The 57,671-nt window shown below is 36.8% G+C and carries 57 protein-coding genes, 1 pseudogene and 1 riboswitch (2 of these 59 running past the window's edge); of the genes and pseudogenes, 25 read left to right on the forward strand and 33 right to left on the reverse strand.

Going from position 1 to position 57,671, the window contains the following annotated elements; all coding sequences use genetic code 11:
• The 3 genes from AA0X95_RS15560 to AA0X95_RS15570 all read left to right on the forward strand — a co-directional run.
• On the forward strand, positions 1 to 67 hold the final stretch of the coding sequence (locus tag AA0X95_RS15560) for a CapA family protein (RefSeq protein WP_413299330.1). Its footprint begins 1,082 nt before the window's first position; the window shows 67 of its 1,149 coding nt (coding positions 1,083–1,149); its start codon lies off the left edge, out of view; the stop codon is at positions 65 to 67.
• Positions 68 to 584: 517 nt separating this feature from the next.
• On the forward strand, positions 585 to 908 hold the full coding sequence (locus AA0X95_RS15565) for a CPBP family intramembrane glutamic endopeptidase (RefSeq protein ID WP_413299332.1): 324 nt from the start codon (positions 585 to 587) through the stop codon (positions 906 to 908).
• 74 nt (positions 909 to 982) lie between these two features.
• Complete coding sequence (locus tag AA0X95_RS15570; protein WP_413299334.1) at positions 983 to 1,273, forward strand: HesB/YadR/YfhF family protein; 291 nt, start codon at positions 983 to 985, stop codon at positions 1,271 to 1,273.
• 200 nt (positions 1,274 to 1,473) lie between these two features.
• On the opposite strand, the gene AA0X95_RS15575 is transcribed toward AA0X95_RS15570, so the two are convergent.
• The 9 genes from AA0X95_RS15575 to mtnA all read right to left on the reverse strand — a co-directional run bounded on the left by AA0X95_RS15575 (position 1,474) and on the right by mtnA (position 8,171).
• Positions 1,474 to 1,770 (reverse strand): hypothetical protein, encoded by a 297-nt coding sequence (locus tag AA0X95_RS15575; protein WP_413299336.1) that lies wholly within the window; start codon positions 1,768 to 1,770, stop codon positions 1,474 to 1,476.
• Between the two features lie 54 nt (positions 1,771 to 1,824).
• Positions 1,825 to 2,253 (reverse strand): acyl-CoA thioesterase, encoded by a 429-nt coding sequence (locus tag AA0X95_RS15580; protein WP_413299338.1) that lies wholly within the window; start codon positions 2,251 to 2,253, stop codon positions 1,825 to 1,827.
• 28 nt (positions 2,254 to 2,281) lie between these two features.
• Complete coding sequence (locus AA0X95_RS15585; RefSeq protein ID WP_413299340.1) at positions 2,282 to 4,612, reverse strand: AAA family ATPase; 2,331 nt, start codon at positions 4,610 to 4,612, stop codon at positions 2,282 to 2,284.
• Positions 4,613 to 4,746: 134 nt separating this feature from the next.
• Complete coding sequence (gene tlp / locus AA0X95_RS15590) at positions 4,747 to 4,977, reverse strand: small acid-soluble spore protein Tlp (RefSeq protein ID WP_413299342.1); 231 nt, start codon at positions 4,975 to 4,977, stop codon at positions 4,747 to 4,749.
• Positions 4,978 to 5,118: 141 nt separating this feature from the next.
• Entirely contained in the window at positions 5,119 to 5,259 is a 141-nt protein-coding gene (locus tag AA0X95_RS15595; protein WP_335527850.1) for an acid-soluble spore protein N, read from the reverse strand.
• 68 nt (positions 5,260 to 5,327) lie between these two features.
• Positions 5,328 to 5,459: an FbpB family small basic protein gene (locus tag AA0X95_RS15600; RefSeq protein ID WP_413299344.1), complete on the reverse strand. Its 132-nt coding sequence runs from the start codon at positions 5,457 to 5,459 to the stop codon at positions 5,328 to 5,330.
• 155 nt (positions 5,460 to 5,614) lie between these two features.
• Entirely contained in the window at positions 5,615 to 6,151 is a 537-nt protein-coding gene (locus tag AA0X95_RS15605) for a redoxin domain-containing protein (protein WP_413299346.1), read from the reverse strand.
• Between the two features lie 154 nt (positions 6,152 to 6,305).
• Positions 6,306 to 7,100 carry a class II aldolase/adducin family protein gene (locus tag AA0X95_RS15610; RefSeq protein ID WP_413299348.1) on the reverse strand — a complete coding sequence of 265 codons (795 nt, stop codon included), beginning with the start codon at positions 7,098 to 7,100 and terminating at the stop codon, positions 6,306 to 6,308.
• A gap of 24 nt (positions 7,101 to 7,124) precedes the next feature.
• Entirely contained in the window at positions 7,125 to 8,171 is a 1,047-nt protein-coding gene (gene mtnA / locus AA0X95_RS15615) for an S-methyl-5-thioribose-1-phosphate isomerase (RefSeq protein ID WP_413299350.1), read from the reverse strand.
• Positions 8,172 to 8,356: 185 nt separating this feature from the next.
• On the opposite strand from mtnA, the gene AA0X95_RS15620 reads away from it, so the two are divergent.
• Positions 8,357 to 9,394 (forward strand): NAD-dependent epimerase/dehydratase family protein, encoded by a 1,038-nt coding sequence (locus tag AA0X95_RS15620; RefSeq protein ID WP_413299352.1) that lies wholly within the window; start codon positions 8,357 to 8,359, stop codon positions 9,392 to 9,394.
• Between the two features lie 158 nt (positions 9,395 to 9,552).
• Here the strand turns inward: AA0X95_RS15620 and abc-f are convergent, their stop codons facing one another.
• The 3 genes from abc-f to acnA form a co-directional block, all read right to left on the reverse strand.
• Positions 9,553 to 11,268 carry a ribosomal protection-like ABC-F family protein gene (gene abc-f / locus AA0X95_RS15625; RefSeq protein ID WP_413299354.1) on the reverse strand — a complete coding sequence of 572 codons (1,716 nt, stop codon included), beginning with the start codon at positions 11,266 to 11,268 and terminating at the stop codon, positions 9,553 to 9,555.
• 265 nt (positions 11,269 to 11,533) lie between these two features.
• A complete protein-coding gene (locus tag AA0X95_RS15630) occupies positions 11,534 to 12,493 on the reverse strand; it encodes a phosphotransferase enzyme family protein (RefSeq protein ID WP_413299356.1) in 960 nt (319 codons plus the stop codon).
• A gap of 62 nt (positions 12,494 to 12,555) precedes the next feature.
• Entirely contained in the window at positions 12,556 to 15,261 is a 2,706-nt protein-coding gene (gene acnA / locus AA0X95_RS15635) for an aconitate hydratase AcnA (protein ID WP_413299358.1), read from the reverse strand.
• A gap of 332 nt (positions 15,262 to 15,593) precedes the next feature.
• Between acnA and sspO the strand changes: the two genes are divergently transcribed.
• Positions 15,594 to 15,746, forward strand: a complete 153-nt coding sequence (sspO, locus tag AA0X95_RS15640; protein ID WP_307287702.1) for a small acid-soluble spore protein O — start codon at positions 15,594 to 15,596, stop codon at positions 15,744 to 15,746.
• A gap of 70 nt (positions 15,747 to 15,816) precedes the next feature.
• Here the strand turns inward: sspO and AA0X95_RS15645 are convergent, their stop codons facing one another.
• Complete coding sequence (locus AA0X95_RS15645) at positions 15,817 to 16,086, reverse strand: hypothetical protein (protein WP_413299361.1); 270 nt, start codon at positions 16,084 to 16,086, stop codon at positions 15,817 to 15,819.
• A gap of 110 nt (positions 16,087 to 16,196) precedes the next feature.
• Here AA0X95_RS15645 and AA0X95_RS15650 point away from each other — a divergent pair, with 110 nt between their 5' ends.
• On the forward strand, positions 16,197 to 16,334 hold the full coding sequence (locus AA0X95_RS15650; protein ID WP_024026873.1) for a small acid-soluble spore protein P: 138 nt from the start codon (positions 16,197 to 16,199) through the stop codon (positions 16,332 to 16,334).
• A 22-nt stretch (positions 16,335 to 16,356) separates the two neighbouring features.
• Here AA0X95_RS15650 and selA read toward each other — a convergent pair whose 3' ends face one another.
• Entirely contained in the window at positions 16,357 to 17,772 is a 1,416-nt protein-coding gene (gene selA, locus AA0X95_RS15655) for an L-seryl-tRNA(Sec) selenium transferase (RefSeq protein WP_413299363.1), read from the reverse strand.
• 103 nt (positions 17,773 to 17,875) lie between these two features.
• On the opposite strand from selA, the gene AA0X95_RS15660 reads away from it, so the two are divergent.
• Positions 17,876 to 18,274, forward strand: a complete 399-nt coding sequence (locus AA0X95_RS15660) for an Hsp20/alpha crystallin family protein (RefSeq protein ID WP_413299365.1) — start codon at positions 17,876 to 17,878, stop codon at positions 18,272 to 18,274.
• A 104-nt stretch (positions 18,275 to 18,378) separates the two neighbouring features.
• Here AA0X95_RS15660 and AA0X95_RS15665 read toward each other — a convergent pair whose 3' ends face one another.
• Positions 18,379 to 18,618, reverse strand: a complete 240-nt coding sequence (locus AA0X95_RS15665) for an Rdx family protein (protein ID WP_413299367.1) — start codon at positions 18,616 to 18,618, stop codon at positions 18,379 to 18,381.
• Between the two features lie 136 nt (positions 18,619 to 18,754).
• Between AA0X95_RS15665 and selD the strand changes: the two genes are divergently transcribed.
• Entirely contained in the window at positions 18,755 to 19,813 is a 1,059-nt protein-coding gene (gene selD / locus AA0X95_RS15670) for a selenide, water dikinase SelD (RefSeq protein WP_413299369.1), read from the forward strand.
• Positions 19,814 to 19,848: 35 nt separating this feature from the next.
• Here selD and AA0X95_RS15675 read toward each other — a convergent pair whose 3' ends face one another.
• Both AA0X95_RS15675 and AA0X95_RS15680 read right to left on the reverse strand, forming a co-directional pair.
• Positions 19,849 to 20,793, reverse strand: a complete 945-nt coding sequence (locus tag AA0X95_RS15675; RefSeq protein WP_413299371.1) for an L-threonine 3-dehydrogenase — start codon at positions 20,791 to 20,793, stop codon at positions 19,849 to 19,851.
• A gap of 92 nt (positions 20,794 to 20,885) precedes the next feature.
• Positions 20,886 to 22,076, reverse strand: a complete 1,191-nt coding sequence (locus AA0X95_RS15680; RefSeq protein WP_413299373.1) for a glycine C-acetyltransferase — start codon at positions 22,074 to 22,076, stop codon at positions 20,886 to 20,888.
• Between the two features lie 326 nt (positions 22,077 to 22,402).
• Here AA0X95_RS15680 and AA0X95_RS15685 point away from each other — a divergent pair, with 326 nt between their 5' ends.
• A complete protein-coding gene (locus AA0X95_RS15685; RefSeq protein WP_413299375.1) occupies positions 22,403 to 22,693 on the forward strand; it encodes a hypothetical protein in 291 nt (96 codons plus the stop codon).
• Between the two features lie 341 nt (positions 22,694 to 23,034).
• Here the strand turns inward: AA0X95_RS15685 and AA0X95_RS15690 are convergent, their stop codons facing one another.
• The 3 genes from AA0X95_RS15690 to AA0X95_RS15700 all read right to left on the reverse strand — a co-directional run bounded on the left by AA0X95_RS15690 (position 23,035) and on the right by AA0X95_RS15700 (position 27,387).
• Positions 23,035 to 24,582 (reverse strand): acyl-CoA carboxylase subunit beta, encoded by a 1,548-nt coding sequence (locus AA0X95_RS15690; protein ID WP_413299377.1) that lies wholly within the window; start codon positions 24,580 to 24,582, stop codon positions 23,035 to 23,037.
• A gap of 10 nt (positions 24,583 to 24,592) precedes the next feature.
• Entirely contained in the window at positions 24,593 to 26,248 is a 1,656-nt protein-coding gene (locus AA0X95_RS15695; RefSeq protein WP_413299379.1) for a class I adenylate-forming enzyme family protein, read from the reverse strand.
• A 140-nt stretch (positions 26,249 to 26,388) separates the two neighbouring features.
• Positions 26,389 to 27,387 (reverse strand): NAD(P)H-dependent flavin oxidoreductase, encoded by a 999-nt coding sequence (locus AA0X95_RS15700; RefSeq protein ID WP_413299381.1) that lies wholly within the window; start codon positions 27,385 to 27,387, stop codon positions 26,389 to 26,391.
• Positions 27,388 to 27,583: 196 nt separating this feature from the next.
• Positions 27,584 to 27,685, forward strand: a riboswitch (purine riboswitch).
• Positions 27,686 to 27,801: 116 nt separating this feature from the next.
• Between AA0X95_RS15700 and AA0X95_RS15705 the strand changes: the two genes are divergently transcribed.
• Together AA0X95_RS15705 and AA0X95_RS15710 are read left to right on the forward strand one after the other, a co-directional pair.
• Positions 27,802 to 28,395, forward strand: a complete 594-nt coding sequence (locus tag AA0X95_RS15705) for a xanthine phosphoribosyltransferase (protein WP_413299383.1) — start codon at positions 27,802 to 27,804, stop codon at positions 28,393 to 28,395.
• Complete coding sequence (locus AA0X95_RS15710; protein WP_413299385.1) at positions 28,395 to 29,699, forward strand: nucleobase:cation symporter-2 family protein; 1,305 nt, start codon at positions 28,395 to 28,397, stop codon at positions 29,697 to 29,699. Before AA0X95_RS15705 ends, AA0X95_RS15710 begins: the two co-directional genes overlap by 1 nt.
• A 27-nt stretch (positions 29,700 to 29,726) precedes the next feature.
• On the opposite strand, the gene AA0X95_RS15715 is transcribed toward AA0X95_RS15710, so the two are convergent.
• Positions 29,727 to 29,948 carry a spore germination protein gene (locus tag AA0X95_RS15715; protein ID WP_413299387.1) on the reverse strand — a complete coding sequence of 74 codons (222 nt, stop codon included), beginning with the start codon at positions 29,946 to 29,948 and terminating at the stop codon, positions 29,727 to 29,729.
• A gap of 91 nt (positions 29,949 to 30,039) precedes the next feature.
• Positions 30,040 to 30,534, reverse strand: coding sequence for a hypothetical protein (locus AA0X95_RS15720; protein ID WP_413299389.1), 495 nt, complete (start codon positions 30,532 to 30,534; stop codon positions 30,040 to 30,042).
• A gap of 395 nt (positions 30,535 to 30,929) precedes the next feature.
• Here AA0X95_RS15720 and AA0X95_RS15725 point away from each other — a divergent pair, with 395 nt between their 5' ends.
• Genes AA0X95_RS15725 through AA0X95_RS15735 form a run of 3 tightly spaced genes read left to right on the forward strand, consistent with a single transcriptional unit; the run spans position 30,930 to position 34,235 of the window.
• Complete coding sequence (locus AA0X95_RS15725; protein WP_413299391.1) at positions 30,930 to 31,829, forward strand: putative selenate ABC transporter substrate-binding protein; 900 nt, start codon at positions 30,930 to 30,932, stop codon at positions 31,827 to 31,829.
• Between the two features lie 14 nt (positions 31,830 to 31,843).
• Positions 31,844 to 32,596, forward strand: a complete 753-nt coding sequence (locus tag AA0X95_RS15730; protein WP_413299393.1) for a phosphonate ABC transporter ATP-binding protein — start codon at positions 31,844 to 31,846, stop codon at positions 32,594 to 32,596.
• A 1-nt stretch (position 32,597) separates the two neighbouring features.
• On the forward strand, positions 32,598 to 34,235 hold the full coding sequence (locus AA0X95_RS15735; protein WP_413299396.1) for a PhnE/PtxC family ABC transporter permease: 1,638 nt from the start codon (positions 32,598 to 32,600) through the stop codon (positions 34,233 to 34,235).
• Between the two features lie 188 nt (positions 34,236 to 34,423).
• Here AA0X95_RS15735 and AA0X95_RS15740 read toward each other — a convergent pair whose 3' ends face one another.
• Positions 34,424 to 34,930, reverse strand: coding sequence for a hypothetical protein (locus AA0X95_RS15740; protein WP_413299398.1), 507 nt, complete (start codon positions 34,928 to 34,930; stop codon positions 34,424 to 34,426).
• Positions 34,931 to 35,107: 177 nt separating this feature from the next.
• Here AA0X95_RS15740 and AA0X95_RS15745 point away from each other — a divergent pair, with 177 nt between their 5' ends.
• Both AA0X95_RS15745 and AA0X95_RS15750 read left to right on the forward strand, forming a co-directional pair.
• Positions 35,108 to 35,782 (forward strand): response regulator transcription factor, encoded by a 675-nt coding sequence (locus AA0X95_RS15745; RefSeq protein ID WP_413299400.1) that lies wholly within the window; start codon positions 35,108 to 35,110, stop codon positions 35,780 to 35,782.
• Entirely contained in the window at positions 35,779 to 36,792 is a 1,014-nt protein-coding gene (locus AA0X95_RS15750; protein ID WP_413299402.1) for an ATP-binding protein, read from the forward strand. The genes AA0X95_RS15745 and AA0X95_RS15750 overlap by 4 nt, the downstream gene beginning before the upstream one ends.
• A gap of 8 nt (positions 36,793 to 36,800) precedes the next feature.
• Here AA0X95_RS15750 and AA0X95_RS15755 read toward each other — a convergent pair whose 3' ends face one another.
• Together AA0X95_RS15755 and AA0X95_RS15760 are read right to left on the reverse strand one after the other, a co-directional pair.
• The gene (locus tag AA0X95_RS15755) at positions 36,801 to 38,729 is read right to left on the reverse strand and encodes an ABC transporter permease (RefSeq protein WP_413299404.1); all 1,929 of its coding nucleotides are present in this window, start codon (positions 38,727 to 38,729) and stop codon (positions 36,801 to 36,803) included.
• The gene (locus tag AA0X95_RS15760; protein WP_413299406.1) at positions 38,716 to 39,483 is read right to left on the reverse strand and encodes an ABC transporter ATP-binding protein; all 768 of its coding nucleotides are present in this window, start codon (positions 39,481 to 39,483) and stop codon (positions 38,716 to 38,718) included. Before AA0X95_RS15760 ends, AA0X95_RS15755 begins: the two co-directional genes overlap by 14 nt.
• Positions 39,484 to 39,752: 269 nt before the next feature.
• Between AA0X95_RS15760 and AA0X95_RS15765 the strand changes: the two genes are divergently transcribed.
• The 5 genes and pseudogenes from AA0X95_RS15765 to AA0X95_RS15785 all read left to right on the forward strand — a co-directional run bounded on the left by AA0X95_RS15765 (position 39,753) and on the right by AA0X95_RS15785 (position 43,148).
• Positions 39,753 to 40,913, forward strand: coding sequence for an MFS transporter (locus AA0X95_RS15765; RefSeq protein ID WP_413299408.1), 1,161 nt, complete (start codon positions 39,753 to 39,755; stop codon positions 40,911 to 40,913).
• Positions 40,914 to 40,993: 80 nt separating this feature from the next.
• On the forward strand, positions 40,994 to 41,344 hold the full coding sequence (locus tag AA0X95_RS15770) for a hypothetical protein (protein ID WP_413299410.1): 351 nt from the start codon (positions 40,994 to 40,996) through the stop codon (positions 41,342 to 41,344).
• Positions 41,345 to 41,515: 171 nt separating this feature from the next.
• Complete coding sequence (locus tag AA0X95_RS15775; protein WP_413299412.1) at positions 41,516 to 42,139, forward strand: DUF421 domain-containing protein; 624 nt, start codon at positions 41,516 to 41,518, stop codon at positions 42,137 to 42,139.
• 111 nt (positions 42,140 to 42,250) lie between these two features.
• Positions 42,251 to 42,427 (forward strand): hypothetical protein, encoded by a 177-nt coding sequence (locus AA0X95_RS15780; protein WP_413299414.1) that lies wholly within the window; start codon positions 42,251 to 42,253, stop codon positions 42,425 to 42,427.
• A 59-nt stretch (positions 42,428 to 42,486) separates the two neighbouring features.
• A pseudogene (locus AA0X95_RS15785) lies at positions 42,487 to 43,148 on the forward strand (cation:proton antiporter).
• Positions 43,149 to 43,217: 69 nt separating this feature from the next.
• On the opposite strand, the gene AA0X95_RS15790 reads toward AA0X95_RS15785, so the two are convergent.
• From AA0X95_RS15790 to AA0X95_RS15815, 6 genes are all read right to left on the reverse strand, one after another.
• Positions 43,218 to 44,567 carry a TrkH family potassium uptake protein gene (locus AA0X95_RS15790; RefSeq protein WP_413299416.1) on the reverse strand — a complete coding sequence of 450 codons (1,350 nt, stop codon included), beginning with the start codon at positions 44,565 to 44,567 and terminating at the stop codon, positions 43,218 to 43,220.
• Between the two features lie 237 nt (positions 44,568 to 44,804).
• On the reverse strand, positions 44,805 to 46,112 hold the full coding sequence (locus tag AA0X95_RS15795) for a hemolysin family protein (protein WP_413299418.1): 1,308 nt from the start codon (positions 46,110 to 46,112) through the stop codon (positions 44,805 to 44,807).
• A gap of 236 nt (positions 46,113 to 46,348) precedes the next feature.
• A complete protein-coding gene (gene map / locus AA0X95_RS15800) occupies positions 46,349 to 47,089 on the reverse strand; it encodes a type I methionyl aminopeptidase (protein WP_413299420.1) in 741 nt (246 codons plus the stop codon).
• 244 nt (positions 47,090 to 47,333) lie between these two features.
• The gene (locus AA0X95_RS15805; RefSeq protein ID WP_413299422.1) at positions 47,334 to 48,554 is read right to left on the reverse strand and encodes an MFS transporter; all 1,221 of its coding nucleotides are present in this window, start codon (positions 48,552 to 48,554) and stop codon (positions 47,334 to 47,336) included.
• Between the two features lie 124 nt (positions 48,555 to 48,678).
• Positions 48,679 to 50,493, reverse strand: coding sequence for an ABC transporter substrate-binding protein (locus AA0X95_RS15810; protein ID WP_413299424.1), 1,815 nt, complete (start codon positions 50,491 to 50,493; stop codon positions 48,679 to 48,681).
• A 111-nt stretch (positions 50,494 to 50,604) separates the two neighbouring features.
• Complete coding sequence (locus AA0X95_RS15815; RefSeq protein WP_413299426.1) at positions 50,605 to 52,101, reverse strand: pyruvate kinase; 1,497 nt, start codon at positions 52,099 to 52,101, stop codon at positions 50,605 to 50,607.
• Between the two features lie 174 nt (positions 52,102 to 52,275).
• On the opposite strand from AA0X95_RS15815, the gene AA0X95_RS15820 reads away from it, so the two are divergent.
• A complete protein-coding gene (locus AA0X95_RS15820; RefSeq protein ID WP_413299428.1) occupies positions 52,276 to 52,869 on the forward strand; it encodes a VanZ family protein in 594 nt (197 codons plus the stop codon).
• A 12-nt stretch (positions 52,870 to 52,881) separates the two neighbouring features.
• Here the strand turns inward: AA0X95_RS15820 and AA0X95_RS15825 are convergent, their stop codons facing one another.
• Together AA0X95_RS15825 and AA0X95_RS15830 are read right to left on the reverse strand one after the other, a co-directional pair.
• Positions 52,882 to 54,240, reverse strand: a complete 1,359-nt coding sequence (locus tag AA0X95_RS15825) for an arsenic transporter (protein WP_413299430.1) — start codon at positions 54,238 to 54,240, stop codon at positions 52,882 to 52,884.
• 178 nt (positions 54,241 to 54,418) lie between these two features.
• Positions 54,419 to 55,522 (reverse strand): hypothetical protein, encoded by a 1,104-nt coding sequence (locus AA0X95_RS15830; protein ID WP_413299432.1) that lies wholly within the window; start codon positions 55,520 to 55,522, stop codon positions 54,419 to 54,421.
• A 300-nt stretch (positions 55,523 to 55,822) separates the two neighbouring features.
• Between AA0X95_RS15830 and AA0X95_RS15835 the strand changes: the two genes are divergently transcribed.
• The 3 genes from AA0X95_RS15835 to AA0X95_RS15845 all read left to right on the forward strand — a co-directional run.
• Positions 55,823 to 56,893 (forward strand): CotH kinase family protein, encoded by a 1,071-nt coding sequence (locus AA0X95_RS15835; protein WP_413299434.1) that lies wholly within the window; start codon positions 55,823 to 55,825, stop codon positions 56,891 to 56,893.
• Between the two features lie 153 nt (positions 56,894 to 57,046).
• A complete protein-coding gene (locus tag AA0X95_RS15840; protein ID WP_413299437.1) occupies positions 57,047 to 57,559 on the forward strand; it encodes a hypothetical protein in 513 nt (170 codons plus the stop codon).
• Between the two features lie 59 nt (positions 57,560 to 57,618).
• Positions 57,619 to 57,671, forward strand: the beginning of a protein-coding gene (locus tag AA0X95_RS15845) for a hypothetical protein (RefSeq protein ID WP_413299439.1). Its footprint extends 1,138 nt past the window's final position; 53 of the gene's 1,191 nt are visible here — the first part of the coding sequence; it begins with the start codon at positions 57,619 to 57,621; the stop codon falls past the right edge of the window.

Genomic DNA, 57,671 nt, shown 5'->3' on the forward strand with positions numbered 1-57,671 from the left:
TGGGCTGAAGGATGCAGATTCAAAATACATAGAAATTCAACAACATATGAAACAATGGCTCCGGTAAGACGGGGCTTTTTTCTAATTAACAATTTGTAAGAAAGGAGAAAAGTATTGTGGTCATTAGAAACTCTAATGGTTTGTTGTTAGGTTGACTTTTTATTATTTTGTCCTTCCTTTTTACAAGAGGTTTTTATTCATTTTTCTTTATGATCCTTTTAGCTTTACTAATACTAGTTGCTTTTTTTAAGGAAAACAATCGGCTATTTGTCTGGATGATCGTTTCCTTTTTTCTAGGTAATTTACTCATAGGCTATGCAGACCATTTTATCGGTGCGTCCTCCCTTTCTCCTTTTGCACTTGTATTAATAAGTCAATTGTTATACACGTTCCCTATTTTACTAATAACCTATGTGATAAAGAAATTTAATAAGCCTATAGGCTATTCTTACATTAGCTTAATAAGGAATTCGCCCATTCAAATAAACAGCCGTTTCACGATCTCCTTCTTGCAGCTATTTTATATCATCCTAACTCTGCTTGGATTAAGTATAATACTTGTCCTTGTAATGAAGGCGGGAGATATGACTATTTTAAAACTCAGCTTCATTCTACTTTTTTCTGCGATGAATTCTTTTTTAGAGGAATTATTATGGCGAGGAATTTTATATAAGCAGTTTATCCGAATGAGTAGCAAGCGTTTGGGGATTTTACTAAGTAGTGCTTCATATGGGCTAAATACAACAATGTTTGGTTACTCATTAAAAATAAGTGTCTTCTATTTCCTATTGGGTGTATTATTTGGGTTCCTCACTGTAAAATCAAAGAGTTTGCTACCTTCCATTATGATTCATTGCACCATTACGATCCTTCTGATACTTCTTGGCTGGATAGTTATGCCGTTATAAAGTTCGAATCATTCGATTCTCATCCGCTTTTCTTATATAATAAAATAAATAGCAGCTAGAAAGGAGTCCATTACATGAAAATACATATTACAAATGAGGCTGTAGCATGGTACAAAAGAGAGCTAGGTCTTAAAAATGGAGATTATGTTCGCTTTTATGCTCGGTACGGAGGATGCAGCACAGTACAAAGTGGCTTTTCTTTAGGAATCTCAACAGAAGAACCCATTGATATCGGTACAAAAACAGAGATGGACGGAATTATCTTCTATATTGAAGAAAAAGATGTATGGTTTTTTGATGAACATGATTTAACAATTGACTATCAAGAAACATATGAAGAACCTATTTTTCAATATAATAAATAAGAAAAGCGCAAGCGCCTTGATCAGCCCCGACAGGCAAATGTTCTTCGGCAAGAAAAGTCCGCCTTTTAACTTTTATTGCCGAAGGTTATTTGACCCGAGGGGCTAGGCGCTGGAGCTGGACAATTCTCAAAGTCGAATTTTACACTTTCCTATAATGTAATAAGCAAAAGAGGTTGACTCATGGATGAGCCAGCCTCTTTTTATTCACTCCATATATGCTCAAGTAAGCCCGCCTTTTGTAAAACATTATTGCCCCTATCTCCAATTAAATCAAAATGAGAATACCCATCCGGTCTAAGATGAATCCATTCCTTTTTTAAACCATATTGTTTACCCCATGCTGCGAGTTTTTCAAGATCATGACAACCTACCTTTGTTACGGTTTTTGCTCCTGGAAAGCGGTCATCCAGCCAATAATGAGTTAAAAAAGCAATTTCTCCCCTGTCAATTTTTCTTTTCCAATCTATAATTTCCTGTCTCTTTATACCGAATGCCACTTCGTCACCCCATTCTATAAGTATCAGGAAGTAGCTTTTTTGAGGAACTCTAAGCTATTTTTTCTTTACTTCCTCATATTTTAAATACCATTCCGGAAAGGCCTTTTTAAAGGAGGTGGGTCTGAAATTATCCTTTTTAACAATAATATGCGTAGATGTTCCTTCTGCACATATTTCTTCGTTCCCATTAATAATCGTATATCCATAAATAGTTTTTATCCCATCATTTAACTCTACCCACGTTTTAACAAAGGCTTTATCGCCATAGCGTAACGGTTTTTTGTAAGTAATTTGAATATCATATACGGGAGCATAGTAACCAGACTCTTCCATTGCTAAGTAATTATAGCCAAGATCCTCAATAAACCCTGTTCTGCCTAGTTCAAAAAACTTTAAATAATTTGCATGGTAAATGACACCCATCATATCTGTATCTGCATAGTAAAGTTGAATCTCTCTAGTCGAAATAAAAAAGTTCTCCACGGACAACGTTCCTCTCATCTCTTTAAAATTATTTTATTTTACTTAAGGCCACATTAACATCTTCTGCTTCAAGGAACATCGATTTTTCAATAAGTTCCTGATCCTGTTCTACATTCATTAGCCGTGAAGCTTGTGCTTGAATCATTTCATCCACCACGTTTGTAGCAAAACGTCCGTTCCCTCTAGAATCTTCTGTTTCAATGGTCTCAATCAATCGCTTCTTTGCATCCTCTGTTAAATGGTATTGAAAACTTTCGGCATACCTGGCCATGATTTCAAGTAATTCCTCTGAAGAGTAATCTGGGAATAGGAAGTATTTTTTAAACCTTGAGCGAAGCCCTGGATTGCTTTCCAAGAGCTGATCCATTTCATTTGGGTAGCCTGCAAGGACTACCACTAGGTTTTCGTTTTGCTTTGTCATTTCATCGACAAGTGTATCAATAACCTCTTTCCCGAAATCGTTGTTTGAATGACTAAGGAGCGAATAAGCTTCGTCTATGAATAACACACCACCTAGTGCTTCCTTAATCTTTTTCTTTGTTTTCCCGGCAGTTTGCCCAACATAACCAGCGACGAAATCAGCCCTGCTAGCAACAATAAGGTGTCCTCGTTTCAAAATACCGCATTCTTTTAAGTACTCAGCATAAATTTTAGCCACAGTTGTTTTTCCGGTACCAGGATTTCCAGTAAATACAGCATGAAGTTGAATGGGTACTGTCGGTAATCCCTGTTTTCTTCTAAACTGTTGCATTTTTACAAATGATATTAATGATCTCATTTCCTCTTTTAGGGCTGTAAGACCAATGAGCTGATCGAGTTTTTCCTGTGGTGAATCTGTGCAGTCATCTTTTTCCATACGAAAATCTTCTTTGTTGAGGAGCATATAATCTAAAAGTTCATTTTCTTCTGATTGCCTCTCTGACCCCTTTTTAAAAATCGCATCTAAAACAATATTTCGTGCTGTTCTCGCATTCCCAAAGGTTTCATCCACTCGTTCTTGTTCAAGCCGATGCTCAATTTCGCTTTTTGATTCCTCGGTAAGCAGATAATCATTGTCTAAAGCCACTTTTTCGGCAATCTGAATTAACTCCTCGTTCGAATAATTAGATAAATGAATAAAATTTGATTGAGGAAAACGACTTCGTAATCCAGGATTAGCGTCTATGAACGAGCGCATCTCTTCAGGATACCCTGCTAAAATAACCGCAAATCTTCCGCCGTATTCACTACCTGTCATTAGTGAAACCAAAGTATCAATTGCAGATTGACCATAATCATTTCCCGTTTGTCCCTCACGTTTTAAGCTATAGGCTTCATCAATAAATAATACGCCGCCAATTGATTTTTCAACGATGGATCGAACGTTTTCCTCTGTTTGTCCTACAAAGCCCCCGACTAGTTGAGAGCGGTCTGTCTCAATTACTTCTTCCCGCGGTAGTACACCCAATTCATAATAAATTTTTGCCAATAAACGAGCAAGTGTTGTTTTACCAGTTCCGGGGTTTCCAGTTAAAATCATATTTAAACTTAATTCATCTTTGACTTGAAAACCAAGCTCTTTCCGTTGCTTCTGGTATTTTAAGAATCGGTAAAAATCATTCACGCGTTTTTTTACCAAATCCAACCCAATCATGCTATTTAACTCATCTAATGCGTTTTCTTCTGTGCTTTTTGCGGATTGTTCTTCAAGAAATTGCTGTTCCCACGTTCTTTTTACTTCATCTACGTTGGCCATATGCAATTTTAAATCCTCAAAAAAAGTAGATGTATGGAAGACGCCGGTAATAGACTGATCATATTCTTTCGCAGCTTTTAACAGACTTCCTGTTTCCTCTATTGCAGCAAATAGTAAGTCAGACAGTTTCTGATATTTAAGAAAAAACTGTTTATTTACCATAGTGGAAGCTAGATCCACTTTTGTTTGTAAGTCTTTTAATTGTTCTTCTGCTCCTTTTAAAAAGCTCTGGCAAATATCTATGTACTGCTCAGCTGTTTTTTTCTTGGCCGAACGGTTATCCGTTTCTCTTATAGGCGGGAACGAAAGTGGAGCCATAAAATCCTTCATTTTCTTCCAGTCAGATTGAATACTAAATTCCTTAGCCCTCTGGTTTTCAGGGTCAAGTTCGAGGGCTTGAGCAAACCAAACTGCCGCTAAAGTGTCCTTTTTATCTCGACCTAGTCTTGAGCGTGCCCCAAGCGTCAAAAGCTTGGAAAGGGATTTTGTATCTGTTTCCTGATTAATCGCACTTATAAGCTGACCTTCATTAGAAAGGACACCTGTTTCATTCAGTTCCTTTTCCCACTGCTTGATTTGTTCCATATATGGAGTTCGATGGTTAGTTTGTTGTTTCAAAATCATCACTTCTTTTTAAAAATTTCCCTTCTATCTTACCATAACAAGCGGACGCATAAGAAATTTCCTGTCCTAAGAAAGCAATTCAGTTAAAAAAAGAACCTGTCCAAAAAATGGAACAGGTTCTTTTTGCTTGTCATTTAGCTTTGTTGATTTTGGGATTCATCTTTGATTTCTGAGCGGAATGAGTCGATACTTTCACGTCTCCGTTGATTCTTCGATTCGATTTGTTGGCGCTGTTGCTCACTGTCGGTAAAAGCAAGCGATTCTTCAGCAGCTTCCATATTTTCAATTGTATTATGAATCATTGATTGAAGTTTTTCGACATTATCGCTACGATCATCAGGATTGGGTTTGTTATTGTAGGCCATCGTCTAATTCCTCCTTAAAATGTATTTACTACAGATATAGTTTGTAACGGTAGCAAAAAATTATCACAGAGAAAAAAATGAAATTTTCAACTTCAATATAAAAAAGACCTACTGAAATAGTAGGCCTTATCAATTCATCTATTATTCACCTTTGGTTTGAATTACCTGAGCGTGTTTACCTGATGTATCATTCATCTTTTTTCCTTTATTCCCACTGAATCCACGTGGTTGTGTTCCAACATGGTCTGGTTGAAAACGTTTAGTTTGATACCCTTTACCCATAGTTGTAATCCCTCCTTAGTAACATTTTGTCCATAAGGATGGAAAACATAATTGGTAAACTTTTGAGGTTACTCGGCTTTTCCGAGACGCTTTTCTTCTATACGCTGTTCAATTTTTTCCATAGCAGCACGATCTTTTAATAATTGTGATTTATTTTCTAAAACAAGTTCTGCAAATGAGCGTTTTCTAGGTTTTCTCATTAGTATCACCTTCCTTAATACCTATTGTAACAGTTATTATGCCCGGAAACGGTTTCAATTATTACAACTTTTTGAAAATTAATTAAAAAGAGTTATTTCTTACTTTTTAATTTGGCAAAGAAAAAAGACATCGGCTAAAACCAATGTCTTCAATACTATTTTAGTTTTTCTGTAAAGTCCTTCATCACATCAAGTGTCATTGATCCCGTAAATTTATTTTTAATAACTCCTTTTGTATTAATAAAATAGGTGGTAGGGATTGATAATACCTGATAGGCTTCATTCACTTTGTCTTCAGCATCTAAGAGGACGGGGAAGGTAATCTTATTTTCGTTTACAAAACCTTGGACATCCAGCTGTGGGTCAATGTTTACAGCTAGAATAACAACATCTTCTCCCGCCTGCTTAGAAAATTGCTCCATTTCAGGCATTTCTGCTTTACATGGTGGACACCAGGTAGCCCAGAAGTTAAGCATAACTTTTTTTCCTTTTAAATTAGAGAGCTTCACGGTTTCACCTGTTAAAGTTTTTAATTCAAAATCAGGTGCTTTTGCTCCTATTGATAAACCTTCTTTATTAGCTGTTGCTTGACTTGTCGTTTCGGGTGCCTCTGTCTTTTTATCCATTGCTTGTACAATTGCTACTGTAAGGAGAGAAACTAAAACAACGGCAGCGATTATTTTCTTTATCATCCCCGACTCCTCCTTTGTTTGTTAATCTGCTACATCGATTTTACACTATAATCTCAGTTGAAACAAAACTGGGATATGCCGAAACTGTGACAATTTTATTAACTCTAAAGGATAAGTAGGAAAAAGGAAAAAGCAAGCACAAATAGCTTGCTTTTTACAAATGTTTCTTCAACTCGTCCAAAATATTTTTCGTTACATTCTCAACAATTGTTTGAAAATCCTGTTTAGATAAGCTTTTTTCATTGGAGGGTGTAGGTTTCATCGCATGAACACCAGTTTCCGTATCAACACCTATTGGTGAATTCCCTTTTATACCTATTCTCGCTTTCATTTCAACTAACCTTTGAACATGTTTCTTCGATAGCTCCCGATCCCCACTTATTTGCTTAGCGATCCAGTTAATTTTAGCTGTAAATTCCATCGATTCCATTAGGAAATAGGCATGTTCAAGGTCTCTTCCCCATGTTAACGCTCCGTGGTTTTCTAATAAGACCCCTTGATGGTCGTAAACATATTTCTTCACCGCATTTGGTACCTCTTCCGTTGAAGGGGTTCCATACTCTGCCACAGGAATGGTACCAAGATAGACTACAGACTCTGGCATAATGGCTTGATCTAAAGGGATTCCTGCAATAGCAAACGCAGTGGCATAGGGTGGATGAACATGCACAATAGCTTGTATGTCAGGCCTCTCTTGGTACACAAGCATGTGCATTTTCATTTCAGAAGTCGGGCGGTGGGCCCCCTCTAATACTTCACCCGCCGCGTTCACTTTGACAATCATTTCTGGAGTCATAAAGCCTTTACTAACACCTGTAGGGGTTATCAGAAATTCATCCTCACAAAGCCGAATCGAAATGTTTCCATCGTTTGCAGCAACAAACCCTTTGTCATAAATTCTTTTTCCAATTTCACAAATTTGTTTTTTATATTTAATTTCAGAAATCATGTACATACCCGCTTTCCACTTTTATCATTTAAAAAGTTTTGGAAGCTCTTCTTGGTAATTTCCTGTTAGTATGCCCTTTTCTGTAATAATAGCTGTTACAAGCTCTTTTGGTGTAACATCAAACGCAGGATTAAATACCTTCACACCCTCGGGAGCCGTTCTTTTTCCAAAACCTTCAGTAATTTCAGCCGCCTCACGTTCTTCAATCGGGATTTCATCCCCGGTTTTAGTTTCTAAATCGATCGTTGAAATAGGTGCAGCAACATAAAACGGAATGTTATGTGCTTTCGCTAATAACGCTACTCCATACGTTCCAATTTTATTTGCTACATCACCATTCGCTGCAACTCGGTCACATCCCACAATTACCGCTTGCACCCAACCTTTTTGCATAACCATTGCAGCCATATTATCAGTGATTAGAGTGACATCAATTCCCGCTTGCATAAGTTCCCATGCTGTCAAACGAGCACCCTGTAGAAGCGGTCTTGTTTCATCAGCAAATACCTTGATATTCCACCCTTTTTCTTTTGCTAAGTAAAGGGGTGCGAGTGCTGTTCCATATCTTGCGGTTGCAATTCCGCCTGCATTACAATGGGTAAGAACACCCATCCCATCATTTAAAAGCGTTAATGCATACTCTCCAATGGTCCGGCAAACCTCTTCGTCTTCATTACGGATGGTATGTGCTTCATTTTCGAGTGCTGCTTTTATTTGTTGTACAGGTTGGTCTTTCTCCTTTTGTGCACGCTCATCCATCCGGTTTAACGCCCAAAATAAGTTGACGGCAGTTGGTCGTGACGTAGCTAAATAATCAGCATGCTTTTTAAAATGAGCATAAAAATCGTCGAAGGAATTTTCTGGTGCATCCTTTATACCTACTACTAACCCATAAGCAGCAGCTATTCCGATTGCTGGTGCACCTCGAACCTTTAATTGTTTAATGGCATCCCATGCATCTTCAATTTTAGTGATTTCAAGAAATTCTGTTACATTTGGAATTTTAGTTTGGTCTAATATTTTTAATATCCCATTATCATAAGATACGGATTGTAAAAAAGCGTGTTCCATAAAAAACATCTCCTCATTGTTCACTCAGAAGTAATTATTTTTATAAAAGTACTACTACCTTTGTAATTTTAACAATATTCATCACATATGCAATACTTTCATTTTTAAAAATTGGAATTCTTTCTATTAACAGAATTATCGGTAAATTTGTTAAGATGAAAGTATGGGAGAGGAGAGGTTTATAGTTGAAAATTCTAGTTTTAGGCGGTAGCAGATTTTTAGGGAGAACATTCATAAAAGAAGCACTATCTCAAAATCATGAAGTAACGATTTTTAATCGTGGTAATCAAAACACTGGTCTTAAGGATGTTGAAATCATTACTGGCGATCGTTTTGGAGACTTGAGTGAGCTTAAAAACCGATATTGGGATTCGGTTTTGGATACTAGTGGTTTTATCCCCTTTACTGTGGAAAATAGTACGGAGTTACTAAAGGATCGTGTGAAACACTATACCTTTATTTCAAGTATATCTGTTTATCAAGACTGGGTACCTGAAAATATAAATGAGTCCTATCCTGTATTAGACATTTCTTTAGAGAAAGCAAATGAGCTTTCAAAGGATGTGAACGGTCCTATTTATGAGTATTATGGTCATTTTAAAGCGCTTTGTGAAAAAATTGCAGAAGCAAATCTACCTGGAAGGGTTTTAAATGTCCGAGCAGGGCAATTAATTGGACCTAATGACTATACAGATCGTATTCCTTATTGGGTACATAGGGTAGCTAAGGGTGGAAAAGTGTTAGTGCCCGGAAATGAGCACCGCCGTGTACAGCTAATAGATAACAAGGATCTTTCAAAGTGGATATTGAAGATGATGGCATCTAACTCTTCTGGAACGTTTAATGCGACAGGCCCGGATTATCCTCTAACGATAAAACAATTCATAGATACATGTTTAAGAGTTACTGGTTCAGATACTGAAATTGTATGGGCTGATGAGGAGTTCCTGCTCGAACAAAAGGTTGCACCGTGGACGGAAATGCCTTTATGGGTACCAGAACATTCCCCACTATCTCCTGAGCTTGAAAAGCCTTGGAAAGGTGCATTTTCAATCAACATTGATAAAGCAGTAAAAAATGGACTTACGTTCAGGACGCTTGACGAGAGCATATCGGATATTTATGTGTGGGAAAAGACTCGACATATACCTCAGGATGAATGGAAATCAGGGATGAGAGCAGAAAGAGAGACAGAGCTTCTCGCGTTATTGGGAAGAAATTAGAAAAAATTGTGTTACGCAAATAAAAGATGGATTTTCGCAAATAAAGGGCGATTTTTCGCAAATAAAAAGCCCTTTATCCCAAATAAAAATGACGTTTCCGCAAATAAACTAATGAAATAAACCGAAAGAGAGCAAATATTTATGCTCTCTTTCGGTTTTTAGTTGTTAAGATTTCGTTTTAGTCTAAGAAGTTCATTAAATTCCTGGTCTAAAACAAGATATTTCGGATCTTTTTGATCGATCGTTGATAATTCACCCAAAATAGAAGCAATTCTGTTTTCGATTATTAAAAAGTCTTCCTTAGAGCTTTGTCCAGCCGTTTGATCTCTATTCAAATACTCCTCTGGCTTCATTTCCACTCGCTTGATTTGCTTTCCTTCAAACACTAGCAATCGATTGCACAATTTATTTAGAAAATAGTAATCATGTGACACAGTAATTATTGTCCCTGAAAAATCTGCTAATGTCCGTTCAAGTTGCTCCCTGCTAGGTAAGTCCAAATGATTGGTGGGTTCATCTAAAATGAGAACATCATATTCCTTCATTAACATCTCCACAAGCTTGACTCTCGTCCGTTCTCCTAAGCTTAATGTAGAAAAAGGCTTTGTTATAAAAGCTTCCTTTAACCCTAAATTGGCAAGCAAAGTCCTAGCCTTAAGAATACTTTCCCTATCTGTAAAACCAAGTGTCTCGATGGCCGTTTTTTCAGTAGGCAAGTCATTTACATCCTGGCTTAAATAGGCAATCTGAATAGAGTCACTCCTCCAAAGATCACCGTCTGAAACGATTTCCTTATCTATAAGCATTTTTAGTAGGGTTGACTTCCCGCAGCCATTTTCGCCTAATAGTCCAATTCGATCCCCATGATTGATGTAGAAATTAGTTGAATGAAAAAGAGTTCTACCTGTATAAACCTTTGAAAGATTCTTAGCTTCAATAATTCGTTTCCCTCTTTTTCCATGACTTTCAAATTGGAATCTAACAGCGCTTTCTTCAGCAGGTTTTTCGATCTTATTTTTCTCGAGTTCATTCTGCAGCCGTTTCATTTTTGATTTGACTTGAGTATCTCTTTTCTTCGCTTTGGCCCGATGATACTCTTTATATCCATAATCCCTGCTTTGCTTAGTCGATGTCTGGTGGGCCTTATCAGACCAAGACTTTAGCTGCTCCATTTGCTTTTCAACTAGTTCAATTTGACGTTGCTGGATATTAAATTGGTGTCGGTGGCTCTCCATTCGTTTTTGTTTTTCCTTACGGTAGCTGCTATAATTCCCATTGAAAAATTGAATCTTACTATTTTCCAATTCAAAAATTCGATTCACTGTTCTGTCTAAAAAATGTCTATCATGGGAAATGATTAACACTGCCCCATGAAATTTACCTAATTCAGACACCAGCCATTCAATGCCTTTATAATCTAAATGGTTGGTGGGTTCATCTAGAATTAGAAAATCTGGTTTGGTTGACCAAATTTGAGATAAAGCGAGTTTTAATTTTTCTCCTCCGCTAAGGTGTGCAAGGCGGGATTCCTCCCAATCATAAACCTTCTGAAGCCCAAGCTCTTTGGCATGCTGGAGCAACTCCTTGTTTGTACTTCCTGCAAGCGAGCGGTGAAAATCATTCATTTCATAATCAATCGATTGCGAAAGATAGCCAATTTTTAAATCCTTTCTCTTGTCTATATGTCCTTGATCGGGTTGTATTTTTCCAAAGAGGATATTTGCAAGAGTTGTTTTACCAGTCCCGTTATAGCCAACCAAACCGATCTTTTCCCCGTATTTTATGTCAAAATGGAGAAGATCCAATACCTTCCGTAATTGAAAACTTTTTTCAAGACCTGTAACTCTAAGAACTATTTTTTGATTTGTAAGCATAAAAAAACTCCCTTCAATGAACCTGAAAGAGAGATTTATGTCTAGTAATTGTCATGGATTCCCGAAAAAATGGAACCACAAATAAACCAATATTATGGTTTAAATTGCTTTACATGTACGATCAGGACATAAAAAAGGACAGACTAATCCTATTCTTCAGGTTCAACATTTTTCGTTATTCGAATCATGCTCTGAAAAATAAGATTATAACTTCATCGGCCCTAATTCATTCCTTTACAATTTGATAATTATATTTTATTTAATATTAACTAAAGTTGTCAATCAATTCCTTAAAATTGACATTAGAATATGGAATTTGCTCCTCTATTCTATGCTTCAAATCTTCGAGTGTATAGGCTTGCCAATCCGCAAGATTATGTTGATCCCACTTTTCTAAAAATAACACATATAAAAATATCTCTCTTATTTTCAGTAAAATAGGAATTTGCTCGAGCATATCCTTGTTTAACGTATGTTCCTCACTATATCCTTTTAATAAATGGACCCAGAAATCATGGCTAAAATCCGTCTGCTCCGGGGTAAATGATGATGCCTGCCAGTATGCATGATAAAAGGAAACAGCTAAATCATAGGCAAACCAATGATAGGCGCAATCATCAAAATCAAAAATAGTAATCCTTCTATCCTTCACAAAAAAATTGCCTTGATGTAAATCATTGTGGATAAGACCGTATAAGTGGGGATTTGGATCAAACTTTTGCAATTCATCCAATAGTTTTATGTATCGTTCTTTGATGAGTTCTGAATGTATTTTTGGAAGAATCTTAAGAACATCTGGATCCTCCTTTGTCCATTTTGGCCTTTCAAGCTGTAATTGATTTGAAACCTTATGCATTCTGCCGATCTGTTTACCCCAATTATAAAATAATTCAGTGGTCCAAACCTTTGTGTCCGTAACATCCACGGCTACACCATCCGCTTTTTCAAAGGCAACTATAAACAAATCATTCACTAACTCAATTAAAAGGTTGTTTATGGAATGGATTGGTGTTGAAACAGATACTTCTTCCTTTGCTAGAGCTGCAATAAACTTTATTTCATTTTCTAGGTCAGAGAAACTCTTCTTCTCTCTATTGGATAACCTTAAAATACAGCCTCTTCCATCTTTGGAAAAGGAATATACAGAATTTTGGAATCCGCTAGTGATTGGGATAAGTTCTTCAGGTGCAAGGCCATACCTTGCAGCAATTTGATGTATACTCATAAATATTCCTTTCGTTAAAAAACACCATGCAAGACAGCATGGTGTTTTTCTTCAAAACTAAATTAAGCTTGTAATTTTTCACGTAGAACCATTTGTAGGATTCCACCGTGACGGTAGTAGTCAATTTCAACTTCAGAATCGAAACGAACAAGAACTTCGAATTCTTTCTTGTTACCAGCTTCGTCAGTAGCTGTAACTTTTACAAGATCACGTGGTCTTACATTTTCGTCTACTTGTACTTCGAATGTTTCTTTACCAGTTAATCCGAGAGTTTCAGCGCTATCGCCATCTTTGAATTGAAGTGGAAGAACACCCATTAGTACTAGGTTAGAACGGTGGATACGCTCGAAGCTTTCTGCAAGAACAGTTTTAATACCTAGAAGGTTTGTTCCTTTTGCAGCCCAGTCACGAGATGAGCCCATTCCGTAATCCTTACCAGCAAGAACCATTAGGCCTGTGCCGTTTTCTTTGTACTTCATGCAAGCATCATAAATGGAAGTAACTTCGCCTGTTGGCCAGTAAGTAGTGAATCCACCTTCTGTACCAGGTGCGATTTGGTTACGAATACGAATGTTTGCAAACGTTCCACGCATCATAACTTCGTGGTTACCACGACGAGAACCGTAAGAGTTGAAGTCACGAGGCTGAACGCCTTTTTCTAATAAATACTTTCCAGCTGGAGTATTTTTACCAATTGCTCCTGCAGGTGAAATGTGGTCAGTTGTTACAGAATCACCAAACTTACCAACTACACGAAGTCCTGCTAAAGGTTCAACAGTACCAGGTTCTGGCGATAAACCTTCAAAGAACGGTGGGTTAGCAATGTAAGTAGAATCTTCATCCCAAGTATATAATGGCTCATTGCTTGTTTTGATTTGATTCCATAGATCGTTGCTTTCAAAGACATTTTCATATTCTTTACGGAATAATTCAGGTGTAACAGTCTTTTTAACAACGTCATTAACTTCAGCAGTAGTTGGCCAGATATCCTTGAAGAATACATCATTGCCATCTTTATCTTTGCCAATTGCTTCAGAGCCGAAATCAATGTTTACTGTTCCAGCAAGGGCATAAGCAACCACAAGTGGTGGTGAAGCAAGGTAGTTTGCTTTTACAAGCGGGTGAATACGGCCTTCAAAGTTACGGTTACCTGAAAGAACAGATGTAACTAAAAGATCGTTTTCAGCGATAGTTTTTTCAATTTCTTCTTTTAATGGACCGGAGTTACCGATACATGTTGTACAGCCGTAACCAACAAGGTTGAAGCCGATTTGTTCTAAATATGGAAGTAACCCAGAATCACGAAGGTATCCAGTTACAACCTTTGAACCTGGTGCTAAAGAAGTTTTTACAAACTTAGGAACTTCCATTCCAAGCTCAACAGCCTTCTTCGCAACAAGACCTGCCCCAACTAGAACGTAAGGGTTTGAAGTATTAGTACAGCTAGTGATTGATGCAATCGCAACAGCACCTGTTTTGATGGCAGTTTCATCACCGTTATTGAATTTAATTGTTGCTTCTTTCGCAAGTTCGTCAGCCTGTAAGCCGAAGCCTTGGTTTCCTTGTGGAGCAGAAACAGCTTTAACGAATTCTTCCTTCATTTTTGAAAGTGGAATTAAATCTTGTGGACGTTTAGGACCAGAAAGATTTGCTTCGATTACAGAAAGATCGATTTCTACTACATTTGTATAAACCGGCTCTTCTGAAGGATTGAAGAATAAGCCATTTTCTTTACAGTATTGTTCTACAACTTGGATTTGCTCTTCGTCACGGCCTGTTAAGCGCATGTATGCTAATGATTCACCATCAATAGCGAAGAACCCGCAAGTTGCACCATATTCTGGTGCCATGTTAGCAATCGTAGCACGGTCAGCAAGTGGAAGTACAGAAACTCCTGGTCCGAAGAACTCTACGAATTTACCAACTACGCCTTGGCTGCGGAGTACTTGAGTTACTTTTAATGCTAAATCAGTTGCAGTAGCTCCGTTTGGAAGCTCACCAGTTAATTTAACCCCTACTACTTCAGGAACTGGGAAATATGAAGGCTGTCCAAGCATTCCTGCTTCCGCTTCGATACCACCTACGCCCCATCCAAGAACACCAAGACCGTTAATCATAGTAGTATGTGAGTCTGTTCCTACTAATGTATCTGGATATGCTTCAAGTTCGCCATCAGTTTCTGAAACGTGAACAACGTCAGCTAAGTACTCAAGGTTTACTTGGTGAACAATACCAGTTGCTGGTGGAACAGCACGGTAGTTATTGAATGATTTTTGAGCCCAGCTTAAGAATTGATAACGCTCTGCGTTTCGTTCGAATTCTAGGTCCATGTTTACTTTTAATGAATCAGCTGAACCATACGCATCAACTTGTACAGAGTGGTCAATAACAAGATCAACTGTTTTTTCAGGGTTGATTTTGTCTGGATCTCCACCAAGGTCAGCCATTGCTTTTCTTAAAGAAGCAAGGTCTACTACTGCTGGAACACCTGTAAAGTCTTGTAGGATTACACGTGAAGGCTTAAAAGGAACATCCACTTCTTTAAGCTCATCTGTTCCCCATTTTGCTAAGTTTTCAACATGCTCTTTTGTGATTACACGGCCATCATATTGGCGTAAAACAGATTCAAGTAATACTTTTACAGAATAAGGTAATTTGGAAACATTACCAATGCCTGCTTCTTCCAATGCTGCTAAACGGTAATAGTGGTAGCGTTTGCCGTTTACTTCAAAGGAAGAACGTGCGTTAAATACATCATTTTTTACCATGTGTAAAAACCCCCTCGTTCGTCATCATAATACAAGTTTAATGAAAAGTCGAAAAGTTTGAATTTTCCCATCCATCTTCACTTTTCTCACAATTCTAATCTTAATACAACCTTTTACATAAGTAAATAACAAGAAAGTTATTGTGATTGATAAGTTTTTCTTATATTTTTTATGTATTTTGTTCGGAATATTTTGAAAATGTTGTCAATCGTATGTGAAAACGATTACGGGAAAAATAAAAACTTCTCGGTATTATTATCGCAAAAAACCAATTACTTGTCATTTTTGAAGGTTTAAAGGAAATAGTAAAAATATCAGGAGGTGAATGTGAGATGGCGAAGCGCAAATCAAACCATGTGATTCCTGGAGCAAACGCTGCTAAAGGACAAGGGAATGGTGCCGGATTTAATGAGGAATTGGCTAGCGAACAAGGGTTAAGTGTGAAAGAAAAGATGAACAATAAAAAGCGGAAGAAAAATCAATAAAGGGATTCCAAATAAAGAGGAACAGACACCACAGAAATTGCTTTTGTGGTATCTGTCCCTCTTTTGTTTTCTATTCTGTCTGATTCACTTCGGCTACAATGCTTTTTAGATCTTGTTGAAATTGTTCTAATTGTGCTCTCTGATGTTCAGAGGCAACTTCCAGTGCATTCTCAATTTGCTGATAGGCTTCATTTACTTCGTTCTTTAAATGTTTTAGTTGATGGCCGTAATTAGCACTATCATTTACGATTTGATTAAAAAATCCTTGTACCTCTTCATATCCTTGCTGTGCTGCTTGAAATGCCTGTTGCTTGTCCTTATTGTAAGGATATTTCTCCATTATCTTTTCACTCCTTAATTTTGTTTACCGTTAAATTGCACAGAAGAACAAAATTTATTCAGCATAAAAAGACTTAATCCTTGCATCCTAATATGTAGGAGGGATGAAAAATGAACAAAAACGATGGCAAAGACATGAGAAAAAATGCACCGAAACAATCCGGGCAGCCAGAACCATTAAGCGGTTCTCATAAAGTGAAGAATCGCAACCATACCCGTGCAAAACATAATTCACATCATGATATGTAAATTCATAAAATAAACCCCTCTTTTAAGAGGGGTCTACATTTATTAAGGCATCTAATAAATTGTTTTCTTCTTCAAATGTTACTGTTCTAAGGTCAATAATATACTCATCTTTTTGGATTCGTCCTACTATAGCTGGCTTGCACTCCGTTCTTAATTTTCTGCCAAGCTGTTCGGCTGTAAAGGAATCATGTTTAAGGGCTATTACCCATGTAGGCAACTCTACATCAGGCATGGTCCCCCCACCTACTTGACTAATATCTTTGAAAATTTTTGTCTTGTAGCTGTTTGTCCTTTGTAACAAATTCGTAACAAAAGAATGGCATCTTTCGTCTAATTCATTAATAGAAACTAATAAATCACGAATGACAGGAATGTTTCGCAAGGCATTTTCACCGCGGGCATAATCAATTAGTGTTCCCTCAAGCGCAGCTAAAGTCATCTTATCTACTCGAACCACCCGTGCTAACTGATGTTTCTTCAATTTATCAATGATTTCTTTCTTGCCAGCAATTATTCCTGCTTGTGGACCACCCAGAAGCTTATCACCACTAAAAGTAACAATGTCTGCTCCCATTTCAATGACCTCTTTTACAACCGGTTCTTCTCCGATTCCATGTTTTCTAAAGTCATAAAGGGCACCACTACCTAAATCCTCATAAAATATAGCATCCTCGTGGCTCTTGGATAGTGCAATAAGTTCCTCTGTATCTACAGACTTTGTAAAGCCAATCACCTTAAAATTACTGGTATGGACCTTCATAATGATCGCTGTCTCAGGAGTAACAGCATCTTCGTAATCAAAAAAATGTGTCTTATTGGTTGTCCCTACTTCTTTTAAGATTGCACCGCTTTCCTCCATAATAGATGAAATTCTAAAGGAACCGCCAATTTCAACAAGCTGCCCCCTTGAAACAATGACCTCTTTATTTTTCGCTAGTGCTCTTAGAACAAGATAAACAGCGGAGGCATTGTTATTTACAACCATCGCTGCCTCTGCACCAGTAATTTCCTTAATAAGTGCTTCTACAAGACTGTGTCGTGAACCTCTTTCCCCTTCTTTTAACTTATATTCAAGATTGGAGTAATTCCGAGCGGTTTCAACGACATGATTGATGGCATTCTCGCTTAATCTTGCCCTGCCAAGATTGGTATGTAGGATCGTCCCCGTTGCATTAATTATTTTTTCTATGGTGTAGGAAAATTGTTTTTCTAAATTATTTTCCAAAGTAAAAAATAATTCATCAATAAATGAGTTTGTTCCAGGGGTAGGACCAGTCCATTTATCCTCTATTAGAGCAGTTCTAATATCATCGAGTACTTCTTTTAGTTTTTTAGTAAGCTGTGTAGAATCAAGCTGGCTTACTTTAAGGAGATGTAAAAACCTCTCATGATTTTGAAGTTCATGCATTGCAGGAATGGAACGTAACCATTGTTTCACCTTAAAAACTCCTTCATTCATCCATCTTTTGCCCCATTATACCATAGGAGTTTCACATTTTAAGGTCCAATGAATAAAATGAAACGAGCAAGGGGGTTTAATTATGACAAAAAAAAGACAAACTCAAAATCAATCCTTTGATTATGAGTTAGTAGAAAAATGGCTAGAAAACTATTTTTTGGATCCGCTAACATCGTTTCATGATCAAACTCAATTCCGAATCGACCTTTATGAGACGGAAAAGGAATGGATCGTGGAAGCGCTGTTAAGTGAATATGATACATCAGAGATTAAAGTATATATTGAAGAAAGTAAATTAAGTATCACTGCTACAAAATATCCCCCTTCAGAACACCAATCCAAAAAGGTGCGAAGTATTGATTTTCCTTTTTTAGTGATTAAACAAGAGGTCTTCGCCACTTTTACGAATGGTATTTTAGAGATTTTTATTTCAAAAACAAAGAATGGTGTTGGAAAAAATAGATTTATTACCTTGCCTTAAGGTTTAAGAGGCAATTATTTTTTATGAATAAGTTAACATAATATAATTACAATCGAAAAAGAAGAGGCTGACTCCTAAACCATAGAGCCGGCCTCTTCTTTTTGTTATTTAGATTCCATTATTTGAATGATTTCATCTGTGTCAGGAAAAATTCCTGTTTCCAACTTGGAGTATATTTTATCTCCATCAACTGTTACTTCAAATGCCCCACCCGAGCTGGGGATTAATTCAAGCTTTTGTATGTTTCGATAAAAATGGTTAAACAGCTCTTCCGCGAAACTCGCGGCTTTTGGTGCGTAGTTTCACTGCATGCAAAATTCAACGACTACATGGTAGTTCTTCATCTGTGTAAACCTCCATATTTCCACTATCTATATAGTAGAAATATTTTACCCCATTCCCTATACCATCGCAAATCTTTTGTCTCTTTTAAGTGCGGATTTATGACTAAAGAGTTATACTATGAGAATGGAGGTGGACATGTTGAGTGAACAAGAAAAAATTCGCCTAACCTCTTTATCAACAAAAGCTGGTTGAGGCTGCAAAATTGGTCCTGAGGACTTGGCGCAAGTTTTGCGTCTATTACCAAAACAAGAACCTGTTCCCGAACTACTAGTGGGGCTGGATACGTCTGATGACGCTGGAGTATATAAGTTAACTGATTCGATTGCACTTATACAGACTGTAGACTACTTTACCCCTATTGTGGATGATCCTTATATGTTCGGGCAAATTACAGCTGCAAACGCATTAAGCGATGTCTATGCCATGGGCGGTCAGCCTAAAACGGTCTTAAATATTGTTGGTTTTCCCATTAAAAAACTAGGAGCCGAAATGCTATCCGAGATCCTACGTGGTGCTGCTGATAAGGTGAAAGAGGCTGGTGCAATTACTGTTGGCGGTCATTCAATTGATGACCAAGAACCTAAATTTGGTCTTTCGGTTACTGGAATTGTTCATCCTGATAAGGTATGGAAAAATGTCGGAGCCAGACCTGGCGACGTCCTTGTATTAACGAAGCCAATTGGTGTAGGTATTTTGACAACCGGAATTAAAAGAAGTGTAGTTACACCTGAGCAAGAACAAATCGTTACGGAAACAATGGCGATGTTGAATAAGACGGCTTCAGAGGTTTTAACCAATTATCAGCCTCATTCCGTTACCGACGTAACTGGTTTCGGGTTATTAGGTCATGGCAGTGAAATGGCACGCGGAAGTGGTGTGAGCTTTGAAATCACCTATAACCAGGTCCCTATGCTGGAAGGCACTTTGCAGTTAGCTAAGGACGGTGTGGTACCAGGTGGATCCAAATCAAATCATAAATGGTTAATCGACGATGTAGTTTATGAGGATGGAATTTTCCCTGAGGAGCAACTTGTTCTGTGTGATGCAATTACTTCTGGTGGTCTACTTATTTCAATGGGCGAAGAGGAAGCACAAAGTTATGTTAATGATCTTCATGCAAAAGGCTTGTCTCATGCAGCTATTATTGGTCGAGTGACCGAGAAAAATGATAAACTTATTTATGTAAAAAGATAACAGCGAAGCAAATGCTTCGCTGTTTTTTTGTACAATTACAGTTTTTGACGCAGTTTTTCTATCATATCTCGTGTCATTTTGTCTAAATCATATTCGTAAGTAAAACCCCATTCATTTTTAGCAGCCGTTGCATCAATCGAATTTGGCCAACTATCCGCAATACTTTGACGTGCAGGATCGACATTATATGAAATTTCAAAGCCTGGGATATACTTAGCAATACTAGTTGCGATTTCTTCAGGATCAAAGCTCATAGCTGTTACGTTAAATGAATTACGGTGAATCAACTTAGCAGGATCTGCTTCCATTAAATCGACAATCGCATTTAAAGCATCAGGCATGTACATCATGTCCATATATGTTCCTTTATCAATATAGGAAGTATACTTACCATTTTTTATAGCTTCATAATAGATCTCGACAGCATAATCCGTAGTGCCTCCACCAGGAAGTGCCACATAAGAAATTAATCCTGGGAAACGTAATCCACGAGTATCAACACCAAACTTGTGATAATAATAATCCGATAACAATTCTCCCGCTACCTTATTGACACCATACATGGTGGTTGGACGCATAATCGTGTCCTGTGGTGTACTGTCTTTAGGTGTAGTTGGGCCAAATGCTCCAATAGAACTTGGAGTAAAGAATTGAGCATTAAGCTCTCTAGCTGTTTCTAATGCATTGATTAGACCGCCCATATTCAAGTTCCAAGCAAATACAGGCTTTGCTTCCGCGGTTGCTGAAAGAAGTGCAGCTAAATGCATCACAGTGTCTACTTGATATTTTTTTGCCGTCTCTACCATTTTGTTTAAATCTGTTACATCTACCGTTTCAAACGGTCCGCTATTTGCTGCCTCGCTATCATTCTTTTTGATATCTGTAGCAATTACGTTATCTGCTCCGTAGATGTCTCTTAATTTTAAGGTTAATTCTGATCCAATTTGTCCTAAGGCACCTGTAATTAAAATACGCTTCATTGTTTCTCCGTCCTCTTCACTTATGCTAAGTAATTCTGTCTTCCATTATAGCTACGTCACCTACTACCTAAAGGTTCCGTTCAAAGCTTATATTAAATAACGCCCATTTCCTTGCCGACTTTCTCATAAATCGCAATAGCTCGATCGAGCATTTCTTTTGTATGGGCAGCAGTTGGCATATTGCGAACACGTCCTGTTCCTTTTGGTACAGTTGGGAACACAATCGCCTTTGCATATACACCTTCTTCATTCAAACGTTTGCTGAATAGTTGAGTAAGTGCTTCGTCCCCGATGATACATGGAGTTATTGGCGTTTCACTGTTGCCGATATTGAAGCCTAATTCTTTTAACCCTTTTTTCAAATAGTTACCATTTTCCCAAAGCTTTTCGTTAAGCTCCGTACTTTCCATTAAGATTTCAATGGACTTCTTACTTGCAGCTACATCTGCTGGAGTTAGAGAAGTAGAGAATAAGAATGGGCGACTACGAACCTTTAACCAGTCAATTAAATTCTTCTTCCCAGCCACATATCCGCCAACAACACCAATTGCTTTAGATAGTGTCCCAATTTGGAAATCTATTTTATCAGAAAGGCCAAAATGCTTAACTGTTCCAGCCCCATCACCAAGGACACCGGAACCATGGGCATCATCTACATATGTAATCAAATCGAATTCTTCTGCAATTTTTACAATTTCAGGTAATAATGCCACATCCCCGTCCATAGAGAACACACCGTCAGTAATTACCATGATTTTATTATAGAGTCCTGACTCTTTTGCTTCTTTTGCCTTTGCACGTAAGTCTTCCATGTCAGAGTGGTTGACACGAATTATCTTTGCTTTAGAAAGGCGGCAACCATCAATGATAGAGGCGTGGTTTAATTCATCAGATAAAATGGCGTCATTTTTATCCATTACGGCAGAAATAGCTGCCATATTACAGTTAAAACCGGATTGGTAAGCAATTGCTGCTTCAGTATGCTTGAATTCAGCTAATTTTTCTTCTAATTCAACATGAAGTTTAAGTGTCCCGTTGATGGTCCGGACCGCACCAGCACCTACACCATATTTTTCGATCGCATCGGCTGCTGCCTTTTTTAATCGGTCATCAGTTGCTAAACCTAAATAGTTATTGGAAGAAAGATTGACAAGCTCTCTGCCATTTATCGTAATTAATGGACCGTTAGGACTTTCAAGAGGGTCAATTACATTGTATAAACCCTTTCCTTTTAAATCCTCAAGGTTTTCATTTAAAAATTGCTCTAAAATCTTACTAGACATGTTCCATTCCCCCTAATTGCATTAGAAAGTAGTATTATTTTTCCTCTAAAAAACATTTGTCCGTCTCAAGTGGACAGTAGTCAGGTTATAAAACTGCGTGATTAAAGGATTTCTACCAATACTTTATCATAAAATTAACGTGTTGTTCATATCTAGAGGACAAAAGCTAAAAATATTTTTATACTTTTTTAGGATACCCTATCTAAATAACACTTATTTAAGCATAAAACCTACATTTGGAATATTGTTCATTTCAATTATATCTACCATTACGTTATAATCATTAAATTAAGCAAACAGATTGTTCCAAAGAAAGGATGTCAACTTTGTCATTATTGTCTTCTCTTATTTATACACTTCTTATTGGTTTCGTGTTTATTTTCCTGTTCAAGATTGCCTATGAATTTTTTTATGGCGAAAATCAAGAAAAGCAAATAAGGAAATTACATAAATATTTTCATAAAGAAACAATTAAGAAAATAGATCGATTAGAACATGTACCTCGAAAATATACGATGTACCGAGTTGTAACAGACAAGGAAACAAAAAAGATCAAATTAAAACCGGGTTATAAAGTAATTAAAATAGTTGCCAAAGAGCAAAAAAAGAAAAAATAAATGACTTATTCTTAAACAAAAGGCTGTGTTATAATTGAATGTTGATTTCATGGAGTTAAAAAAATAAAGGGAAATATTCCCTTTAAATTGGGAAATACCCTTATTTCCTTTAATATAAGGGTGTTTTTTCCCTTTATTTGATCTAAATCGATGGATTTTGTATTATTTTAGAGCTATTAAGGGGAATTTCTCCTCTTATTTCTGCTTATTAAGCTTACTTTTTATACAATAGAGGGAATTTCTCCTCTTATGCTTCTCATACCTACACGAAAATCAACAATGAATGATAACATAGCCAAACAAAAAGGAACCAATCCATCATGGAAAGGTTCCTTTTCACTTTATATACCGGTTGGCCACGACGACAACAGCCGTTCACTTTTTTCACGCTTTGAAGTGAGCAGATATTCGAGAGATTGACAGAGAAATTTTCTCGTTTCACTGGGGTGTATCACATCGTCAATTAAATGCTTGGCCGCAGCTTTATATGGTGAACTATCAAAAGACCATAGCTCTAATAGCTTCTTCCTTTCCTCTTTTGGATTTTCTGCGCGAGCCAAATCTCTCCCAAAAACTACGTTAACTCCAACTTCTGGTCCGGTAAAATTTATCTCTGCAGTCGGCCAGGCAACGATTAAATCTCCTCCCATTCCAGGTCCGCACATATTCCCATAAGCAGCACCAATACTTTTCCGAATCACAACTGAAATTTTAGGTACAGTTGCTAGCGCCAATGCTTGGTTCCAAACCATGATTTTTGTCGGCATTTTTGCTTTCTCCGCTTCACTGCTAATTCGAAAACCAGGTGTATCATGTAGAAAAATAAGCGGAATATGGTAGGAATCACATAAACAAATAAATTCCGTTGCTTTTTGACATTCCTGTGGTCCTGGTGCACCAGCATATTGATTTGGCTGGTTAGCAACGATGCCTACACAATGTCCATTTAAGTGAGCAAAAGTTGTAATGAGTCCTTTACCAAATTTTCTTTGATACTCAAAGGTAACCCCATCATCAACAAGCACTTCAATTATTTTCCTCATATCATATACACGATTGTTTTGCTGAGGCAAAATAGTAAATACTTCTTCAACCAGGCGATAGGGATCATCGGTTGTCTGTCTCATTTTTGGCCGTTCACCTGCATGCTGTGGCATGTAAGAAAAGAAGTTTTTTAATTGCTCCATACATTCATCTTCTGTACTGCCATCCTCATCAATTTGACCTGTAAATTTATGATGAATCTCTACTCCACCTAATTCCTCTGGAGTTAATTTTTGACCATTGGCAAGTTCAAGCATTCGCGGACCTGCTATAGCCATACATGTCCCTTGGAGCTGGGTAACGAAATCAGAGGACACTGCGGCCCAGGTTGGACCACCAAAGCTATCACCAAGAATAGCCGTCATGGTCGGAACTTGTCGATGAAGGGTGAGCATTTCACGAGGAAACAATTTATCGCTTATTCCGTCAGACCCCATTCCATCAGGCATCCGTAGTCCTCCTCCTTCATGGAGAGAGAAAATCGGGAGGCCATTTTTCACTGCAAATTCATGTATACTTTTTGATTTACGGATATGGACATTACCTTCAGTTCCAGCGAATACCGTCTTGTCACCTGCCTGAATAACCGCAGGTCTACCGTTTATTTTTCCTACACCTGTAATGAGCCCATCTCCATAGCTTTTACTTTCTGTTCCTTTTACATCAGAAGTATTAAGCATGCCGAGTTCCATAAATGTACCTGTATCCGCTAATTTATTTATTCTCTCCCTTGCTGTCAGCAGTCCTCGATCATGTTGAGCGGCTATTTTTTCCGGTCCTCCACCTAAAAGAGCGCATTCTTTCTTTGCTTGCAGATCATCAGTAAGTTGCTTTAAAGTATCCATGTTCCCTCTCCTACTCGTCTTTTAGTAATTTTCGAAGTACCTTCCCAGAAGGTGTTGCGGGAAGTTGATCAATGATTTCTACATAGCGGGGATATTTATAGGCAGCCATGCTCTCTTTGGCCCATAGGATAATATCAGCAGCAGTAAGACTCTCTTTTTTGTTCTCATGTAAAACTACAAACGCTTTGACCACTTCCCCTTTTACAGGATCAGGAACACCAATTACGGCGGATTGAAGGATAGCAGGATGCAGATTCAGAAGAGCTTCTACATCTTCTGGAAAAATACTGTAACCCGAACTTTTTATCATTTCCTTTACCCGACCAAGGAAAAATAAATAGCCGTCCTCGTCAAGATATCCTATATCTCCTGTATGAACCCAACCGTCCTGTAGTGTCTCTGAGGTAGCATCAGGTCTGTTTAAATACCCTTTAAATACACCAGGGTTTTTAATAACAATTTCTCCCTGCTTGTCTGCTGGTAGTTCCTCGCCCGTTTCATGGTCCAAAATCCGTATTTGTGTTTCATAAATGGGAATTCCACAGGATCCATACTTAATTTTATCTTTTGGCATAAAGGTATCACAGGTGTGTGTCTCACTAAGACCGTAGGCTGCTTCAAAAAGGTCGCATCCATTTGTCATAGAACGCCAATGATCCGCTAATTCTTTTGTCACTTGGACACCAAAACTCGTTGCTAAATTCGTTTTTAAACTGGTAAGATTTTTTTCCTTAATATTTGGAAGTTGTAAAATGGCCCAATTCATGGGGGCAATGCTATACCAATACGTAATTCGTTCTTTTTCAATAGCTTCAATGGTGGCAAGGGGATCAAAACGAGTGAATAAAACACATGGTCTTCCTGTGTATACAGGACTATTTAGTCCCATGACCATACCAGCAATATGACATAACGGGGCGCTAGCTAATAAAACATCCTTTTCCCCCATTCCATTTGCTTGCATAGAGGCAGCTGTTTTAAATAACGCATTTCCGTAAGTTAACATGGCCCCTTTCGGCCTGCCTGTTGTGCCTGAGGTGAAAACGATTAATCCAACATCATTCCATATATCAATCGGTTCCTTGGCTTCATAAGGTAATTCATTTTGGAGAATTTCGCAAAAGTCATCTGTTTCAGTGAAATGTTGTTTGGGTAATAGGAATTCTTCAGGAAACTTCCATTCGGGTTGTTCTGGGAGGAAATCATGATAATTTGTGGTAACAACAAATTGTAACGGGTGGGTTTTTTCTATTGCTTTTTTCACTAGGGGATACCCTTCTGAACCTGAAATGATTCCTTCAATCGGTGCTTCTTCTAAAAAGTAAGCTAATTCATTCTCTTTAAACATAGGATTCAAAGGAACTACCATTCCGCCTAATTTTTGTATAGCAAAATGAGCAATTATATATTGAGGGCAGTTTTGCATATAAAGGGCTACACAACTCCCCTTCTTCACGCCCATCCTATGTAAATAGTGTGCAAATCGCTGTACCTGATTCGAAAGTGCACCCCAAGAAATCCTTGTACCGTAAAAAATGTAGGCTGTTTCATTAGGTTTCTGTTTGGCATGTTGTTCCAAGTAATCAGCGAGTGGCTTTTCCCCCTGTAAATATGTTAGTTTAGCAGGTAATTGTGTTGGCCAGTGAAGGTGAGTTTTTTCTACCATTTACATCCCTCCAATATTGTAAGAATAGAAACTTCTTTAGTTTTAACTTTACATTCTAACCGGTTAGTATTTTTATAGAAGAGAAGACTCAGTAATGAGCCATCTCTTCCCTATACTACGTTTATTCCATTATATGCCTATTAATTCACCTGAACCCCGTTTAATTTACTAGCACTCCGATTCACTTTTTCGAGAGCCTCTTGATACTCCACCTCTAAGCGTCTAATAATGTCGCCGGTCGATTCAATTTTATCAATGGCCCCGACTCCATGACCTGCGGACCATATATCCCGCCATGCTTTTGATTTCGTCTCTCTCTGCATACTATCAAAGTTAACTTGGTCTTTTTTTACAAGCTGTTCAGGGTTTAATCCCGCTTTTACAATACTAGGCTTTAACATATTACACATCACACCTGAAAACGCATCTGTTAAGACAATATCTTCCTGTGTGGACTCAACTAGCATCTCTCTATATTCATCATTTGCCATGCTTTCTGTGGCCACAATGAAGCGTGTTCCCATATAAGCAAGATCTGCACCAGCAGCCTGAGCGGCTAATATTCCTTTTCCTGTTGAGATAGAACCAGCAAGGATGATTATTCCATCCCAAAAACTTCTTACCATGTCTACAAAAGCAAAGCTATTAATTTGACCAGCATGGCCACCTGCCCCGCTTGCGACTAAAATTAAACCATCGACTCCTGTTTCTGCTGCTTTTCTAGCAAATTTCAAATCGCTTACATCAGAGAATACAAGACCACCATATTCGTGTACGATGTCGACTACATGTTTCGGACTTCCTAGTGAGGTAATCACTAATTGTGGCTTATGCTTTTTAATCAGATCCAACTCTTCTTGAAGGCGGCCATACGTGCTATGTACCACCATATTCATGGCCCATGGAGCAATTTTACGATCAGGGTTCTGTACACGGGCTTCCTCCAGCTCTTCATTTAATTGTCCCATCCATTGATCAAGTACCTCGATGGGTCTTGCATTGGGAGCAGGAAAAGAACCAATCACTCCATTCAAACAACAATTTTTAACAAGATCTGGCCCAGACACTAAAAACATTGGTGCAGAAATAACAGGAAGCCTAAGCTGAGTCCACCAGTTTTCAGGAATACTTTTATTCATTACACTCACTCCTAATTTAGAATTTTCTGAATAAAACACTCTTCTTTATAGTACCTGAAAATGAATGGTTATTCAATCTTTAGAGGGAATAAATATGAAACTTGATTAAAGGCGAATATTCCACTTAATAACAAACGTAACATTCGTATTTTAGATAAATACGGTTGATTTTCTCTTTACTCATGCTATAATGTTAGTAAATTAATAAAGTATCACTCATATAATAGCGGGGATATGGCCCGCAAGTTTCTACCAGATTGCCGTTAACAATCTGACTATGAGTGAGTAATAGAAAGTTGTTTTATTTAAAACAACCTTTCTATATCCTTTTGGCATATTAGCCCAAAGGTCATTGCTCACTCCATTTTTATTGTGAACATGACTTTTGGGCTTTTTATTTTTTAGGAGGTAAGTATGAAACTATTAGAGGAAAAAATTAAAAAGGACGGAATGGTCCTAAATGAACATGTTCTAAAGGTAGATTCGTTTTTGAATCATCAATTGGACCCTTTTTTAATGGACGAGATTGGCAAAGAGTTTGCTGCTCGGTTTAATGGAAACGGAATTACTAAAATTGTGACAATTGAATCATCAGGAATTGCACCTGCTGTCATGGCTGGATTACATATGATGGTCCCAGTGGTTTTTGCTAGGAAAAAGAAATCATTAACCCTTACAGATGATTTGCTCACTGCGAAAGTTTATTCGTTTACAAAGAATGAAACAAATGAAATATCGGTCTCAAAAAAATTTGTGGACACAAATGATAAAGTGCTCATTATTGATGATTTTCTCGCAAACGGAGAGGCTGCCCTTGGGTTGGTGAACATCGTTCAACAAACTGGTGCAGAGATCGCTGGTATTGGCATTGTAATTGAAAAATGCTTCCAAAACGGTTCCAAAAAGTTGCAAGATTTAGGTTTAAGGGTTGAATCTTTAGCTCAAGTTGCCTCACTAACAAATGATGAGGTTACATTTATTAATGAAAAAGTGGAGGAATGTATCTAATGAAACAACATCCTTTAAAAATAGCATCTTTAGGAATTCAACATGTGTTAGCCATGTATGCTGGTGCAGTGATTGTACCACTTATCATTGGTGGTGCACTAAAATTTTCCGGAGAACAATTAACCTATTTAGTTTCCATCGATATTTTAATGTGTGGGATAGCAACTATTTTACAAGTTTGGCAGAATCGTTTTTTTGGTGTAGGCTTACCAATTGTTCTAGGGTGTACCTTTACGGCTGTCGGACCCATTATTTCAATTGGCGGCCAATATGGTATTTCTTCCATTTACGGTTCTATTCTTATTTCAGGCCTAATCGTTGTTCTCATTTCACAATTTTTCGGTAAACTAATTAAGTTCTTCCCTCCTGTTGTAACTGGTTCAGTCGTTACCATAATAGGGATTACCTTAATTCCTGTTGCAATGAACAACATGGCTGGCGGCCAAGGGAGCCCTGATTTTGGCAGTATCTCAAATATCAGTCTTGCTTTCGGTACTTTGTTATTTATCATTTTACTTTATAGATTTACAAAGGGATTTATCCGCTCTATTTCAATCCTACTTGGATTGGTTGCTGGAACAATTGCAGCATCTTTAATGGGTAAGGTGAATTTTGCAGCTGTAATCGACGCTTCATGGTTTCATATGGTCAAACCCTTTTATTTTGGAACTCCTTCATTTGAATTAACACCGATTATTACAATGACATTAGTAGCTATTGTTAGTCTAGTAGAGTCAACAGGTGTCTATTTAGCATTAAGTGATATAACAGGAAAAAAGCTTACCGAGGAGGATTTATCAAGGGGGTATCGTGCAGAAGGAATTGCCAGTATACTTGGTGCCTTGTTCAATGCCTTCCCTTATACCACCTATTCCCAAAACGTTGGACTCGTTCAGTTGTCTGGTGTAAAAGGGAAAAATGTTATCTATACTATGGGTGGAATCCTAGTGGTCCTTGGTTTTGTACCAAAAATAGGTGCGTTTACGACGGTGATCCCAACACCTGTTCTTGGTGGAGCAATGGTAGCGATGTTTGGGATGGTTATTGCCTATGGAATCAAAATGCTAAGCAAAGTGGAATTTGCTTCACAAGAAAACCTGCTTATTATTGCTTGCTCAGTTGGTATGGGTCTTGGTGTAACTGCTGTACCTGATTTATTTACCCACCTTCCAGAAAGCATTAAAATCTTAACCAACAATGGAATTGTAGCTGGAAGCTTTACTGCTATCTTTTTAAACATTATTTTTAATGTAATTAAATCATCCAAGCAACAGCAAGCTACTTCCACCTTACGCGCATCATAATTTACACAAGAAAAAAATTAGGCGGAGCTACTCTATGCTCCGCCTGATTAAATCAATTAAACTCATTACACTATTTTGATTTGAAGAATTCGACACTGTTTTCGTAGACACATCTGTCCCCTGATTCCCTTCACCAGAACCAGTTATGGATTTCGTTACAGAAATAGGAGCAATATATACAGCTCCCCCAAAGTTGACAATACCACCAGAAATCGTACCGATACTTATCCCGTCTTGATTAATCGCCACCCTTTGTCCCCCTTTATTTTTTTACTAGTATATGTACAAGCTAGGGTGCTTGTCTAAACTTCTTCATTAATACTAATAAAAATAGAAAAGCCTATTTCGCTTCGTCATTTTTATTAGATTGAAGACACGCTTTTCTTTCTATCTTTAAAATCCATTTATAATATCCAAGTAATATCAGCAGCAGAATGGGATCTAGCAATGCTGCATGCCACAATTCCCACCAGCCATAATGAAAATAACCCCAAGGCTTTGGTAGTAAGGTTATCATTTCATACACGAGAATAACAATAGTAAAAAAAAGTATGTAAAAGCCTTGCTTTATGATCTTTGTTTTGAAGGGATAGAGGTTAAGAAAAATAAGATTTGCCGCAGGAACTAAAAATACATGCGGCAGTAATCCTGACCAATCAATTTCCTTGTCAAAATACCAGTAAGCATGGTATTTGAACTCGATAAAAATATCAAAAATAGTTTGAAAAGATACGGTAAAAGTCCAAATATGAACAATCTGATTCATAGTTAATCGTTTATTTGATTTGAAGGCAATGAAATTAAAAATGACAATTGCAATTAGGAGTCCAATCATGACATTTTCCTTTTTTTACGTTTAAGGTACCCCACTTAATAGGAGCATTATTCTTAATGTTTCCAAATAATTTACAGTTTTTCTCCAAAGGGACGGTCGTTCTAGTCTGCCACGAACCTGACATTTAAGAGATTGGCTCACAAAAATCTGGAATGTCGAAGAATGGTCACAATTATCCATTTAATAATATCTTAAAACTTCTGCGCCTTTGCAGGGGTTTTTCCTATTTTCAGAGGCTTTTACACTATTTCCGATATTTTACTATTGATTATTCCGATTTAAATAAATAGAACAAATCGATTTAATGAATTTATTTTAAAAAAGCATTTATCTATAATTTTAAAAGCAAGGACATATCTACTATATAAAACATAAGAACCGAGGAGATTTTGTTTATGAAAAAATGGTTGTCTATTATGATTACTGTATTGCTACTATTTTCTTTAGCTGCCTGTGGACAGAAAGAAGAAAAATCAAGTGAAACAAAAAAAGAAACCACAACTAAAGAAGTGTTTAAAATAGGTGCGATCCCTGACCAAAACGCTGCTGACCTAGAAAAAGGGATGACTGCTGTTGCAAATTACCTAAGCAAAAAAACAGGGATGAAGGTAGAGTTTGTACCGTCCGTTGATTATGCAGCACTTGTTACTGGCTTTCAACGTGGTGAAATTCATATGGCCTGGTTTGGCGGATTAACAAGTGTACAAGCTAGAAACCTTGTACCTGATGCAGAATCTATTGTCCAAAGACCTCGTGATGCAGAATTCCATTCTGTTTTTATTACCCAAGCATCAGAAAATATTAAGAAACTTGAAGATCTAAAAGGAATGTCTTTTACTTTCGGTAGTGAAAGTTCTACATCGGGCCATTTAATGCCACGTTATTACTTATCTGAAGCTGGTATCGATGCAAATAAAGACTTTGATGGCAAACCAAACTTCTCAGGTTCACATGATACAACGTACAAATTAATTGAATCAGGTGCGTTTAAAGCCGGTGCTCTAAACGAAGCAGTTTGGGAAGCAGCAGTTAAAGACGGCAAAGTGGATACAAATAAAGTAAAAGTATTCTATACAACACCAGCTTATTATGACTATAATTGGACTATTAACAGCAATGTTGAAGAAGTATTCGGTAAAGGTACGAAAAAGAAAGTAAAGGATGCCCTTCTTTCTATTACTGGTGAGCAAAAAGAAATCGCTGACTTATTCCAAACTGACAGCTTTGTAGAAACAAAAAATGATAACTACAAGAAGATTGAAAAGGTCGCAAAAGAATTACAGATTATTAAGTAGTAGGTGTAGTTGAGATGTCTTCAAATATAAAAATAGAAGCAAAAAATATATCGAAACACTATGAGCGGAAGATAGCCTTATCTTCCCTTTCTTTTTCTATAAATGAAGGAGAATTAGTTGCGTTAATTGGACCAAGTGGGGCAGGAAAAACCACCCTTTTGAATGCAATTGCCGGGTTGGTTCCTTTGAACAGCGGGGATCTCATAATAGATACTAAACTTCTTACTTCCTATAAAAAAGGCAAAGCTTTTGCCAAAAAAGTAGGAGTCATTCGCCAGCAATTCGACTTAATCGGACCACTTGCTGTTATTCATAATGTCCTAGCCGGGAAATTAGCTGACTGGGGTCTTTTCAAGTCCCTTTTGTCATTACTTGTTCCACAAGAAAAAGAACTAGCCGTCAATGCACTTGAACGAGTTGGATTAGCAGATAAAGTATATGAGATTACCTCTTCCTTATCTGGTGGCGAACAGCAGCGAGTAGCGATGGCACGATTAATGGTTCAAAAGCCAGAGGTAATTCTTGCTGACGAGCCTGTTGCCTCTCTTGACCCTGCGCGGGCAGATGATGTACTTTCTATGTTGACTAGTATTGTCACAGAGGAAAAGCAAACCTTAATCGCAAGCTTGCATTCTGTTGAATATGCGCGTAAGTATTTTACAAGGATTATTTCTCTAAAGAACGGAGAAATATTTTTTGATTTACCAACAGATCAAGTGACTGATGAATTGCTTAAAGACCTCTATCAGTTAAAGGAGCAAGGGTAAGATGACGAAACAAAGATCCATCTTTCGCGTGCATAACCGCTTCCTCCTCACTTTACTGTTAGTGGCCATTTTCGCTTGGAGTCTTTTCTCAATAAAATGGAATGCAGATTTATTTCATGCTGGCGGGATTCCCACCATGCTTCAGATTTTCGAAGGCATTATTCATCCTGATTTAACTGCCGATGTGCTATTCAAAGGGTTAGAATCATCATGGATCACCCTTGCTTACGCTGTGGCTGGAATGTCGCTGGCAATTATTTATGCATTTATTGTTGGGGTTCTGGCATCAGGTACATTAACGTCAAACCGAGTTTCCCGAATGGTTTCAAAAGTATTTTTTAGAGGGATTTTAGGTTTTACAAGGTCTATTCATGAATTAATCTGGGCTTGGCTATTTGTGGCAGCAGTGGGGCTTTCCCCCTACGCCGCTATCTTTGCCCTTGCCATTCCTTACGGTGGAATTCTTGGCCGTATATTTGCAGATATGTTAAATGATGTGCCACAGAATCCAATTAAAGCCTTAAAATCTTCCGGGGCATCGCGACTGCAAACTCTAATTTATGGCTACCTCCCCTTAGTTTGGGCAGATATGATTAGTTACACCATGTACCGCTTTGAGTGTTCCATTCGCTCTTCAGCTATTATGAGCTTTGTTGGACTTGGTGGCTTGGGATATCAAATTCAATTATCTCTCGCTGACTTGAAATACGATCAAGTATGGACGTATGTGTTTTTTCTCATTGGGCTTGTATTATTCGTTGATATTTGGAGTAATTTTGTCCGAAAAGGGTTAACTGACCGGAAAAGAAGAAAGGGCTTAAGCCCTGGTTGGATGTCCACTTTCTTCACTCTGTTGTTAATCGCTGCCTCCTGGTTCTTTATTACTCTTGGGGAGAATGCTCAACTATTTGAGCTATTGTCAGATAAGAATATAGAATATGCGAAGAAGTTTTTCGGTGGATTAGTAGGGCTCCATCAAGAGAATCCGGCCTTTCTCAACGGAGACAGCTGGTCTTCTGCATTAAAATTAACGCTTGAAACACTAGAAATGAGTATTATGGCAATCGGATTTTCGACCCTTGCCGCTTTCTTAACTGTGATTCCTGCTGCAAGAAATATAGCGAATGGAAACCTTACTTCTTCAAAGCGATGGTATAACTGGTTTTTATATGGTCTTGTCCGCGTCTCCTATATCTTTTCTCGCTCCGTACCTGAGCTTGTTTGGGCGATGATGATCATTTTCATCTTCAAACCGGGGATTTTACCGGGTGCTATTGCTCTTGCTCTCCACAATTTCGGTATACTAGGGAAGCTTTGGGCGGAGGTTATTGAGGATATGGATCCACGACCAATAAGAAATCTAGCATCGTCAGGTGCATCTAAGATCCAAACTTTCTTTTATGGAATCCTGCCAACGGTGTTACCACGATTTCTTACCTATATTCTCTATCGCTGGGAAGTAATTATGAGAACAACTATTGTGGTTGGATTTGTTGGCGCAGGCGGCCTTGGTATGGAATTTAAATTGGCAATGAGCTTTTTCCAATATACTCAAATTACTCTGCTTCTCCTTTGTTATATGATTCTTGTCATTCTTGCAGACTTTGCATCAGAAAGTACAAGAAAAGCAGTGAAATAGGTAAAGAGGATGTCAAAATTGGCATCCTTTTTAGATATCTACGAAATATTCAGGTGTTAATTTACGTTAATTGATTGTTTATTTGCGAAAACTCAGTTTTATTTGCGATTCGACTGGTTTTAATTGCGAAAACTAAGGTTTTATTAGCGTAATTCCAAGTTTTATTTGCGAATCTTCCCCTTCAATAATTAGCTAGGCTTTTTATTCGTATCTTTTGGCTGTTGTGCTTTTCTAACAAGATTTCCTCCATCAAAGTGTCTCCCATAGGTGGTGACAATTTCCGCGGCTTCCTCATAGGTAGGTATACGACCATTGCACTTCCAAGTCAAAAAGTATGATTGAACCTTCCCGCTATAAAACACCCAGCTAAAGAACTTACGTGAGAAATTATGCACGCCACTTGTTCGGAAAGAGTTCATCTCTTTTCCTACTTTCCAAACTGTCATGGTTTGACCTATACCACCCTCTAACTGCCCTTTTAACTCGGCATACAAGAGATTCTCATTTTTACTCATTGCTTTCATAATCATTTGGTTTAACATTCCATTGATGATGAGACGCGGAATGTTAAACTGCTCTCCTCTTGTAACCGAAACAACCGCATTAGGTGGAAGGTCTATATCCCGATCACCTAATATATATGCCCCGCCATACTTATTATTTGGATCAATTTGCTTTTTCCATTGCTTTTTCATTCTCATCATCCCCATATTCAATATGAATATATATTCACTGATATCATAGCAAACTTTTATAATTTTATGAATATTTTTTGTTACTTTCTTCCTATTAATTAGATAATTTTTCCACAATAAATCAATTATAGTATAATAGATTCAACAGAAAATAATTGAAAATGGTGGGAAATAGAAATGTACAAAATAATGATCATCGAGGATGATCCCAAAATAAGATCGATTATTGCTCATACATTATTAAAGTGGAAATTTCAGCCCATTGAAGCGAATGACTTTGAACAAATTGACCGGGAATTTATCGATAGTAAACCACATCTGGTGCTCCTCGATATTAATCTACCAATATATGATGGCTATTATTGGTGTAGTAAATTTCGTCAGTTATCCAGTGTCCCTATTATCTTCATCTCTTCCCGTTCCCAAAATATGGATATTGTCATGGCGATGAACATGGGTGGAGATGATTTTATTCAAAAGCCCTTTTCACTCGATGTACTAATGGCTAAAATAAATGCTATTTTTAGAAGAGTATATACCTATAAAAAGGAAGAAAAAGATTATTTGGAGCATCGAGGAGTCTTCCTCCATGTCTCTAAAGGCATTATCTCGTATCGCGAGAAAGAACTTAATTTAACTAAAAATGAATTTCAAATTTTATATTTATTACTGAAAAAAAAGGAATGTATTGTGTCGCGAGATGAAATAATGACTGTACTTTGGGAAAGTGAAAATTTTATTGATGATAATACATTAAGTGTCAATATCGCCCGGCTACGTAGGAAACTAGATGAATTCGGTCTTAATGAATTCATCGAAACAAAAAAAAGACAGGGATATGTAATTAAATGAAATTATCACACTTTCTCTCTGATCAAAAATGGTTTGTACTCACTTTTTCATTCGTTTTACTTTTTACAGTCATTTTGATTAGTGTTGACCCAAAACTCCACATCTCTTTAGGAAGTCTAGTTTATTTAGTCATCCTCTCTATAATGGTTTATTGTGGATGTTTTCTTGGCACTTATTTTTTTAAAAATTATCAACTAAAAAAATGGAAACAACTCCCATCAAACGGGTATTATTCAGATTCTATCCCGTTAGCCGTAACACACGAACAACAAATTTACATTGATGCCATGAAACGCTTAAGTGAGCAGTATTTAATGAACAATCATATGCGTGATGAAGAAAATAAAGAGCAGTTAGAATTTATGACACAATGGTTTCATGAGATAAAAACGCCAATTGCTGTCAGTCGATTATTACTGGAAACTGAAGTTGACTCCCCTAGTCTTCTGGACGAAATCAATAAAATTGAAGCATTTGTGGAACAAGCTCTTTATTTTTCACGTCTTCATGAATTCAATAAAGATTACATGATTGAAGAAATTAATCTTGAGAAATGTTTAAAGGAAATGATTAAAGCGGAGTCAAAAACTTTTATTTCAAAGAGGATAAAAGTTTCATTTAAGACAAGCCAATTAACCGTCATTAGTGATCAAAAAGGGTTGATTTTTATTATCAGGCAGCTTCTTCTTAACTCATTAAAATACTCAGATAATCACAGTGAAATCTCCTTTTCTATTAATCAAGAGAACAGAACGCTGACTATTCGTGATCATGGAATTGGAATTCCACCTGAAGATCTTCCCCGTGTATTTGAAAAAGGATTTACAGGAAAAAACGGTAGAGCATATCAACGCTCCACTGGAATGGGGTTGTATCTGGCCAAGAAAACAGCAGATAAATTGGGACATGAACTTTCTATCTTTTCGACTGTTTGCTCAGGAACCGAGGCTATACTTTATTTTCCTGAACGATATAATTTGTATACTGGACAAAAAACAAGCTCTGAATAGGAGCTTGTTTAATTTCCCTTTATTATTTTAAAATAAGAAGTACTCGTTAACCAATAGTAGATAAGGTATATACATAAATAGACTCCTAGACAAATAATAAAAGGCACTTGAATATTAATAGGTAAATAATCTGCAAGTACAGTCAAGAAAACAGCACTATGACTAATTGCTAAAACCAGTGGAAGAAAAAAGGTAAAGCCTACTTGTCTAGTGATGGACCGTTTCACTTCTTTTTCTGGAATACCAATTTTCTCTAAAATTTTATACCGCGCTTTATCTGAGGTTGCTTCCATTAGTTGTTTAAAGTAGATGATGCTGCCTGTAGCTAACAGAAATACAAGTCCTAGGAACCCACTTATAAATATAAGTAAACCGTATGTTTCTAAGCTGTAATGATACTTTTCATAAAAACTAGAGTAAATAGGGCTAGGTGTCTTATCGACATATTTATAGGGTTCTGAAAATCGATTAATTTTATTATTTAATGCTTTGAGCTCTTTTTCATTCTCTAATTTATATATATAAAGATTTTCCGATTTCAGGTCCTTTTTTAAGTCGTTAAACAGTGAATCACTTATCACTAGTGGGAATAACCTTTCCCCTTGATTAAGTAAGGAATAACCTTTATAGTCAGTTATTTTAACAGTCTGAATGTTTGGCAATGAAAGTGTTTTTCCACTATAAGGATCATTAGTTTGGTCAAGATTGCCATCATAAAAAGTAATCGCTTCATTCATTCCAAGATGAACTTCCTCTTTCACTCCCCTCTTTTTCATCAGTTTATGAAAGGAATCCTCAGAAAAAAGGACGATTTGAAAAAAATCAGGTACTCTTTCTAAAATAGATACATCAGTTTGGATGGGTAGATATTCTACTTTTTGGCTATAGATGATACTTCTCAAAGAATCCTTTTCAATCATTGCTTGCAGCTTATCATTGTCTTTGTCATCCATTAAATTAAAAATATAACTATAGGGATTCTCTTTTTTAGAAATGGAATCAATATGATAATAAAAACTATAGGTCAACACACAAGCAACAATAGTAACACTACTTAATAGGGATATTACTGTTAAGACTAGAACATTCCCCTGCATTCGATACTTGAGATGACTAACACTAAGCAAATTTTTTCCCTTGTAATAAACTGAGGTTATCTTTTTTACTATGATTAATACATAGTTCGAAACTGAATGCATAAATAAGTATGACCCTATTATCAGGAGAATGACTGATGTTAGGGTCCTAATGCCAGTAGGTTCAATTAAACTCAAATCTCCTGGATTTAGAATGAAAAAATAGCCAGAACCAATAAATGTAATTGCTAGAAAACTAGTAATGGCAGGTGCCTTCCCCCTACTCTCTCCTTTTCTTTCTGCTTTAAAGAGTTCAGCCAATGAAAACCGATAAATCAATCGATAACCATGAACAGATGTAATCACTATGATGAGTAGAAAAAAAACAATCGTTTGAAGCAAAGCACGAGATGACAGGGTAAATGTCACTTCTAGAGAAAAATCCATTATTTTAAATATAATCATCATAAACAGTTTTGAGAAAAGAAGACCGATACTAATTCCAAGGATCAGTGCCGCCATACCAAGAATTAAATTTTCGTAAAAAAGGAGTTGCCCTACTTTTCTTTTACTCATCCCGAAAAGGGAATATAACCCAATTTCCTTTTTTCGTTTTCTAGTAAAAAAAGAATTGCTATACCAAATAAAAATAGCAGAAAATAACATTAAGACAATGGAGGCAACATGAAAAGCAGATGCCATCTTTCCAAGTGTAACAGTGGAACGAAGTAATTGTTCATTGTATTCTAGCGAAACAAAAGTAAAATAAATAGAGATACTTACCACCATAGAGTTTAAATAAATGATATATTGGCGAATGCTTTTTTTTATGTTTTTACTAGCTAGGCTATACAATGTCATATTGCATACCTCCTAGTGTCGAAAGAATATCAAGTATTTGCTGAAACATCTGCTTGCGGGAATATTCCCCTTTTCGAATCTCCGTATAAAGGGACCCATCCTTAATGAAGATAATTCGTGAGCAAAAACTAGCTGCATAGGCATCATGAGTGACCATTAAAATAGTTGATTGTTTTTCCTTATTTAGGATAGAAAGTGTTTCTAGTAATTGATAAGCCGATTTGGAATCGAGAGCACCGGTTGGTTCATCGGCAAAAATGATACTAGGGTTGCCCACAATGGCACGACAAACAGCTGTACGCTGCTGTTGCCCACCAGATACTTCATATGGGTATTTTTCAAGGATATCTTGGATTCCAAAGCGATTAGCAAGTTCATTCACTTTTTTATTCATTTCAACCACTGACATGTGACTAAAAGCTAATGGTAACAGAATATTTTCTTTCATCGTTAATGTATCAAGTAGATAATAATCTTGAAAAATAAACCCCATTTTACTTCTTCTATATTCTGTTAAATCTTGATCTGACATGTTTTGGATGTTACTTCCTTCTATACTAATAACCCCTGATGAAGGTTTTTCAATAGAAGATAACACATTAAGTAGCGTTGACTTTCCGGCACCCGAAGGGCCCATTACGCCCACAAATTCTCCTTTGATCAATTTTAAATCGATATCTTTAAGAGCAGAAAAGGAGCTTCTTCTAGTACTAAAGACTTTATTTACTCCACTTGCATTCAAAATGATTTCCAATCTATTCTCCCCCATTTAGTAAATTCCTTATATTTACTATAAGAAAAATACCGCTGCCTTACCATATTTCATCCTTACACAACGGCCATTGTACCTTACATTATTGTAAGGTTAATTCATACTCTTTACTAAACCATATCATACCTACAAAACTGAAGCTAAAATGAATGTTTTAAGGTTGTATTGTTACTGTACTTTCCATTATTCTATTAATAGTGTGAATTTACCATATGACAACAACAGTTGAAATCATCTAAGGAGTGAAACCTTTGCAAACAAAAAAAGCTTTACCTATTTTATTTGTAGTGATGTTTTTGGTTATGGTTGGGTTTGGTATTATTATCCCAGTCTTACCTTTCTACGCTGAAGAAATTGGAGCGAACCCAACTGAGCTTGGATTATTGATGGCCGTTTATTCACTCATGCAACTCATTTTTGCACCGATTTGGGGACAGGTTTCAGATCGGATCGGGCGTAAACCTGTAATGATGATCGGTATAACCGGACTTGCCTTATCCTTCTTTATCCAAGCCATTTCAACTGATCTATGGATGTTGTTTGCAGCAAGGATTTTAGGTGGTATTCTCTCCTCTGCTAATATGCCAACTGCTATGGCGTATGTGGCAGACATTACAACAGAAGAAAATCGTGGAAAAGGTATGGGGATTGTGGGGGCTGCCACTGGCCTAGGCTTTGTTTTCGGTCCAGCAATTGGTGGGATTTTTTCAAAAATCAGCTTGAGTATGCCTTTTTATTTAGCTAGTGGATCATCTTTAATTACCTTGGTTCTGGTTTTCCTTTTACTTAAAGAATCTACTAATAAAAAGAACACCGTTAAAAGAGACTCTATTTGGAAAGCATTTAGCTCAAGTGTCTCAGTTCTTTTCTTTGTGCAATTACTAATTTCTTTGTCTCTTTCCGGACTAGAGGCAACCTTTGCGTATTTTGCAGCAAAAAGAGCTGGTTTAGAGAGCACTCAACTCGGATATATTTTTATGATCATGGGTTTTGGCAGTGCCTTGGTACAAGGGGGATTAGTCGGCAAATTGACTAAGAAATACGGAGAAAGCCCAGTCATTCAAGGGGGAATCATTGTTTCAGCCCTGGGTTTTGGCTTAATTTTACTAGTACATAACTTTTCAACAGCTGCCATCTTTTTAACCATTTTTGGGTTAGGAAATGGTGTGATTCGTCCGAGTGTATCTTCACTAATTACGAAAATGTCTACTGCTGGCCATGGGAGTTCAACGGGACTTCTATCTTCCTTTGATTCTCTCGGTCGGATAATGGGACCGCCAATTGGTGGCTGGCTATTCTCACTCTCGATAGGTCTCCCATATATTTCAGGTGCAGTGATATCCATAGCCGCATTTATCTTATTTATTCTGTTTCGACCGCAGATGGCTGCTGTCAAAACAACCAACATGTAATATCTTAAATTTAAGGAATATGTTGCTAGGACATGCATAAAATGGGTTATGAGGATTGATGTATAAAGGAGCCTGGAAGAATGAAACGTAAAACCTTTATTAATGTATGTTTCCTTATCGCCATTTTAGGTTTTGCTGCCTATCTTGATTCCCCTTATTCTTTTTTGAATAAGGATTATGCCTACTCTGCCGACCAGCCTGTTATGGCTCAGCCGGTTGACGTAGAAGCATCGGAAGACATTCCTGTTTTAGAAGAAAAACTTGAAAAGCGGGAAAAAGTGAATGGGTATATCCTTGAAACGTATGAGGAATATGAGGTTTATAAAGACAAGGATGGAAATGTGGTAAAAAGTGAGCCTACAGGGAAAACGGATACCCTGAAGTATTGGGATTACAACGATAATGATGAAGATAATAACGAAACACGCTGAGATATTTCAGCGTGTTTTTAGCATTAATCGTGTTCGTTAACAATAGGTAAGGTAAGATTTGATAAAATCCTTTATGGGATGAAAGCATGTCACATAACTTTCCCGAATTATTCCCTTATAAAAAGCTCATACTATTAAAACTACATTTCTTGTTTGAAGGGGGTTATATTGGTGGATTGGAGTTTAGTTTGGAAGGCGGTACTTATTGTACTTTTTGGTACATTAATATTAAGAATAGCTGGAAGAAAAACAATTTCTCAAATGACCATCGCTGAAACTGTAATTATGATTGCAATTGGGTCTCTTCTTATTCAACCCGTCGCTGGTCCAAAACTAGGAAACACATTTTTGGTCGGTGCGGTCTTAGTAGCAACCCTCATTACCTTAGAATTTTTACAACTAAAATCAGATTCTTTTGAAAAACTCTTTACAGGGAAATCAAAAGTACTTATTGAAAATGGAATAATAAATGAGAAAAATTTAAAGAAGTTGAGATTAACAGTTGACCAACTTGAGATGAATTTACGCCAAAATAATATTACAAAATTTAGTGATGTTCAATGGGCAACTTTAGAACCAAATGGACAATTAGGATTCACCCTTATACCAGAAGCACAGCCAGTGACAAAAAAAGAATTTGCAGAGATAGTACACATGATCTCTGCAACCCATTCAAATTTTGTACAACTTAGTAATCAACTTTCTAAGATGGATACTCAAAATCAACAAGCGAATATTTTTACTGAAGTAAAAACCAAAGAGCATCCTTTCCCGCCCCCTAAACATTTGCAATAAGACAAACAGGCTACTTATTTATCTTTTGCGGACAAACCTATTGAAAATTCACCTTAAACATGTATAATTCATAGTATAACTATAGGAATTAATTGAATAGGAGGTTCGCATATGCGCTTTCTAAAAAATCTCTTTGCTGAACATTGTCCTAAATGTAATAAAGTATTAGAAACCCACCGTTCCAACACCTTAAAAGCAATCGTGATAAAGTCATGTCCAGATCAACATTATCAAAAGGAATTTCATCCTGCCTTTGAAACATATATTGAAAGTGACAGGGTTTCATAAATAAAAATAATAACATTGAAAAACAGAACGAAAAAACTTCGTTCTGTTTTTATTTATCTATTTTATTATTTGTATACCAATTAGAGTCAAGATTCATAAAAGCAGAGACAATGAAAAAGGTGGTTTTTTTTGCAGGAGCCATTCTTATTGGTTGGAAAGTAGTTCCTTTATTTTTAAAGCGTTTTGCCAAACTATTAGTAACCGAAACTGTTATTTCCTCAGCATTAATTATTTGTTTTGTATATGCCTACTTGGCGGAATATACATGGGTTGCCGCAATTATTGGTTCTTATATTGCTGGAGTAGCCATTAGCTTAACAAACTTTAAACATGAAGTCTTCGAAAAAGTGGAGACAATTGGTTATTCTATTTTTGTTCCCGTCTTTTTCACTTCAGGGTGACTGCTCAATTTGGTGGGATAAGTAAACATATTGGACTAATCGCACTGTTAAGTATTCTAGCTATTTTAACTAAGTTATTAGGAGCTTCTCTTGCTGCAAAATTAGCCGGATTCTCTTGGAATAGTTCATTGGGTATTGGTTCTGCAATGGTCTCACGTGGAGAGGTGGCCCTAATTATTGCGGCTATCGGCTTAGAGGCCAACCTATTAAATACAGAATTATTTGCAGTATTAGTAGTTGTCGTTCTTATTACCACGATTGTTACTCCTCCGATGATGAAGTGGTTTTTCAAGCCCAAAAAGGTGGAGCAAAGTGTTTAGAAGTTCATATCATTTTGGACTAATATTAAAATAGGCTGACTCCTTTAAATGGAGTCAGCCCTTTAATTATTATCCAATTAATATCTTTTCTTCGGCATATCTAACTTTTGATTCAGGGCGATTAGACATTAAAGCAAAGGCCATTGTTAATGGGCCAATTCTTCCAATAAACATGAGAATTGTGATTAAAATTCTTCCGATTGGCGAGAGATCACCTGTCAATCCTGCAGATAATCCTACTGTACCAAAGGCTGAGATGGTTTCAAACAAGATCTTACTCATGGAAGCATGTTCAGTAAAAGTTAGTAAAAAGAAAATGGTGAATATAAAAATAATCGCGGTAACACCGATGGATAAGGACTTATTCACTAATCTCCATGAAATCCGCCTTCTAAAAATATTAACATCTTCCCTATTGGTCACTACTGTCCAAAAAGCTAACATAATGATGGCAAAAGTTGTTACTTTAATTCCTCCACCAGTAGACCCTGATGAGGCTCCAATAAACATAAGTGCCATCATAAACACTAGAGATGATTGTGTCATTTGACCAATATCTATAGTATTGAAGCCAGCTGTTCGAGGAACAACCCCCTGGAAATAGGACGCCCATAGTTTGTCATCCAGACTAAGCTTTCCAATGGTATGAGGATTATTAAATTCAGCAACCAAGATAATTAGAAACCCTACTACATTTAAGATTAAAGTCATAAGTAAAGCTACCTTTGAATGTAGAGACAATCTCCGCAAGGATCTTTTTTGCCATAATTCAAGGATCACCGTAAAACCAATACCGCCGATGATGAATAACATTGTAATTACTATGTTTACTGTCGGGTCTCCCACCCACTTACTTAAACTATCTGATTCAAGTCCAAAACCAGCATTGTTAAAAGCAGAAATAGAATGAAAAATCCCATAATAAATCGCTTTTCCGACGGTCATTTCATTTGACCAGCGAATAGCTAAAAAGATAGCACCAAGAATTTCAACAATTAATGTGATCGTAATAATCCTCCGAACAAGCTTTACTACTCCAGACAGAGTAAAAAGATTTAATGAATCTTGGAGGAGTAGCCTTTCCTTCAAGCCGATTTTCTTGCCCAGGATAATAAACATTAAAATTCCGGTCGTCATAAAACCCCAGCCGCCTATTTGAATTAGAAAGAGAAGGACAATTTGTCCGAATAGTGTAAATGTGGTTCCTGTATCCACAACGGCTAAACCTGTAACACACACTGCAGAGGTTGCCTCAAACAAAGCATCTATGAAGTGTAAGCCACGCCCTTCTTCATATGTTGAAAAAGGAAGCATTAACAAAAAAGTACCTATCAAAATTAAGATGGCAAATCCTATTGCCAAAATTTGTGCGGGGTGTAATTTGATTAAATTTCCCCTTTTTTTAAATAAATTCACCATTTCGCCTCCATCGAATCACTGCAGATACAGTTTAGTACCCCTTTTTTTATTAAAAAGCACGTATACTTTATAATTCCCTGATTTCAAATATGTATCAAACTTGGTAATTTTAAATTTAATTACGAATCATATCTTACTATTACAAGAATAATTTGTAAATATGATTATTGCCTTACAGGGTATTGGGGAAATAAAAAAGGAGGCTGACTCTTATATAATGAGTCATCCCCCTATAATTTACACGTAGGATTCTTGGTTAATTTTTAAGATTTGTAATGACTTAATATGATAGCCGTCAACTTCAAGGATTTTAAACTCATAGTCGTTATACTTCAAAGTATCACCTTTGACTACATCGATCTTTTCTGACAAGATCCAGCCGCCGATTGTATCCATATCTGTATTTTCAAGGTCTAGGCCAAATAAATCATTAATCTCATCTATCAAAACTTTTCCATCTACGATGGTTTTTGTTTCACTAATTTTATTAATTTCGGGTACCTCATCCGCATCAAATTCATCCCGGATTTCCCCGACAATTTCTTCTAATATATCCTCAACCGTCACTAATCCTGCAGTACCGCCATATTCATCCATCAAGATAGCCATATGCACACGTTCCTTTTGCATTTTAACTAGTAAGTCATGAATAGGAATGGATTCAATCACTTGAATCACCGGACGAACATACTCTTCAATTGATGCTTCAACATTTTTACCTTTGATATATTCAGTAAATACCTCTTTCATGTTCACCATACCCACGATGTTATCTTTCTCTCCATCAATGACTGGGTATCTTGTATAATTTTCTTTGGTAACAATTTGCAAGCATTCATCCAAGGATTGTGAAATATCAAATGCTACAATTTCTGTTCGTGGCACCATAATTTCGTTCGCGTGACGATCATCAAATTCAAAGATGTTATTCACATATTTATATTCAGATTGATTAATTTCACCACTTTTGTAGCTCTCTGAAATGATTAATTGCAGTTCTTCCTCAGAATGTGCCACTTCATGTTCAGAAGCAGGCTTTAAACCGAAGATGCCTGTTACTAATCGAGCAGAACCATTTAAAGCCTTGATAAATGGGTACATTATTTTATAAAACAGAATCATGGGCCTTGCAAAGGTCAGCGTAACAGCCTCTGCTTTTTGAATCGCAATGGTCTTTGGTGCTAGTTCACCAACCACAACATGAATAAATGTTACAGAAGCAAATGCAAGGATAAATGATAGGACGCCTGAAATTGACTCTGGTAATTGAAAATGAACAAACAGAGGATGAAGAATATGTTCAACTGTAGGTTCACCCAACCAACCTAATCCCAAGGCAGTCACGGTAATCCCTAATTGACAAGCTGAGAGATATTCATCTAAATTTGTTACAATTGTTTTCGCAGCGATGGCGTTTCTGTTTCCTTCAGCAACTAGCTGATCAATTCGCGACCCACGTATTTTAACAATAGCAAACTCATAAGATACGAAAAATGCTGTAAACGCAATTAAAATTGCTATTATTATTAAATTACCAATAATCAATGGTCTCCTTACTTAAAATAAAGTAAGGATTACACCTCCTGTTATATAAGGAATCTATTTATTTATAAGTTTTCTATAGAACAACTTGTTCAAGGAACACTCCCTTTAACAAGTAATTATACCACGATAAACCGTACAGTCAACGTTACGGTTTAAATACGAAAAGCGAAAAAGATATAAATCTTCTCACTATTTTGGAAAAGATCTATATCCATTCTGAATTATAATACCTTCCATTAGATAGTGGTAATAATTGGACCGTTTTTTGTAAGTATGAGTGTATGTTCAATTTGCGCCACAAAGCTCTTTTTAGTTACATAGGTCCATCCGTCATCCATTTGAAAGACTTCCTCTTCTTCAGTGGAGATAAATGGTTCAAAGGCGATAACCATACCTTCTTTTAACAGTTCATCATCCCAAGGCTCGAAATAATTATATACATGGTCAGGTGCTTCATGGATAGAACGGCCAACCCCGTGACCTGTTAGATTTTTAATAACTGTTAATCCATTCTGTCTTGCAGTTTGGATTACCGCTTTTCCGATTCCACTTTTCTTTGAACCTGGTTTAGCTTTCTTCAAGCCTGCTTCGAACGCTTCTTTTGCCACGTTACAAATTTTTGTTAAAATCGCTTCACCCTGTCCAACAACAACCGAAATACCGGTATCAGCAAAATATCCGTTCTTTGAGCCTGACACATCGATGTTGACGAGGTCTCCTTCCTGAATTACACGCTTACCCGGAATCCCATGTGCCACTTCTTCATTAACACTGATACATGTATACCCTGGAAAATCGTATTCACCTTTTGGTGCTGAAACGGCTCCTGCCTTTTCGAATAACTCTCCTGCTAATTCATCAAGTTCTAATGTTGTAATTCCGGGTTTCACCTTCTGTACCAATGCATCTCTAATAGAAGCAACTATTTTTCCAATTTCCTTTAAGCCATTATAATCCTCTTCGGTTTTTGCAATCATTGTACTTTCCCCAATCATAATAATAATTTACTTAGAAAAATCTCCATTCTTAGATTGTACCTATACTGCCGCAAAAATCCAAGTAACTAGATCTTTTTGTATAATCAGTTCATGTAAGTGATATTAATCAAGACACTCTCAAATGAAAATATTTATCATCGAACAATTTTTTCATATCTAAACTTAAATAGAACAGAAGGCTGAATCCATTGCTAATGGATCAGCCTTTTATCGTCTTCAACTTTTACTGAAGCTTCCAAATTAAAGATCGTCGATAAAAGAGAAAGATTATTACATTCAATACCGCGGAACTAATAAATATCGAAGAAGTTCCCCACCAGTTAATCATCCACCCTGAGAATAACATACTAATCGGCATGCCTATTCTGAACAAAGAACCTGTCAAACCTCCTATTCTTCCCATAAACTCAGAGGGTGTTTGCTCATGTCTAAAAGTATAAGCACAAATAATATAAATAGTTGTGGAATAGCCATTCAAGAGCAAACAAACGGACAATAAAATAAGATTCTCTGTTAAATAAAAACCTGCATAAGCAATTGAATTCCCAATGATAGCAGCACCAAATAATACTCCCAATTTAAACCTAATTCTTAAACGATTAATAGTTAAACTAGCGAGTAATCCACCTACTCCAGCAAAAGCTAAAATAATCGAAAGAACAGAATTAGATAGATGTAAATCCGCTGTTCCAAAAATTAAAACAGTATTACTTACAACAATCATAGTGCAGTTGATGAATAAAATGAACAAAGTCATGGTTTTGAGTGCTTTATTTTTCCTAAAAACATCCCAACCCTCTTTAAAATCCGACCAAAATGAGTTTTTATTTCCTTTTTTCACAGGCTCATTTACCGAAAGATTCATGATTAAGACATAGGCCAATACGTATAAAATCACTGTTATAATTAAGCCCTGGGCCTTGTTGGCAAATAATAGAACAAACCCTAAGAAGACTGGACCCATGATCCCAACAAAAGTTTCAATAAATGAAAATTTTGCATTTGCATTTGTTAGCAGTGGAAGAGGCACACTTAATTTAATAAGACTCACTTGGGTATTAAAAAAGCCATAATTTAGTGTCATTAAGATAAATCCAAACAAATAAAAGAGAATTGGTTTGTATAAGTGCGCCCCAAACATACTATACATGATAAGTAGGACGACCGCTTGAACGAGAATCATCCACATAGCCCATTTCTTTTTATTCACTCTGTCCACTATGATTCCGACAACAATTCCAAAGAATAAATTTGGTAATAGTTCCGCCGTCCTCATGGATGTCATGACGATAGAAGAACCTCCAGATAAATCATACATAATTAACGGTAATAGAAGTTCATAGATTTTATTCCCTATACTTAATAACAAACTAGCAGCAAGTAGGAAAGTGAATTCCTTGTATTGCCAAATAGTAACCTTTTGATAAGACTGATCAATTGCCATTAGATTTTCTCCTCTGCTTTATATTTGTACTTTCATTGTACGTTGGCAATGATCAGCTAAAAATCGTAAAACTTTTTCTTTTTTTTCATGTTTTTCAAATGAAAAAGAAGCCACTAGGACTTCTTTAATTATCTACATTTAAGTTGTCGAGTTTAATTTGTTTGTACCACAGGTCTTTAAAGTCAATCCACATTCTTGAGTTAAAGGAAACTCCTTCTAAGGTGGTATCATAGGAAACCTCCACTTGTTTATGAACTAAGAAACTCAAGACGCCCTCTTCAACAAGGAACTTTTCGAGTTCACGATACTTCTTTATTCTTATAGAAGGATGAATCTCTTCTTTAATTCTTGTTATCCATTCATTCATTGCTTCTTTCATTGAAACAGTTAAAAAAGGATGAATAAACCCTTTTTCAAAAAGGAATAACTCAAATAGGGAAATAAAGTTTCCATTTGGTGTTCCTTCAAATAAAACCATATCTACCCCTTCTAACATCAGATCATCTTGGATTTTATCCCACTCCACAATTTTTACTAGTACATTTATACCCTTTTCTATTAATTGTTGTTGTATCAAATAGGCATCGGTTGCATGGCGATTGTAAGTGACAAGTGTCAATTTCTCCCCACTATACCCTGTTGACGATAAATTCTCTTTGCCAGAAACCTTTGTTTCTTTTTCAACGACCGGAAATTGTTCGTTAAACTCTTCATTTAACATAAAACCACTGGCAACACCCAACCTTGGCTTTCCTAAATGGGTTAGTTTATCCCGATCAATAAGGGATAGTATGTATTTCCTTAACATTAGATTTTGGATTGGACCATTTTTTGCTACGTTCATTGTTAAAATGTTCGTTCCAGAAAAAATACTCTGTTTGTCATTCCATTCCGTCATAGCAGTTGATAGACTTTCACCAGTATCAAAAATAAGTCTATTTCTTTCTTCCATATCTTCTCTTAAGTCTTCTGGCAATCTAACGATCTCTACTTTGTCCAAATGTGGACGACCTTCAAAGTAGAATTCAAAAGCAGTTAATACGCAATGATCCGAATCAACTGAATCAACTTTAAATGGTCCAGTCCCTTTTGGTAGTTTAGCAAATCCTACAGAAGAATCAAAAATATCAATGATAGACATTGGTGCAAACGAAACAAAATGTAAAAACAAATTATTAGGCTTATGTAGTTGAAAAAGGATGGAGTATTTTGATAGTACTTTTATCTCTTTTATATCACTGACTAGCCATTTATGAGGAGATTGCCATAATCTCATGATGGAATGTTTCACATCTTCAGCTGTTAATTCTCTACCATTATGGAACCGGACTCCCTTTCGCAAATAAAATAACCAGCTTTTTTTATCCTGACTGCATTCCCAATTGTGTGCAAGACTTTTACGAAAGGATCTGTTTTTATAATCATATTCCACTAATGTATTATAAACCTGCATTACCATATGAGCATCTAAGTCGAAAAAAACATGAACCGGATCGATAGTAGTAAGTGGTCTGTAGATTGGGAATCGTAGTATTTCTAATTCCATGTTATCTATTGAATTCACTTGTTTATAACCAAAATAAGTAGACACCCATTCCATGATAAAGGATTCTACTTTTGTACCTTCTCCAAATTCTTTTACTAGCTCCAAAGCTTTCATGATCTCATTTTTATTTAAGAGCACATCTGTTTGTTGTTGTAAACTTTGCTCGAGATTTTCTAAAAAAATGATGGTAGAGCTGTTTCCTCTTCCTTTCCCTGAATGAAAATCAATTAGTTTTTCATCCTTTAACTTATTTAGAACGAGTTTGACGTTCCTTTGTGTGCAAAAAAGAATTTGCACTAAATCATTCATGGTTGTTCGAATGGGTACATGGTTTTCATACGATTGAAAAGCACGCCTTAACATTAGAAAATAGTATAAATACTGAGAATTCATACGATACCTCCAATCGTTTTCTATTTATTTCTATTTTATAGGTTATTTTCTTTTGAAGAAACAAAAAAACGCAGACAAAAAGTCTGCGAGGATGCAAAAAATACTCACTGGTTACCTTAAAACACCATATTGTGCAGTTAAATTCCGTATCCTCTCGTTCGATGATTGGCTTACTGCCTCATCTGTTCTAAGTACTTTTGTCAGCATGTCTAAGGCATTTAAAATATAGGTCCCCTTATTAAGCATAATACAATTTGCCCGTCTTGCTAAAAATACATCTGTCATTTCAGAGCGTGAAGGTATTCCCTTTTTTGTTAACCGTTCTAGAACACCTGTTGCCAAAATAATAGGGACATAAGCAGCTGAACAAATTGCGAAAACTTCTTCTTGGACAAAAGGAAGGTTCTCAGGACCCACCTCTACTGCAAGATCTCCTCTAGCAATCATAATACCAAATCTGTCAAACTGTAATCCATCTAGGATAATTCTAGCTATATGATGGACAGCATCTTTGGTTTCAATTTTTGCCACCACACCCAAATGAGGCGCTTCATATTTCCTCAATTCATCTCGAAGTTTTTTTAAGTCTAGTGGGGAGTGGACAAAAGAAACCCCCAAAATATCTGCGTACTTTGTAATAAATGCTAAATCACTAATATCTTTTTCTGTCAAAGCAGGAACATTTAAACTAAGAAGCGAATCAGGTAAATTCAATCCTTTTCCTTCCTTTATACGGTACGCCTTACCTTCCGGTATTTGAACTTCAATTTCAATGTATTCGTTTGTAACCTGTCGTACAATTCCAGAGATTTTCCCATCATCTATAAAAATACGATCATCGATTCGGACGTTTCTAAATGCCTTTTCAAGTGTTACTGGCACCCCCGCTGGAGCATCTGTTGATTTAGGATGACCCAGTTTTTCTGAATCTAATAATAATCGTAAGAAATCATTTTTTTTGATAATAATTTCTTCAGAAGGAAGTTTGCCAATCCGTACCTTTGGACCAGCTAAATCCATATATATCTTGCACGTCCTGTCATGATAATGCCCTGTCTTCCTAAGACTATTCTCTGCCATTCTTACCCCTTCAATTAACTGTTTCCATACATCATGGTCATCATGGGCACAATTGATTCTTGCTATATTCATACCCTTTTGTAACAGTTCAATTATGAGAGGTTTGTTATTTGCCATTTTAGCATCTAAAGTCACCATTATCGTCGAATGCAGCTGGTTATTTTTCTTACCAAGCAATTCTTCAGACTGATTATTAATAATTCTTCTTGAATCAGAAGGAGTGGGAATAGCAAGAATGTCAGGTAAATCCACGCCAACCTGTAAATGACTCAACAGTTTTTCTAGTGAATATAGTACGTGACAATAGGATTGTTCTAATGCTGCAAGCCCCTGGTCCGCTAATGACTGCTGAAAATCAGAAATGTTATGTTTTCTAAGTGCAAGGTAAGCAAGTAAGTTATCTCGATTATATTCAGCTCCTATAACTGGAAACGTTCCTCGAACCTGCTCAACTTCTTGTATAATTTGCTGAAACATTCTCCCGATTCGTTTCGACCATTCTTGTGGGTTATTGAGAGAATTAACCACATGATTCACATCCTTGGTTGAGCAAAAAGTTATCCATTACCCTTATATGCAATAACAACTGATATGTGCATCTATAATAACCAAAAGTTGAACTATGTTGTTCCTTTATTTGGGATAGGATAAAATAAGGTGGAAAGACTAACCCCTTTTTTAAAATAAGTTGGCGGTGTGAGCGTGAAAAAAACATACATTTTATCAATTTTCCTATCAATAGGAACGTTTTTTCTTTTTTCTCCTGTATTATTCCAATTAACAAGTTATCTGCATCCAGCTGTATTGGTGGTTGTTTGGTTTTGTATCTATTTGTTATATCTCATGTGCCTTTTATTAATCAGGAAGGAGTCCATCAAACTTTCCTATTCTCTTTTCTTAGCTTTGATCCTTTTTTACACAATTGGATTATTGATTTTATTATTCTTTCGACCAAACGACCAAAGCTACGATTCTATAAATTTGATTCCCTTTTCCACAATTTCCTTTTATCTATCAGGGAAAGTAGATGGCCTGATTTCACTATATAATTTGGCTGCTAATATAGGTTTATTTCTCCCTTATGGTATTTTACTCAGAGTATATCGAGCATCGGTATTGAAAATAATTATTCTTCCATTTACTTCAATCACTTCTATTGAATTACTTCAATTTTTCACGCACCGTGGCAGCCTGGATATTGATGATTTACTATTAAATTTACTTGGTGTTTACGTTGGCTGCTCGTTATTCCCTATATTTAATAAAATAGTAAAAATCCCCAGCCATAATGCTTAGGGATCTTTACTATTATTTGACGAAAACAAGTAAGAGCCATAGGTACAAGCTGATTAAAGTAAAAATCAACGTTGGTGGAATAACAATCAATGTGACTTTCATATAATCGAGCCAACTAATATGAATTTTATTTTTTTTCAAAATATGCATCCAGATTAAAGTTGCAAGTGTTCCAATCGGTAGGATTAATGAGCCAATATCACTACCAATGATGTTCGCCAAATAGACAGTTTTCATAATTAGCGGGTCTAGTCCCATGTCTGTTAATGCCAATGTTGAAATCATTAAAGCTGGATGATTGTTAAAGATATTTGATAGTAGAGCTGTGATTGTCCCCATCGTGATACTTGCGTGTAGTAAACTATCATTGACTATTGCTTGAAGATGTCCGATTAGAAAATTGGTTAGACCTATATTGTGTAATCCGTAGATGATGACATACATGCTAAATGCGAATACTAAAATGTGCCATGGAATTTTTCCTAACACGTCCATTGGATTTACTTTTAGGTGAATCCATCTCCAAATTAATAAAATTATAGAACCGAGTACTGCTACTAATGTTACAGAGATCCCAATAAAAGAGGCGACAAAAAGACTAATTCTAACAACGAATACGAAAATAAGCATGTTAATCATTAGCTTCTTTTGTTGATTAAACAGGCTTTCAGCGTTTTTTTGCAGTGGATGATAAAGACGATTTTTCTGTAGTGGAATGGTGTAGGAATGGAAACGGATCTCTTTTGGAATGTTCTTTTTGAATACGAGGAACAGTAAGTAAGAAAGAAACACCAGTCCAAGTACCCCTGGTATAAACATCATTTCTGTTTGGAGATATAGATCCATTCCGATAATTTTTAAGGCAATTAGATTAACAATATTACTAACGCCAATTGGTGCACTTGAGGCAGTTGCAATAAGTGCGCCGCTTAATAGGAAAGGTATTTTTTGTCGGGTTTTTAACTTAAGATTATTTAGGATAAGGATAAGGATTGGCGTCGTGATCAAGATACTTCCATCGTTATTAAAAAATAGGGTCATTAAAAAGCAAAGTAGTAAGGTATTCCAAAATAATCGTACACCAGACCCTTTCGATAGTTTTAACATAAGCGCAGCGGTCCAACTAAAAAACCCGAAGCTCTCTAGTACGATTGCCATAACAATAGTCGCTATTATAGTGATGGCTGCACCTGTCACTTTGGAGCTGATATCAAATAAATCCCCTATCGATACACTACCGCTTAGGAATACTAAAATAGCCCCTATGGTGGCTGGGATTGCCTCATTCATATTTTTGGGACGGATAAAGATCAGAACCATTGTCAGCACGAAAGCTAAAATGGTAATAATTACCGTCGAAAGTTGATACATAAAATTTAATTTACTCCCTTCTATAAGTTTCCTTCCTAATTTTCCGTTTATATAACTCTTGTCCTTTGCTATATAGTACGTCTATATCATGAGGCTTGTTCTAAACGAATATCTCGTAAATGAACAAATCAGCGGAAATCTAAATATTTTTTTAAAATGCTTAATAGATTTATACCTATTATTTTGGGGGTAGACGAATATCACTTATGCTATTTACTAGGTTTATGTACATGTTGATACGAACAAAAAAATAAACCGATACCTTTTGAGTATCGGTTTTGTTTGTTAATGGGTAACTATTTTTTACCTTTTTTGCCTTTTGGCCCTTTTTTACCTTTTTTACCTTTGCTGCCATGGCTTCCGCTGCTGCCGTGGCTTCCACTACTGCGATGACTTCCGTGGCTGCCATGACTTCCGCTGCTGCCGTGGCTTCCACTACTGCGGTGACTTCCGTTACTGCCATGCCTTCCACTACTGCGGTGACTTCCGTTACTGCCGTGGCTTCCACTACTGCGGTGACTTCCGTTACTGCCGTGGCTTCCGCTATTGCCGTGGCTTCCGCTACTGCCGTGGTTTCCGCTACTGCCGTGGCTTCCACTACTGCGGTGACTTCCGTTACTGCCGTGGCTTCCGCTGCTACCATGCCCTTTTTTGCCCTTTGGTCCTTTTTTGCCTTTTGGTCCTTTTTTACCTTTTTTGCCTTTACTTCCGCTACTGCCATGGCTTCCACTGCTACCATGACCACCTGAACTGCTTCCTCCGTGACTGCCTCCACTACCGCTTGAGCCGCTGCTTCCGCTTCCAGATGAACCGCTACCTCCACTACCACAAGAGCCACTGCCTCCGCTTCCACATGAACCGCAGCTTCCGCTTGAACCACGGCCCCCGCTTCCAGATGAACCGCTACCTCTACTACCGCCGGAGCCACTGCCTCCGCTTCCAGATGAACCGCTACCTCTACTACCGCCCGAGCCACTGCCCCCGCTTCCAGATGAACCGCTACCTCTACTACCGCCCGAGCCACTGCCTCCATGACTGCCTCCGCTACCGCCGGAGCCGCTACTTCCATGACTGCTATTACCTTTTTTACCTTTCCCTTTCGGCCCTTTTTTACCTTTGCTTCCACTACTGCCTCCATGACTACCGCCTGAGCCGCTACCTTGTGTTCCACCTTTGCCTCCGCTACCACTACCTCCATGACTGCCACTTCCACCATGGCTGCCACTGGATCCGTGACTGCCCCCACTACCTCCATGGCTGCCGTTGCTTCCATGTGAACCACTTTTACCTGAGCCTCCAGAACCGGACTTATCTCCTTTTTTCTTTCCGACTGGATTATTATCTAAAAACCCATCTACCCCATTTTCCTTAGCTTCTGAAAGTAATTGTTCAAGATCAAGCTTTAAAACCATTTTTCCACCACTTTCTTAAAAATTTATATTTTCTATTCCAATTTATGAAAATTTAACGTATTTGCCATAGACAAACATATATTTTTTAGACACTTAATATTTTTGGGATTATACACATCCACATCGCTTTATACATATAACTAAAAAAAATACTGTTAAGGGGTATTTACGTGTTAAAATATGAAATTTTTATTAATCCAAAGTGGTTAAGGAAATTGGAAAAGGATATATGGGAGGATGAATTAGTACCAGCAGTATTAAAGATGGGGGATACTCGACTAAACATAAAGCTTGCCTATAGAGGAAATGTGATAAGAGATAAGAAAAAGAGATCGTATCGGATTGTCTTTCAAAAACCCTACACCTTTAATGGAGCTCATGAAATACATCTTAATGCTGAGTATTCTGATGTATCATTATCTAGGAACAAATTATCACTAGATTTTTTTGATCGAATTGGGGTTATATCTCCCCACTCTAAGCATGTTCTTCTCTATATAAATGGATTTTGTAAAGGAATTTATTTGGAATTAGAATCTTTTGATGAATTTCTTCTTAAAAAAAGGAATTTACCGGAAGGTTCGATTATCTATGCAACGAATAACCGAGCAAATTTTTCACTTTTAACTAAAAAAAAGGAACTAAAAACACGTTTAGACCAAGGATACACAATAAAACATGGGAAAAAAGAAGATTTAGAGGAATTAGGACGCTTTATAGCCATGATTAATACCTATAAAAATGAGGATTTTGAGAATAAAATTCATCATTTTTTAGACGTGGATAAATATTTAAAATGGGTTGCAGGTGCCGTTTGTACACAAAATTATGACGGATTCATTCATAATTATGCTTTGTATAAAAATAGCGAAACAAATCTATATGAAATAACACCTTGGGATTATGATGGTACATGGGGTAGAAATCTTCATGGAAAGCTTCTTGACTATGACTATGTGCCCATTACAGGATATAATACTCTTACTGGTCGATTGCTACATTTTCCAAATTTTAAACAAAAGTATCAAGAAATACTTACACATATTTTAGAAAATGATTTTACCTTATCGGTACAAAAGCCCATTATTAATTGTCTTTTTGAAGAAATTACAACTCACCTTCATCAAGATCCCTATTTAACTGCTACAATTGAAAGCTTCGAAAAAGAAAAACTTGTATTTTTTGACTTTATTAAAAATAGAAGTAGGTATCTAAAAAAGAAATTATCAACTCTTATATAGCTCTTAGGTATATGGTCATGTATCATATACCTTTTTTTGCCTATTTTTTACCCGGATTATGAAAAAAAGGCTACTTTATTAGTACAACATCATCCCGTGATACATATAGATGCAGTGTAAATGTTTATTTAATAAAAGGAGGAAAAAACTTTTATGGATAGAGAATTAATGAATTTATTTGTGGGTAAAACAATCAGGGTTGACCGGGGAGGTCCAGAATCAAGAAAAGGGAAATTACTTGCCGTATTTGAAGACTATTTTGTCCTTTTAACAGAAACTGATGGGGTCGTGTACTACAAGACTAATCACGTCAGAAGTGTGACAGAAAGCTCAAAGGACGACATGAAATTGGGATTAAAAATTCCAGAAAAATTAGATTTTAAAACAGCTGAAAACTTTCATAAGCTTTTAGAAAGTATCAGATTCCAATGGGTAAAGATCAATCGTGGCGGGTCTGAATCATTAGAAGGTGTACTAAGTGACGCCAACAAACACTTTGCTTCACTAATTGTTAAAGAAGAAGTTGTACGTTTCTCTATGAAGCACATCAGAAACATTAGCTACGGCTTAATGGTTGAAAGAAAAAAAGATGACTCTGGTAAATCAGATAATGACAACGAAAAGAATAAGAACGAAGATCAAGGAGATCACGAGGATAACGAATAATCCATTTGTCGCTTCTCCACAAGAGAAGCGACCCATATTATCCAAAGGAGGATTCTTTCATGGGGTTAGATAAGTTTTCAGCTGCATTGGATTTACTAAAAGGATTTCATGT

The sequence above is a fragment of the Neobacillus phoenicis genome (assembly GCF_047302305.1).
GTDB lineage: Bacteria > Bacillota > Bacilli > Bacillales > Cytobacillaceae > Neobacillus.

Bases quoted from the DNA above. Each gene is read 5' to 3' on its own strand.
- mtnA (WP_413299350.1), bottom strand. From the start codon at position 8,171: ATGGAACACGCTTTTTTACAATCCGTATCTTATGATAATGGGATATTA.
- AA0X95_RS15790 (WP_413299416.1), bottom strand. From the start codon at position 44,567: ATGGTGAATTTATTTAAAAAAAGGGGAAATTTAATCAAATTACACCCC.
- AA0X95_RS15630 (WP_413299356.1), bottom strand. From the start codon at position 12,493: ATGAGTATACATCAAATTGCTGCAAGGTATGGCCTTGCACCTGAAGAA.
- AA0X95_RS15720 (WP_413299389.1), bottom strand. From the start codon at position 30,534: ATGATTGGACTCCTAATTGCAATTGTCATTTTTAATTTCATTGCCTTC.
- AA0X95_RS15570 (WP_413299334.1), top strand. From the start codon at position 983: ATGAAAATACATATTACAAATGAGGCTGTAGCATGGTACAAAAGAGAG.
- AA0X95_RS15585 (WP_413299340.1), bottom strand. From the start codon at position 4,612: ATGATTTTGAAACAACAAACTAACCATCGAACTCCATATATGGAACAA.
- AA0X95_RS15750 (WP_413299402.1), top strand. From the start codon at position 35,779: ATGAAATTATCACACTTTCTCTCTGATCAAAAATGGTTTGTACTCACT.
- AA0X95_RS15805 (WP_413299422.1), bottom strand. From the start codon at position 48,554: ATGGCAATTGATCAGTCTTATCAAAAGGTTACTATTTGGCAATACAAG.
- tlp (WP_413299342.1), bottom strand. From the start codon at position 4,977: ATGGCCTACAATAACAAACCCAATCCTGATGATCGTAGCGATAATGTC.
- AA0X95_RS15735 (WP_413299396.1), top strand. From the start codon at position 32,598: ATGACGAAACAAAGATCCATCTTTCGCGTGCATAACCGCTTCCTCCTC.
- AA0X95_RS15840 (WP_413299437.1), top strand. From the start codon at position 57,047: ATGGATAGAGAATTAATGAATTTATTTGTGGGTAAAACAATCAGGGTT.
- AA0X95_RS15645 (WP_413299361.1), bottom strand. From the start codon at position 16,086: ATGGAGAAATATCCTTACAATAAGGACAAGCAACAGGCATTTCAAGCA.
- AA0X95_RS15605 (WP_413299346.1), bottom strand. From the start codon at position 6,151: ATGATAAAGAAAATAATCGCTGCCGTTGTTTTAGTTTCTCTCCTTACA.
- acnA (WP_413299358.1), bottom strand. From the start codon at position 15,261: ATGGTAAAAAATGATGTATTTAACGCACGTTCTTCCTTTGAAGTAAAC.
- AA0X95_RS15730 (WP_413299393.1), top strand. From the start codon at position 31,844: ATGTCTTCAAATATAAAAATAGAAGCAAAAAATATATCGAAACACTAT.
- AA0X95_RS15565 (WP_413299332.1), top strand. From the start codon at position 585: ATGACTATTTTAAAACTCAGCTTCATTCTACTTTTTTCTGCGATGAAT.
- AA0X95_RS15680 (WP_413299373.1), bottom strand. From the start codon at position 22,076: ATGTCTAGTAAGATTTTAGAGCAATTTTTAAATGAAAACCTTGAGGAT.
- AA0X95_RS15725 (WP_413299391.1), top strand. From the start codon at position 30,930: ATGAAAAAATGGTTGTCTATTATGATTACTGTATTGCTACTATTTTCT.
- map (WP_413299420.1), bottom strand. From the start codon at position 47,089: ATGATTGCAAAAACCGAAGAGGATTATAATGGCTTAAAGGAAATTGGA.
- AA0X95_RS15770 (WP_413299410.1), top strand. From the start codon at position 40,994: ATGAAACGTAAAACCTTTATTAATGTATGTTTCCTTATCGCCATTTTA.
- AA0X95_RS15690 (WP_413299377.1), bottom strand. From the start codon at position 24,582: ATGGATACTTTAAAGCAACTTACTGATGATCTGCAAGCAAAGAAAGAA.
- sspO (WP_307287702.1), top strand. From the start codon at position 15,594: ATGGCGAAGCGCAAATCAAACCATGTGATTCCTGGAGCAAACGCTGCT.
- AA0X95_RS15660 (WP_413299365.1), top strand. From the start codon at position 17,876: ATGACAAAAAAAAGACAAACTCAAAATCAATCCTTTGATTATGAGTTA.
- AA0X95_RS15745 (WP_413299400.1), top strand. From the start codon at position 35,108: ATGTACAAAATAATGATCATCGAGGATGATCCCAAAATAAGATCGATT.
- AA0X95_RS15740 (WP_413299398.1), bottom strand. From the start codon at position 34,930: ATGAAAAAGCAATGGAAAAAGCAAATTGATCCAAATAATAAGTATGGC.
- AA0X95_RS15595 (WP_335527850.1), bottom strand. From the start codon at position 5,259: ATGGGTAAAGGGTATCAAACTAAACGTTTTCAACCAGACCATGTTGGA.
- AA0X95_RS15780 (WP_413299414.1), top strand. From the start codon at position 42,251: ATGCGCTTTCTAAAAAATCTCTTTGCTGAACATTGTCCTAAATGTAAT.
- AA0X95_RS15695 (WP_413299379.1), bottom strand. From the start codon at position 26,248: ATGGTAGAAAAAACTCACCTTCACTGGCCAACACAATTACCTGCTAAA.
- AA0X95_RS15610 (WP_413299348.1), bottom strand. From the start codon at position 7,100: ATGATTTCTGAAATTAAATATAAAAAACAAATTTGTGAAATTGGAAAA.
- AA0X95_RS15710 (WP_413299385.1), top strand. From the start codon at position 28,395: ATGAAACAACATCCTTTAAAAATAGCATCTTTAGGAATTCAACATGTG.
- AA0X95_RS15755 (WP_413299404.1), bottom strand. From the start codon at position 38,729: ATGACATTGTATAGCCTAGCTAGTAAAAACATAAAAAAAAGCATTCGC.
- AA0X95_RS15810 (WP_413299424.1), bottom strand. From the start codon at position 50,493: ATGAATTCTCAGTATTTATACTATTTTCTAATGTTAAGGCGTGCTTTT.
- AA0X95_RS15705 (WP_413299383.1), top strand. From the start codon at position 27,802: ATGAAACTATTAGAGGAAAAAATTAAAAAGGACGGAATGGTCCTAAAT.
- AA0X95_RS15675 (WP_413299371.1), bottom strand. From the start codon at position 20,793: ATGAAGCGTATTTTAATTACAGGTGCCTTAGGACAAATTGGATCAGAA.
- AA0X95_RS15650 (WP_024026873.1), top strand. From the start codon at position 16,197: ATGAACAAAAACGATGGCAAAGACATGAGAAAAAATGCACCGAAACAA.
- AA0X95_RS15700 (WP_413299381.1), bottom strand. From the start codon at position 27,387: ATGAATAAAAGTATTCCTGAAAACTGGTGGACTCAGCTTAGGCTTCCT.
- AA0X95_RS15825 (WP_413299430.1), bottom strand. From the start codon at position 54,240: ATGTATCAACTTTCGACGGTAATTATTACCATTTTAGCTTTCGTGCTG.
- AA0X95_RS15600 (WP_413299344.1), bottom strand. From the start codon at position 5,459: ATGAGAAAACCTAGAAAACGCTCATTTGCAGAACTTGTTTTAGAAAAT.
- abc-f (WP_413299354.1), bottom strand. From the start codon at position 11,268: ATGCTTACAAATCAAAAAATAGTTCTTAGAGTTACAGGTCTTGAAAAA.